Annotated in this window: 47 protein-coding genes (1 of these 47 running past the window's edge); 22 read left to right on the forward strand and 25 right to left on the reverse strand. The window is 69.8% G+C overall.

Going from position 1 to position 57,671, the window contains the following annotated elements:
* Together A5691_RS23490 and A5691_RS23495 are read left to right on the forward strand one after the other, a co-directional pair.
* On the forward strand, nt 1-3,404 hold a 3,404-nt coding region (locus A5691_RS23490), incomplete at its 5' end, for an alpha-(1->3)-arabinofuranosyltransferase family protein (protein WP_068266801.1).
* Between the two features lie 87 nt (nt 3,405-3,491).
* Entirely contained in the window at nt 3,492-4,931 is a 1,440-nt protein-coding gene (locus A5691_RS23495) for a lipase maturation factor family protein (RefSeq protein WP_068016225.1), read from the forward strand.
* Here A5691_RS23495 and A5691_RS23500 read toward each other — a convergent pair.
* Together A5691_RS23500 and A5691_RS23505 are read right to left on the reverse strand one after the other, a co-directional pair.
* Nucleotides 4,928-5,488 carry a hypothetical protein gene (locus tag A5691_RS23500; protein ID WP_068016221.1) on the reverse strand — a complete coding sequence of 187 codons (561 nt, stop codon included), beginning with the start codon at nt 5,486-5,488 and terminating at the stop codon, nt 4,928-4,930. The genes A5691_RS23495 and A5691_RS23500 overlap by 4 nt on opposite strands.
* A gap of 139 nt (nt 5,489-5,627) precedes the next feature.
* Nucleotides 5,628-6,098, reverse strand: a complete 471-nt coding sequence (locus A5691_RS23505; RefSeq protein WP_068016218.1) for a hypothetical protein — start codon at nt 6,096-6,098, stop codon at nt 5,628-5,630.
* 112 nt (nt 6,099-6,210) lie between these two features.
* Here A5691_RS23505 and A5691_RS23510 point away from each other — a divergent pair, with 112 nt between their 5' ends.
* Nucleotides 6,211-6,582 (forward strand): hypothetical protein, encoded by a 372-nt coding sequence (locus A5691_RS23510; RefSeq protein WP_067779131.1) that lies wholly within the window; start codon nt 6,211-6,213, stop codon nt 6,580-6,582.
* A 1-nt stretch (nt 6,583) separates the two neighbouring features.
* On the opposite strand, the gene A5691_RS23515 is transcribed toward A5691_RS23510, so the two are convergent.
* A complete protein-coding gene (locus A5691_RS23515) occupies nt 6,584-8,230 on the reverse strand; it encodes an acetolactate synthase large subunit (protein WP_067748228.1) in 1,647 nt (548 codons plus the stop codon).
* Nucleotides 8,231-8,309: 79 nt separating this feature from the next.
* Between A5691_RS23515 and A5691_RS23520 the strand changes: the two genes are divergently transcribed.
* Nucleotides 8,310-9,686 carry an NADP-dependent succinic semialdehyde dehydrogenase gene (locus A5691_RS23520; RefSeq protein ID WP_068016216.1) on the forward strand — a complete coding sequence of 459 codons (1,377 nt, stop codon included), beginning with the start codon at nt 8,310-8,312 and terminating at the stop codon, nt 9,684-9,686.
* 119 nt (nt 9,687-9,805) lie between these two features.
* Here the strand turns inward: A5691_RS23520 and A5691_RS23525 are convergent, their stop codons facing one another.
* The 3 genes from A5691_RS23525 to A5691_RS23535 all read right to left on the reverse strand — a co-directional run bounded on the left by A5691_RS23525 (nt 9,806) and on the right by A5691_RS23535 (nt 13,275).
* Nucleotides 9,806-10,747 (reverse strand): R2-like ligand-binding oxidase, encoded by a 942-nt coding sequence (locus A5691_RS23525; protein ID WP_068016214.1) that lies wholly within the window; start codon nt 10,745-10,747, stop codon nt 9,806-9,808.
* Nucleotides 10,744-11,436, reverse strand: coding sequence for a TetR/AcrR family transcriptional regulator (locus A5691_RS23530; RefSeq protein WP_067891128.1), 693 nt, complete (start codon nt 11,434-11,436; stop codon nt 10,744-10,746). Before A5691_RS23530 ends, A5691_RS23525 begins: the two co-directional genes overlap by 4 nt.
* Before the next feature lie 141 nt (nt 11,437-11,577).
* Nucleotides 11,578-13,275, reverse strand: coding sequence for an acyl-CoA dehydrogenase family protein (locus tag A5691_RS23535; protein WP_067748238.1), 1,698 nt, complete (start codon nt 13,273-13,275; stop codon nt 11,578-11,580).
* 123 nt (nt 13,276-13,398) lie between these two features.
* Here A5691_RS23535 and A5691_RS23540 point away from each other — a divergent pair, with 123 nt between their 5' ends.
* From A5691_RS23540 to A5691_RS23550, 3 genes are read left to right on the forward strand one after another with little or no spacing between them, the layout of a single operon-like run.
* Nucleotides 13,399-14,379, forward strand: coding sequence for a phosphotriesterase (locus tag A5691_RS23540; RefSeq protein WP_068016211.1), 981 nt, complete (start codon nt 13,399-13,401; stop codon nt 14,377-14,379).
* Nucleotides 14,372-15,853 (forward strand): AMP-binding protein, encoded by a 1,482-nt coding sequence (locus A5691_RS23545; RefSeq protein WP_068016205.1) that lies wholly within the window; start codon nt 14,372-14,374, stop codon nt 15,851-15,853. The genes A5691_RS23540 and A5691_RS23545 overlap by 8 nt, the downstream gene beginning before the upstream one ends.
* Before the next feature lie 53 nt (nt 15,854-15,906).
* Nucleotides 15,907-16,383, forward strand: a complete 477-nt coding sequence (locus A5691_RS23550) for a YbjN domain-containing protein (RefSeq protein ID WP_067748244.1) — start codon at nt 15,907-15,909, stop codon at nt 16,381-16,383.
* Here the strand turns inward: A5691_RS23550 and A5691_RS23555 are convergent.
* Nucleotides 16,380-17,561, reverse strand: a complete 1,182-nt coding sequence (locus A5691_RS23555; protein WP_156669884.1) for an acyltransferase — start codon at nt 17,559-17,561, stop codon at nt 16,380-16,382. The genes A5691_RS23550 and A5691_RS23555 overlap by 4 nt on opposite strands.
* A gap of 140 nt (nt 17,562-17,701) precedes the next feature.
* Between A5691_RS23555 and A5691_RS23560 the strand changes: the two genes are divergently transcribed.
* Nucleotides 17,702-18,979 (forward strand): DUF3068 domain-containing protein, encoded by a 1,278-nt coding sequence (locus A5691_RS23560; RefSeq protein ID WP_156669885.1) that lies wholly within the window; start codon nt 17,702-17,704, stop codon nt 18,977-18,979.
* Between the two features lie 8 nt (nt 18,980-18,987).
* Nucleotides 18,988-20,727: a hypothetical protein gene (locus A5691_RS23565; RefSeq protein WP_067891115.1), complete on the forward strand. Its 1,740-nt coding sequence runs from the start codon at nt 18,988-18,990 to the stop codon at nt 20,725-20,727.
* Nucleotides 20,728-20,778: 51 nt separating this feature from the next.
* Here A5691_RS23565 and A5691_RS23570 read toward each other — a convergent pair whose 3' ends face one another.
* Nucleotides 20,779-21,933, reverse strand: a complete 1,155-nt coding sequence (locus A5691_RS23570; RefSeq protein ID WP_067891113.1) for a glycosyltransferase family 4 protein — start codon at nt 21,931-21,933, stop codon at nt 20,779-20,781.
* 256 nt (nt 21,934-22,189) lie between these two features.
* On the opposite strand from A5691_RS23570, the gene A5691_RS23575 reads away from it, so the two are divergent.
* From A5691_RS23575 to A5691_RS23585, 4 genes are all read left to right on the forward strand, one after another.
* On the forward strand, nt 22,190-22,963 hold the full coding sequence (locus tag A5691_RS23575; RefSeq protein ID WP_156675688.1) for a class I SAM-dependent methyltransferase: 774 nt from the start codon (nt 22,190-22,192) through the stop codon (nt 22,961-22,963).
* A 106-nt stretch (nt 22,964-23,069) separates the two neighbouring features.
* Nucleotides 23,070-24,539: an aldehyde dehydrogenase gene (locus tag A5691_RS23580; RefSeq protein ID WP_067891107.1), complete on the forward strand. Its 1,470-nt coding sequence runs from the start codon at nt 23,070-23,072 to the stop codon at nt 24,537-24,539.
* A gap of 268 nt (nt 24,540-24,807) precedes the next feature.
* Complete coding sequence (locus A5691_RS28965) at nt 24,808-24,939, forward strand: hypothetical protein (protein WP_255369104.1); 132 nt, start codon at nt 24,808-24,810, stop codon at nt 24,937-24,939.
* A gap of 89 nt (nt 24,940-25,028) precedes the next feature.
* Nucleotides 25,029-25,595 carry a TetR/AcrR family transcriptional regulator gene (locus tag A5691_RS23585; RefSeq protein WP_067755600.1) on the forward strand — a complete coding sequence of 189 codons (567 nt, stop codon included), beginning with the start codon at nt 25,029-25,031 and terminating at the stop codon, nt 25,593-25,595.
* A gap of 4 nt (nt 25,596-25,599) precedes the next feature.
* On the opposite strand, the gene A5691_RS23590 is transcribed toward A5691_RS23585, so the two are convergent.
* The 7 genes from A5691_RS23590 to A5691_RS23620 form a co-directional block, all read right to left on the reverse strand.
* Nucleotides 25,600-25,896: a hypothetical protein gene (locus A5691_RS23590; RefSeq protein ID WP_067891104.1), complete on the reverse strand. Its 297-nt coding sequence runs from the start codon at nt 25,894-25,896 to the stop codon at nt 25,600-25,602.
* 18 nt (nt 25,897-25,914) lie between these two features.
* Entirely contained in the window at nt 25,915-27,423 is a 1,509-nt protein-coding gene (locus A5691_RS23595; protein WP_068266803.1) for a class I adenylate-forming enzyme family protein, read from the reverse strand.
* A 60-nt stretch (nt 27,424-27,483) separates the two neighbouring features.
* A complete protein-coding gene (locus A5691_RS23600) occupies nt 27,484-28,260 on the reverse strand; it encodes a crotonase/enoyl-CoA hydratase family protein (protein WP_067756766.1) in 777 nt (258 codons plus the stop codon).
* Nucleotides 28,261-28,367: 107 nt separating this feature from the next.
* Nucleotides 28,368-29,777 (reverse strand): wax ester/triacylglycerol synthase family O-acyltransferase, encoded by a 1,410-nt coding sequence (locus A5691_RS23605; protein ID WP_068018046.1) that lies wholly within the window; start codon nt 29,775-29,777, stop codon nt 28,368-28,370.
* Nucleotides 29,778-29,821: 44 nt separating this feature from the next.
* On the reverse strand, nt 29,822-31,003 hold the full coding sequence (locus A5691_RS23610; RefSeq protein WP_068018042.1) for an alpha/beta hydrolase: 1,182 nt from the start codon (nt 31,001-31,003) through the stop codon (nt 29,822-29,824).
* A gap of 188 nt (nt 31,004-31,191) precedes the next feature.
* Nucleotides 31,192-31,860, reverse strand: coding sequence for an SAM-dependent methyltransferase (locus tag A5691_RS23615; RefSeq protein ID WP_067756775.1), 669 nt, complete (start codon nt 31,858-31,860; stop codon nt 31,192-31,194).
* Nucleotides 31,861-32,081: 221 nt separating this feature from the next.
* The gene (locus A5691_RS23620) at nt 32,082-32,918 is read right to left on the reverse strand and encodes an alpha/beta fold hydrolase (RefSeq protein WP_197694436.1); all 837 of its coding nucleotides are present in this window, start codon (nt 32,916-32,918) and stop codon (nt 32,082-32,084) included.
* 77 nt (nt 32,919-32,995) lie between these two features.
* Here A5691_RS23620 and A5691_RS23625 point away from each other — a divergent pair, with 77 nt between their 5' ends.
* Nucleotides 32,996-33,895: an alpha/beta hydrolase gene (locus tag A5691_RS23625; RefSeq protein WP_068018037.1), complete on the forward strand. Its 900-nt coding sequence runs from the start codon at nt 32,996-32,998 to the stop codon at nt 33,893-33,895.
* 7 nt (nt 33,896-33,902) lie between these two features.
* Here A5691_RS23625 and A5691_RS23630 read toward each other — a convergent pair whose 3' ends face one another.
* The 3 genes from A5691_RS23630 to A5691_RS23640 are packed head-to-tail and all read right to left on the reverse strand — an operon-like array spanning nt 33,903 to nt 37,403.
* Nucleotides 33,903-35,207, reverse strand: coding sequence for an amidohydrolase family protein (locus tag A5691_RS23630; protein WP_067756781.1), 1,305 nt, complete (start codon nt 35,205-35,207; stop codon nt 33,903-33,905).
* Nucleotides 35,201-36,391, reverse strand: a complete 1,191-nt coding sequence (locus A5691_RS23635) for a CoA transferase (RefSeq protein WP_068018032.1) — start codon at nt 36,389-36,391, stop codon at nt 35,201-35,203. The genes A5691_RS23630 and A5691_RS23635 overlap by 7 nt, the downstream gene beginning before the upstream one ends.
* A gap of 16 nt (nt 36,392-36,407) precedes the next feature.
* Nucleotides 36,408-37,403 carry a MaoC family dehydratase gene (locus A5691_RS23640; RefSeq protein ID WP_068018030.1) on the reverse strand — a complete coding sequence of 332 codons (996 nt, stop codon included), beginning with the start codon at nt 37,401-37,403 and terminating at the stop codon, nt 36,408-36,410.
* 30 nt (nt 37,404-37,433) lie between these two features.
* Here A5691_RS23640 and A5691_RS23645 point away from each other — a divergent pair, with 30 nt between their 5' ends.
* On the forward strand, nt 37,434-38,579 hold the full coding sequence (locus A5691_RS23645) for an acyl-CoA dehydrogenase family protein (RefSeq protein WP_068018059.1): 1,146 nt from the start codon (nt 37,434-37,436) through the stop codon (nt 38,577-38,579).
* Nucleotides 38,580-38,690: 111 nt separating this feature from the next.
* On the forward strand, nt 38,691-39,155 hold the full coding sequence (locus tag A5691_RS23650; RefSeq protein ID WP_067756791.1) for a CD225/dispanin family protein: 465 nt from the start codon (nt 38,691-38,693) through the stop codon (nt 39,153-39,155).
* A gap of 18 nt (nt 39,156-39,173) precedes the next feature.
* On the opposite strand, the gene A5691_RS23655 is transcribed toward A5691_RS23650, so the two are convergent.
* Both A5691_RS23655 and fadD4 read right to left on the reverse strand, forming a co-directional pair.
* Nucleotides 39,174-40,121: an enoyl-CoA hydratase/isomerase family protein gene (locus A5691_RS23655; protein WP_068018027.1), complete on the reverse strand. Its 948-nt coding sequence runs from the start codon at nt 40,119-40,121 to the stop codon at nt 39,174-39,176.
* Nucleotides 40,122-40,124: 3 nt separating this feature from the next.
* Entirely contained in the window at nt 40,125-41,642 is a 1,518-nt protein-coding gene (gene fadD4 / locus A5691_RS23660) for a fatty-acid--CoA ligase FadD4 (RefSeq protein ID WP_067756797.1), read from the reverse strand.
* Between the two features lie 161 nt (nt 41,643-41,803).
* Here fadD4 and A5691_RS23665 point away from each other — a divergent pair, with 161 nt between their 5' ends.
* Nucleotides 41,804-42,919, forward strand: a complete 1,116-nt coding sequence (locus tag A5691_RS23665) for a sensor domain-containing diguanylate cyclase (RefSeq protein ID WP_082950470.1) — start codon at nt 41,804-41,806, stop codon at nt 42,917-42,919.
* On the opposite strand, the gene A5691_RS23670 is transcribed toward A5691_RS23665, so the two are convergent.
* The 3 genes from A5691_RS23670 to A5691_RS23680 all read right to left on the reverse strand — a co-directional run bounded on the left by A5691_RS23670 (nt 42,920) and on the right by A5691_RS23680 (nt 47,537).
* Nucleotides 42,920-44,749 (reverse strand): phosphoenolpyruvate carboxykinase (GTP), encoded by a 1,830-nt coding sequence (locus tag A5691_RS23670; protein WP_068018023.1) that lies wholly within the window; start codon nt 44,747-44,749, stop codon nt 42,920-42,922.
* 143 nt (nt 44,750-44,892) lie between these two features.
* A complete protein-coding gene (locus tag A5691_RS23675; RefSeq protein WP_197694435.1) occupies nt 44,893-46,470 on the reverse strand; it encodes a hypothetical protein in 1,578 nt (525 codons plus the stop codon).
* Nucleotides 46,467-47,537 carry a hypothetical protein gene (locus A5691_RS23680; RefSeq protein WP_068018018.1) on the reverse strand — a complete coding sequence of 357 codons (1,071 nt, stop codon included), beginning with the start codon at nt 47,535-47,537 and terminating at the stop codon, nt 46,467-46,469. The genes A5691_RS23675 and A5691_RS23680 overlap by 4 nt, the downstream gene beginning before the upstream one ends.
* A 170-nt stretch (nt 47,538-47,707) precedes the next feature.
* On the opposite strand from A5691_RS23680, the gene trmB reads away from it, so the two are divergent.
* The 3 genes from trmB to A5691_RS23695 are packed head-to-tail and all read left to right on the forward strand — an operon-like array spanning nt 47,708 to nt 52,154.
* On the forward strand, nt 47,708-48,499 hold the full coding sequence (trmB, locus tag A5691_RS23685) for a tRNA (guanosine(46)-N7)-methyltransferase TrmB (protein ID WP_197499087.1): 792 nt from the start codon (nt 47,708-47,710) through the stop codon (nt 48,497-48,499).
* Between the two features lie 9 nt (nt 48,500-48,508).
* Nucleotides 48,509-49,216 carry an NYN domain-containing protein gene (locus tag A5691_RS23690; RefSeq protein ID WP_067756824.1) on the forward strand — a complete coding sequence of 236 codons (708 nt, stop codon included), beginning with the start codon at nt 48,509-48,511 and terminating at the stop codon, nt 49,214-49,216.
* A 58-nt stretch (nt 49,217-49,274) separates the two neighbouring features.
* On the forward strand, nt 49,275-52,154 hold the full coding sequence (locus tag A5691_RS23695) for an MMPL family transporter (RefSeq protein WP_068018014.1): 2,880 nt from the start codon (nt 49,275-49,277) through the stop codon (nt 52,152-52,154).
* A 3-nt stretch (nt 52,155-52,157) separates the two neighbouring features.
* Here A5691_RS23695 and A5691_RS23700 read toward each other — a convergent pair whose 3' ends face one another.
* Nucleotides 52,158-53,303: an AI-2E family transporter gene (locus A5691_RS23700; RefSeq protein WP_068018010.1), complete on the reverse strand. Its 1,146-nt coding sequence runs from the start codon at nt 53,301-53,303 to the stop codon at nt 52,158-52,160.
* Between the two features lie 145 nt (nt 53,304-53,448).
* On the opposite strand from A5691_RS23700, the gene A5691_RS23705 reads away from it, so the two are divergent.
* Nucleotides 53,449-54,618 carry a TIGR00374 family protein gene (locus A5691_RS23705; protein ID WP_068018007.1) on the forward strand — a complete coding sequence of 390 codons (1,170 nt, stop codon included), beginning with the start codon at nt 53,449-53,451 and terminating at the stop codon, nt 54,616-54,618.
* Here A5691_RS23705 and A5691_RS23710 read toward each other — a convergent pair.
* Nucleotides 54,615-55,166, reverse strand: coding sequence for a hemophore (locus tag A5691_RS23710; RefSeq protein WP_068018005.1), 552 nt, complete (start codon nt 55,164-55,166; stop codon nt 54,615-54,617). The two genes, A5691_RS23705 and A5691_RS23710, sit on opposite strands and share 4 nt — an antisense overlap.
* Nucleotides 55,167-55,494: 328 nt before the next feature.
* Between A5691_RS23710 and A5691_RS23715 the strand changes: the two genes are divergently transcribed.
* A protein-coding gene (locus A5691_RS23715; protein ID WP_068018000.1) for an efflux RND transporter permease subunit crosses the window boundary here: on the forward strand, nt 55,495-57,671 show its 5' portion. It continues 871 nt past the right edge of the window; only the first 2,177 of its 3,048 coding nucleotides appear in the window; its start codon is at nt 55,495-55,497; the stop codon falls past the right edge of the window.

Consider the following 57,671-nt stretch of genomic DNA (forward strand, 5'->3'; position numbering starts at 1 on the left):
GCGGCACCGACAGCTGGACCCCGTACGTGGCGCCGACCGCGACCGCCGGCGCGCCGCTGGTGACCGGGTCGGCGGCCGTCCTGGCCACCTGCCTGGTCGCGGCAGCCGGGCTGGCGGGGCTGGCGAGTCCGGCGATGCCGGCCCGCGGGCGGTTGGTGACCATGCTGGTGGCCGGGGTGGTGCTGATGGCCGCCGGCTACAGCGGCGGGCTCGGCTCGCCGGTGGCGCACGCGGTGCAGACGTTCCTGGATGCCGGCGGCGCGCCGCTGCGCAACGTGCACAAGCTGGGGTCGGTGGTCCGGATCCCGATCGTGCTGGGCGTCGCCCAGGTGTTGGGCCGGGTCCCGCTGCCCGGGTGGGGGCCCGCCTCCCGATGGCTGCGCGCGTTCGCCCACCCAGAGCGCGACAGGCGGGTGGCCGTCGCGATCGTCGTGCTGACGGCGCTGCTGGTGAGCACCTCCCTGGCGTGGACGGGCCGGCTGACCCCGCCCGGCACCTTCAGCGCGATACCCCGCTACTGGCAGGAAACCGCCGACTGGCTCGACCGGCACAACACGGGCACCCCGGTGCCCGGCCGGGTGCTGGTGGTCCCGGGGGCGCCGTTCGCCACCCAGGTGTGGGGCACCAGCCACGACGAGCCGCTGCAGGTGCTCGGCGGCAGCCCGTGGGGCGTGCGCGACTCCATCCCGCTGACGCCGCCGCAAACCATCCGGGCGCTGGATTCGGTGCAGCGCCTCTTCGCCGCCGGGCGCCCATCGGCGGGGCTGGCGGATACGCTTGCCCGCCAAGGTATTTCGTATCTGGTGTTGCGCAACGACCTGGATCCGGATACGTCGCGCTCGGCGCGGCCCATCCTGGTGCACCGCGTCGTCGACGGGTCCGCGGGCCTGCAGAAGGTGGCTCAGTTCGGCGAGCCGGTGGGCCCCGGCACCCTCGCGGGCTTCGTCGCCGACAGCGGCCTGCGGCCCAGATATCCGGCCGTTGAGGTCTACCGGGTCGCCGGCGGTTCCGGAGCGCCGTACTTCGCCGACGTCGACCGGCTGCCCCGGGTCGACGGCGGGCCGGAGGTGCTGCTGCGCCTCGACGAGCGGCGCCGGCTGCAGAATCAGCCGCCGTTGGGTCCGGTGCTGATGTCCGCCGACGCTCGCGCGGCCGACATTCCGGCGCCGACCGTGACCGTCACCGATACCCCGGTCTCCCGCGAGACCGACTACGGGCGGGTGGACCAGCATTCGTCGGCCGTCCGTGCGCCGGGCGACGCGCGGCATACCTACAACCGGGTGCCCGACTATCCCGTCCCGGGCGCGGACCCGGTCGTCGGCGCGTGGACCGGGGGCCGGATCACGGTGTCGAGCTCGTCGTCGGACTCCACGGCCATGCCCGACGTCGCGCCGGCGACCGCGCCCGTCGCCGCCATCGACGGCGACCCCGCGACCGCGTGGGTGTCCAACTCGCTGCAGGCGGCCGTCGGCCAGTGGCTGCAGGTCGATTTCGACCATCCGGTGACCAACGCGGCGCTCACCCTGACGCCGAGCGCCACCGCCGTCGGCGCCCAGGTGCGCCGCATCCTGATCGAGACGGCGACCGGTAGCACCACCCTGCGGTTCGACGAGCCGGGCAAGCCGCTCGCCTCCGCACTGCCCTACGGCGAGACGCCCTGGGTGCGGATTACCGCCGCGGGCACCGACGACGGCTCGCCGGGTGTGCAATTCGGCATCACCGACCTCTCGATCACCCAATACGACGCGTCCGGATTCGCCCACCCGGTCGAGCTGCGGCACACCGTGCGGGTCCCCGGGCCCCCGACCGGTTCGTCGATCACCGGCTGGGACCTGGGTTCGGAGCTGCTCGGCAGGCCGGGTTGCGCGACGGCGCCCGATGGCGTGCGCTGCGCGCCGTCGATGGCCCTGGCGCCCGAGGAGCCGGTCAATCTGAGCCGGACGCTGACCGTTCCGGCGCCGATGTCGGTGACGCCGCTGGTGTGGGTAAGGCCGCGCCAGGGCCCCAAGCTGGCCGACCTGATCGCCGAGCCGGGCACCACGCGGGCGAGGGGCGACTCCGACATGGTCGACGTCCTCGGCTCGACGTTTGCGGCGACCGACGGCGACCCGTCCACCGCGTGGACGGCGCCGCAGCGGGTGGTGCAGCACAAGACCCCGCCCACGCTGACGCTCACTCTGCCGCGGCCCACCGAGGTCACCGGCCTGCGGTTGGTGCCCAGCCGCTCGGCGCTGCCCGCCCACCCGACGATGGTGGCGGTCGACCTGGGCGACGGCCCGCAGGTGCGTTCGTTGAAACCCGGTGAACCGCAGACACTTTCGCTGAACCCGCGGGTGACCGACAGCGTCACCGTGAGCCTGCTGAATTGGGAAGACGTCATCGACCGCAACGCGCTGGGCTTCGACCAGCTCAAGCCGCCGGGGCTGGCCGAACTGTCGGCGCTCGGCGCCGACGGCAACCCGATCGCGCCCGCCGACGCCGCCCGCAACCGCGGGCGCGAGATCACGGTCGACTGCGACCACGGCCCGGTGATCGCGGTCGCGGGCCGGTTCGTGCACACATCGATCCGCACCACCGTGGGCGCGCTGCTCGGCGGCGAGCCCATCGCCGCGCGCGCGTGCGACCCCGACCCGGTCGCGCTGCCTGCGGGCCAACAGGAGCTGCTGATCAGCCCGGGCGCCCAGTTCGTCGTCGACGGCGCCGAGCTGACCTCGCGCGCGGCCGCGCCAGTCGCGCCCGCCGCCGTCGCGGTTCCGGTGTGGCGGGCGTGGGGGCCGGACCGGCGCGAGGTGCAGGCGCCGCCGTCGTCCACCTCGCGGGTGCTGGTCGTCCCCGAAAGCATCAACCCCGGCTGGGTCGCGCGCACCAGCAGCGGGACCCGGCTGACCCCGGTCGCCGTCAACGGCTGGCAGCAGGGCTGGGTGGTGCCCCCGGGGGACCCCGGCACCATCACGCTGACCTTCCCGTCCAACGCGCCCTACCGCGCGGGGCTCGCGGTCGGTCTGGCCTTGCTGCCGCTGTTGGCCCTGCTCGCGCTGTGGCGCACCCGCAGCCGGCGCGCCGACGATGCGCCCGCCCGGCCGTGGAACCCGGGGGCGTGGGCGGCGGTCGCGGTGGTGGCCGCCGCGGCGGTGGTCGCCGGGGCGGCGGGCGTCGTCGTGGTGGGTGCGGCGTTGGGGCTGCGATACGCGCTGCGCCGCCGCTTCGACGGCGCCGCGATGGCGCTGAGCGCGGGCGGTCTGATCCTGGCCGGGGCCGTGCTCTCGCGCCATCCCTGGCGATCGGTGGACGGCTACGCCGGCCATTCCGCGAATGTGCAGCTGCTGGCGCTGATTTCGCTCGCGGCGCTCGCCGCGTCCGCGGTGGCGCTGCCCGATCGGGCCCGTGGGCCAGGTGACGAATAGCCGTCGAGGGTATTGGTTGGCCGTTTGCCGGCTGATTGACTGGATATGCGGGTCTGTGTGACCGACACCGTCCGAGGAGTTACGGCCATGGGCTGGTTTTCCGCACCCGAATATTGGCTCGGCAGAGAGGTGCTCGAGCGGGGCGCCGCGGTGGTCTACCTGCTTGCGTTCGTCGCGGCCGCGGCGCAGTTCCGGGCGCTCATCGGCGAGCACGGAATGCAGCCCATCCCGCGGTTTTTGGCCGGGCAGTCGTTCTGGCGGACCCCCAGCCTGTTTCACCTGCGGTACTCCGATCGCCTGTTCTCGGCGGTGGCCTGGTTCGGGGCGGTTCTGTCGGCGGCGGTCGTCGCCGGCGCTGCCGATGCCGTGCCGCTGTGGGCCGCGATGTTGATGTGGCTGACGCTATGGGTGCTCTACCTGTCGATCGTCAACGTCGGGCAGACCTGGTACGCGTTCGGCTGGGAGTCGCTGCTGCTCGAGACCGGCTTTTTGATGATCTTTCTCGGCAATTCCCAAGTGGCGCCGCCGGTGTTGACGCTGTGGATGGTCCGGTTGCTGCTGTTCCGGGTCGAGTTCGGCGCCGGGTTGATCAAGATGCGCGGCGACCCGTGCTGGCGCGACCTGACGTGTCTGTACTACCACCACGAGACGCAGCCGCTGCCCGGGCCGTTGAGCTGGTTCTTCCACCACCTGCCGAAGCCGCTGCATCGAATTGAGGTGGCGGGCAACCACTTCTCGCAGCTGATCGTGCCGTTCGGGCTGTTCGCGCCGCAACCGGTGGCCGGCGTCGCGGCGGCGATCATCGTCGTCACCCAACTGTGGCTGGTCGCGTCGGGCAACTTCGCCTGGCTCAACTGGGTGACGATCCTGTTGGCGTGCAGCGCCATCGACGACTCGTGGTTCAGGGCGCGCCTTCATCCGGCGTTCTCGGCGACGCCGGTGTGGTTCGCCGCGCTGGTGATCGCGTTCACCGCGGCGGTGTTGTTCATGAGCTACTGGCCGGTGCGCAACATGTTGTCCAAACGGCAGCGAATGAACATGTCGTTCAACTCTTTTCATTTGGTCAATACCTACGGCGCGTTCGGCAGCATCGGTCGCGTTCGCCGCGAGGTGGTGATCGAAGGCACCGACGAAGCTCACCCCACCGAGCAGACCGTCTGGAAGGAATACGAATTCAAGGGCAAGCCCGGCGCCGTGCGCCGGCTCCCCCGCCAGTGGGCGCCGTACCACCTGCGGCTGGACTGGCTGATGTGGTTCGCCGCCATCTCGCCCGCCTACGCGCAGCCGTGGCTGACGCCGTTCCTGCAGCGGCTGCTGTGCAACGACCGGCCCACACTGCGCTTGTTGCGGCGCAACCCATTTCCGGATGCGCCGCCGCGTTACGTGCGCGCGCTGCTGTACGAATATCGCTTCACGACGCCCGCCGAGCTGCGCCGTGAGCGAGCCTGGTGGCATCGAACGCTGATCGGCGGGTACGTCCGGCCGATGGCGCTGGCGGCGGCGGATTCCGCAACAGGACGGGGCTAACGGGCCGCGGGCTCGTCGAGCAGTTGCAACCGCGCGTCGAGCAGACGCGGGTAGTACCAGTAGTAGCCGGCGAGATACGCGAACGCCACCGCCAGCAACAGGCTTCGCAACGTGAAATGCTTTGCGTCACCGATGAAGCCGAAAACCTGCACCGAAACGAGAATCCAGCAAGCGGTGATCATCAGTTTGGCGGAACCCGTGATCGAGTCGCGGGCCCGCTCGATCAGTTGCCTCGCCGCGTCACGCGTTGCCGGATCATCGGGAAGGGCGCCCGAACGCATCGCCTCGGACACGTGGCGACATTCGGCGAATGACAGCGTTCCGAGTGTGGGCCGCAGCCCCGCCATGCGGCGCACCGAGCCGAGCGCGGTGGCCAAGCCGATCACCAGTGCGACGATCGCGACGGTGATCCACCACGGTGCGCTGGTCCAGTGCGACCGGGACGGCCCGCTGGGGTAGTCGCCGATCATCACGAGCGGTGCCAGGCCCAGCATCACCGCCAGGGCGTACAACGGCCACTGCAGCCACCAGGGTCTCAGCGACAGCCACAACGACACAGACGAAACCTTAGCGAAGCGCGGCCCAGGCTATGCCGCGTCGGGATGACCAGGTGGACTCAAACCACCAAACCAGCCACCCCACGGACAGAAAGACCTGCACACTCGCGCAAAGATCTGCGTATTTGGGGCGATGCCCTCAACTCAGGTCCTCGACCAGAATGTCGTTGACCGTCTTGAGATCCTCAATCGCCTGGTGCGCATACGAGTCCGCCAGATCGAGATCGACCGGGGTGGAGTTCGGCCCCAACGACATGCACATGTGCATCGCAGTGTGAAAGTCGTTGATCTGCTTTTGCAAGGCGGTGGTCAGGGCGGGGTCCGGCGTGGGCAGATGGGCCTGCAGGCCGATGGCTTGTTCGTCGTGGACCGCCGAGCAGGCCGCCCGTAGAGCGTTGATGTCGTTGGCTTCGATCGCGTCGACTGCCGCCTGCATGAACTTCGTCGTGTGCGCCAGGTGCTCTTCGGCCTGCGAATACCACTCCGGAACGCCGGGGTAGACGGCGCCCGCCGTCCCCGCAGGCGCCACCGCGAACAGGGCCACCGCGAACAGGGTCGCCGCGGCAGCGGCGCCACCCAACCGCTTGTGGAGATGCCGGGTCGGCCTCATGTCTTAAGGCTCCGCGCCCGGCGACCCGATCGATAGGGCCTTCGGGCCCGTCCTGTGATGTGAGGACTTAAGCCCCTCGCCACAGCAGCGGGCCGCGGCGAAGGATCCGACCATGAGACCAGCGATCGCGGGGTTGGCAACCCTGCTGGCGCTCTCCGGCTCGCTGTGGACGGCGGACCTCATGCTCGGTCCGGGTACCGCCCACGCCGTGTGCTCCACGAACAACGGCGGTAATCAGCCGCCCGAGTGCGCGCCGCCCGAGGGACCGCCGGCTTGCTACACCTCACACATCTGCAGCCAGATGTGGTGCCCGAACCTGGGCGAGATGCGCCGGATGCCGGACTGGGACCGCAACGTCTGCCACACCTATTACTTCGCGCCCGACTCCGGCCTGCCCGCGCTCATTGTGCAAGGGCAGCCGCCGGGATTGCGGCTGCCGCCGAACACGGGCGTCTGTCCGCCGTTGGCCTGGATGTGCCCGTGAATCACAGCGTCTCGTCCAGCTCGCCCAGCCGATCGGTCAGCCGCAAATTCTCCGAGTAATCGACCGGGCAGGCGATCACCGAGACGCCGTCATCCGCTAAGGCGGCCCGCAGCGTCGGCAGCAGTTCCTCGGCATGAGAGATCCGATAACCCTTGGCGCCAAAACTTTCCGCGTACTTCACCACGTCGGGGTTGCCGAACTTCACGTAGTAGTGGGCCCCGAGTTCGAGGTCCATCTTCCACTCGATCAGGCCGTAACCGCCGTCCTCCCAGATCAGCACCACCAGCGGTATCCGCTCGCGGACGGCGGTCTCGATCTCCTGTGAGTTCATCAGGAACGCGCCGTCACCGACGACGGCCAACACCTTCGACTCTGGTCGGGCCAGCTTGACGCCGAGTGCACCCGGCAGCGCAAACCCCATGGTGGACAAGCCGTTTGACACCAGACAGGTATTGCACTCGTACGTCGGGTAGAGCCGCGCCATCCACATCTTGGTGGCGCCGGTGTCCACCAGGACCACGTCGCTGCGGCCCAGCGCCGCCCGCGTGTCGGCCACCACCCGAGCCGGGGCCAGCGGATAGCGTGAATCCTCTTGCCCCCGAGCGAATTCCTCGGCGAGCAGGCCGTGCCCCGGAACCTCCGGATCGGCCTCGTAGGCGTGGCCGTCCAGCCCGTCCGTCAGCGCATCCAGGGAAGCGCTGATGTCGCCGATGATCCCGACGTCCACCGAATAGTGGGCGTCGACCTCGGCCGGGAACCGGTGGATGTGGATGATCTTCTTGTCGGCCTGCGGGTTGATCCGGACGGGGTCGAACTCTTGCAGCTCGTAGCCCACGGCGATCACCACGTCAGCGTTGTCGAAGCCGAAGTTCACGTAGTCATGCCGCATGAACCCGAGGGTTCCGATGCTGTTGGGGTGGTCATCGGGCATGACACCCTTGCCGTGGAAGGTGTTGGCGACGGGGATGCCGAATTCCTCGGAGAACCGCACCAGGGCCGCGGTGGCGTTGCCGCGCGCGGCGCCGTGCCCGGCCAGCACCACCGGCCGCTTGGCCTGGCGCAGGATGTCGACCGCGCGCTCCACCTGGCCGGGTGCGGGCGCGTCGGCGCGAACGACGTTGCGCGGCAACGGCGTCAAGTCATAGTCGGTTTCGTCGGCGTCGATGTGCTCGGGGACGGCCACGTACACCGCCGCCGGGCGTTCGGTCTCGGCGACCTTGAACGCCTTGCGGAACATCTCGGGGATGGCGCGCGCGGTCGGGACTCCGGCGGCCCACCGGGTGATGGGCGCGAACATCGACACCAGGTCGACGTACTGGTGCGACTCCTTGAACTCCCGGTCGTGGCCCACTTGCGCGGAGATCGCGACCAGCGGGGTGCTGTTGGTGGTGGCGTCGGCCACCCCGAGTTGCATGTTGATCGCGCCGGGGCCCAGAGTGCTCGAGACCACCGCCGCCCGCCCGGTGACGCGCCCGTACATCTCGGCCATGAAGGCCGCGCCCTGCTCGTGCCGGGTGAGCACGTAGCGGATGCTGGACGCGGCCAGCGCCTGCACGAAGCGGATGTTCTCCTCCCCCGGCAGTCCGAACACCACGGAAACACCCTCGTTTTCCAGGCACTTGACCATCAGTTCGGCGGCTTTACTCATCCGGCACCTCCCTTGGGGGAACGATAGTGGCAGGCTGGGTGTTGCACCTCTTACCAACCCCGAAGCGAAGGATTGCAGCGTGCCCATCGCCACGATCAACCCGGCCACCGGCGAGACGGTGAAGACCTTCACCCCGGCAACCGACGAGGAAGTCGACGCGGCCATCGCCCGCGCGTACGCCCGGTTCCAGGACTACCGCCATAACACCACCTTTGCCCAGCGCGCGCAGTGGGCAAACGCGACCGCCGACCTCTTGGAGAAGGAGGCCGACGACGTCGCCGCGATGATGACCCTGGAGATGGGCAAGACGCTCAAGTCGGCCAAGGCCGAGGCGCTCAAGTGCGCCAAGGGCTTTCGTTACTACGCGGAGAACGCCGAACAGCTGCTGGCCGACGAGCCGGCCGACGCGCAGGCGGTCGGCGCCAAGCGGGCCTACACCCGCTACCAACCGCTCGGGGTGGTGCTGGCCATCATGCCGTGGAACTTCCCGCTGTGGCAGGCCGTCCGGTTCGCCGCGCCGGCCCTGATGGCCGGCAACGTCGGCATCCTCAAGCACGCCTCGAACGTGCCGCAGTCCGCGCTCTACCTGGCCGACGTCATCGCCCGCGGTGGCTTCCCCGACGGCTGCTTCCAGACGCTGCTGGTCTCGTCCAGTGCCGTCGAGCGCATCCTGCGCGACCCGCGGGTCGCGGCCGCCACCCTGACCGGCAGCGAGCCGGCCGGGCAGTCGGTCGCGGCCATCGCCGGTGACGAGATCAAACCCACCGTGCTCGAGCTCGGCGGCAGCGACCCGTTCATCGTCATGCCGTCGGCGAACCTGGACGAGGCCGCCAAGACCGCGGTCACCGCGCGCGTCCAGAACAACGGCCAGTCCTGCATCGCGGCGAAGCGGTTCATCGTTCACACCGACATCTACGACGCGTTCGTCGACAAGTTCACCGAGCGGATGCAGGCGCTCAAGGTGGGCGACCCGACCGACCCGGACACCGACGTGGGCCCGCTGGCCACCGAGTCCGGCCGCGACGACATCGTCAAGCAGGTGGACGAAGCGGCCGCGGCGGGCGCCACGATCCGGCTCGGGGGCAAGCCCATCGACGGGCCGGGCTGGTTCTACCCGCCGACGGTGGTCACCGACATCACCAAGGACATGGCGCTCTACACCGAAGAGGTGTTCGGACCGGTGGCCTCGATGTACCGGGCCAAGGACATCGACGAAGCGATCGAGATCGCCAACGCCACCGCGTTCGGGTTGGGCTCCAATGCCTGGACCAACGACGAGGCCGAGCAGCAGCGCTTCATCGACGACATCGAGGCCGGCCAGGTCTTCATCAACGGCATGACGGTGTCCTACCCCGAGCTGGGGTTCGGCGGCGTCAAGCGTTCCGGGTACGGCCGCGAGCTCGCCGGCCTCGGCATCCGCGCGTTCGTCAACGCCAAGACGGTGTGGGTCGGTTAGTGGCGATCGCAAGCGCGGCATAGCCGGGCGCTGGGGGCACCTCCCGCTTGCGGGGGACGGGTCGCCACCATCGTCGACGCCGGTGACGCCGCCGGGGGCAGCAAGGTCGAATCGCCGCCTCAGGCGGACGCGGCGGCCAGGGCCTTCTCGTCCTCGTCGGCGAAGGTGTCCTCGAGCTGCAGCGGCGAGTAGTCCAGGTCGATCTCTTCCAGCGGCCGCCCGCGGGCGCTGGAGATGGTGCCGAAGCGGCGCATGCCCTTGTCGGCCGCGTACTGCATGAACTCGTCCACCGACAGGCCGAACGGCATCGGGTCGTACAGGGAGAAGCCCTCCTCGATGAGGCGCAACCCCAATGGCATCAGCTCGTTCATGCGCGTCTCGAAGACGCCCCAGTTGGCGTCGTCGGCGGCGACGTGGCGGCGGCAGGTGAAGGTCCCCCACGCCATGTGGCGCCGCTCGTCGTCGCCGATCCGCCGGACCAACTCCTGCATGCCGGGCAGGATGCCGCGCTCCACGCAGATCTTGTGCCAGCCGAAGTAGCCCGTGAGCGCCAGCATCCCTTCGACCATGTGGTTGTAGGTCACCGAGGCCCGCACCTGCGCCGCCGGTGAGGGGTCGACCGACAAGGCGTTGAGGCAGTCGGGCAGCTCCTCGTAGAAGATCGTCCGATAGGTGGGGATGTCGTCGAGGTACTGATGCAAGTCGTGGGTGACGCCGACGGCGTCGAGCCACATGCGGAAGACCTGGACGTGCTTGGCTTCCTCGAAAGCGAACTGCGTCAAGTACATTTCGTCGCCGAGGCGACCCTCGACCCGCATCGCCGACATGAACGGCTGGATGTCCTCGGTCACCGCTTCCTCACCGGCGATGAACTCGGCGCACAGCCGGATGGCGTAGTGGCGTTCGTCGTCGGTCAGCCGCTCCCAGTCGGCGCGGTCGCGGGAGAAGTCGATGTCGGCCGGGTTCCAGAACTTCGCGTTGCCGCCGGCGAACAGCCGCAACGGCAGGCTGTCCCAGTTGAGGCCCCCCTTGACCATCGAGCCCGAATGCGTGCGTGTCATGTCATCTCCTCGGATTGTTGTGGGGCTGAGCGGACGGGCGGGCGCGGCGCCGCAGCGAAGGCGGCCGCCAGCACCCCGACAAGCCGGCGCACGGCCAGCGCGGGCTGTTCGGGGGTGGGTTCGTCGAGCCCGAGAATCGGGTCCAGGCCGCGCATGTAGGGCGCCAGCGCCAGGTGCGGAAATATCAACAGCAGCAACGACAACAGCGCGTCGGTGTCCGAGTCGGCACGCAGATCCCCGCGCGCCTTCGCGTCGCGGACGAGCGGCCGCATCACCTCCAGGTAGTGCCGGTGGATGACGTTCTGCACGCTGACGCGGGCCTCGGTGTCGACTTCCAGGGTCGCCGCGGCGTGCAGCGCCCGTTCGTGCGGGTGGTCGGCGAAGTAGGCCACCCACGCGTCGAGCCAGTCGGTCAGGAAGTCGAAGAACGGCCGGCTCGGGTCCAGCTCGCGGATGCGGTCTTCCATGTACGCCCGCACCCGCTGGCTGGCGATGTCGGCGATGAACGCGAACAGGTCGCGCTTGTCCGCGAAGTACTGGAAGAGGCTGCCTTTCGCGACGCCGGCCCGCCGGGCTATGACGTTGAGGCTGCCTCGGGAAAACCCGTGCGCTCCGAATTCCTGTTCCGCGGCGTCGATGATGGCGGCGCGGCGGGCGGGGTCCACCCGTGCCCAAGTCACCGTTGGCAATGCGGCCTCCTAGCGTCGATGACCACTGGTCATATTACGGTGAGCTGCGTCACAGTCAAGGGTAGGCCGGTTGTCATCCTGCCGAACGTCACGCTGGCGTGACGCCGCCTCCCGAGCGTCACGCTGGCGTGACGCTCGCGCCTACGGCCGCATCTGGTAGGCGCCGTTGATCGGCTGGATGTGTTCCTTCCAGACCTGGTCGTAGCGCGTGTGGTCGAACACCGGGCGCCGGATCATCCGCATCGCGAAGCGGGCCTGCGCGTCGGTCGTGGCGGACTTGTCGGCCAGCTCGACGGCATAGCCGTTGAAGTCACGCACCAGCACGGCGAAGATCTCGTCGATCAGCGCCTCGTCCACTCCGGACAACGGGGCCTCCTCCAAGATCAGCTGGGCGTAGGGCACCGTGGCGAACAGCTGCCCAACCCCGAACGCGAAATCGATGTCCCTCTGCTGAGCGGCGTCGGGGGTGGCGCTGGCCAGCATCTCGGCCAGCACGTCGATCTGCTCGCGCAGCAGCGCGACATTAGGTAGATGCGCGTAGCTTTCGAACGGCGCCCGCCAATCGTGGAAACGCACCTTGCCCAAGCCCCCGGTCGGCCCCTGGTTGAACAGGAACGAGTCGTCGACCGCGTCGTCGCGGCGGCCGATCAATGGCAAATCGCCGTTCGGCGCGAACAGGTAATTGGGCATGAACTTGGCCAGCAACCCGATGTTGATGTGCACCGTACCTTCGAGCCTTGGCAGCAAACCGATTTCGCGGGTCATGGCCTCGAAGATGGTGTCCTTCTCGACGCCCTTGGCGGCGATCACGTCCCATAGGGCGGTGATCACCCGCTCGCCTTCGCTGGTGATCTTGGCTTTGGTCAGCGGGCTGTAGAGCAGGTATCGGCGGTCGTCGGCCGACGCACTGCGCATGTAGTCGCAGGCGCGGGTGGCGACCAGCTTCATCGCGATCAGCCGGACGTAGGCGTCGGTGAGCAGCCGCCGCACATGGCTGAAGTCGGTGACGACGGTGCCGTACAAGACGCGGTTGGAGGCGTGGGTGACCGCCTCGTACATGGCGTGCGTGCACATGCCGACCGCGCCCCAGCCCAGGTTGTACTTGCAGACATTGACGGTGTTCAGGGCCGCGTGGAACGCCCCTTGGCCTCGGTGCAGGATGTCGGCCTCGGTGACCGGGTAGTCGCGCAGCGCGTAGTTGGCGACGTAGTTCTGCGAGTTCACCACGTTCTTGATCAGGTCGTACCGATCGTGCTGGGAGTCGGCGGTGAAGAACACGTACTCGTCGGAGCCCGCGATCTTGCCGAAGGTCGAGACCATCCGCGCCACGTTCGCGTTACCGATGTAGTACTTCTCGCCGCTCGCGGTCCAGCCGTGTTCTGACGGCGTCAGGATCATGTCGGTCTGGTAGACATCGGCGCCGTGGGTCTGCTCCGACAAGCCGAACGCGAACACCTCGCCGGCCTCGAGTTGCGCGGCGGCCTTGCGCTTGGCGTCGGTGTTGTCGCTCATCCAGATCGGGCCCAGACCCAGCGCCGTCACCTGGAAGGGGTACCAGTAGTTGAGTCCGTAGAAGCCCACGATCTCGGCGAACTCGCTGATCCGGTAGGTGTCCCATCGGCAGTCGTCGGCGCCGTACTCGGACGGCGTCAGCAGTGAGGCGAAGATGCGCTCGCGGCCGATGTGGTCCAAAAACTCGGAATACCACACGCGTTCGTGGTCGTCATGCTTCAGCCGCGCCTTGCCCCGCGACTCGAAGAAGTCGACCGTGGCGGCCATGATCTCTCCGGAACGACGATCCGGGTACTGGCGTTGCAGGTTGTTGGGATTGAGCAACATGGCAGGACTCCCTGGGTTCGGCCAAAGACGAGGGTGACGGTACTGCACCGCGGGGGCCGTCGGGGCGGACCGGAACAAATCGGCACTGTTGTCCGACCACCGAGTCGACCTAGCATCAGTGGAGTGTCAGCACTCAATACCGCCCGCGGCGCCATCGATACCTCCGATCTCGGCGTGACGCTCATGCACGAGCACGTGTTCATCATGACCACCGAGATCGCGCTGAATTACCCCGATGCGTGGGGCGACGAAGAAAAGCGCGTGGCCGACGCCATCGATCGGCTCAACGAGCTGAAGTCCCGCGGGGTCGACACGATCGTCGACCTGACCGTGATCGGCCTGGGCCGCTACATTCCACGCATCGCGCGCGTCGCGGCGGCCACCGAGCTGAATATCGTTGTGGCGACGGGTCTTTACACCTACAACGACATCCCGTTCCGGTTCCACTACGAGGGCCCCGGCGGCTTGCTGGGCGGCCCGGAAGTCATGACCGACATGTTCGTCCGCGACATCGAGCAGGGCATCGCCGACACCGGCGTCAAGGCCGGGATCCTCAAGTGCGCCACCGACGAGCCGGGCATCACCCCAGGCGTCGAGCGGGTGCTGCGCGCCGTCGCCCAGGCGCACAAGCGCACCGGGGTGCCGATCTCCACGCACACCCACGCCGGGTTGCGCCGCGGTCTCGAACAGCAACGCATCTTCGAGGAGGAGGGTGTCGACCTGAGCCGAGTGATCATCGGGCACTCCGGTGACAGCACCGACATCGGGTACCTCGAAGAGCTCATCGCCCCGGGTTCCTATCTCGGCATGGACCGGTTCGGACTCGACGTGATCTCGCCGTTCGAAGAACGGGTCAAGATCGTGGCGCAGATGTGCGAGCGCGGGCATGCCGACAAGATGGTGCTCTCCCATGACGCCAACTGCTACTTCGACGCGCTACCCGAAGAGTTGGTGCCGCAGATGGCACCGAACTGGCACTACCTGCACATCCACAACGACGTCATCCCCGCGCTCAAAGAGCGCGGAGTCACCGACGAGCAACTGAAGACCATGCTGGTCGACAACCCCCGCCGCATCTTCGAGCGGCAGGGCGCATATGAGTGAGCCGGTCCCGCCGATCGGCACCCAGATCGCGGCCCTGGCCGAACTCGCGCCCGACGAGCCCGCCGTCACCTGCGGCGGTCTGACGCTCACCCGCGCCGAACTTGACGCCTCGACGAACCGGTTGGCCCGCGCCTACGCCGACCGCGGCGTCGGCGTCGGCGACTACGTGACCATGGTGTTGCCCAACTCCGTGGAGTGGATCCAGGCGGCGGTGGCGTGCTGGAAGCTGGGCGCCGTACCGCAGCCGCTGTCGGCGCGGTTGCCCGACACGGAGCTGCAGGGGCTGCTGGACCTGCGGCAGCCGGCATTGCTGGTAGGGCGCGAGCATCCCGAAATACCGAGCGTGCCAACCGGTTTCACGCCAGGCCCGGAATTCTCCGACGCACCGTTGCCGGAAGCGGTGTCGCCGGTGTGGAAGGCGATGGGCTCCGGCGGCAGCACCGGCCGGCCCAAGCTCATCGAGTCCGCCGGCGACACCCGGATACCCGCGGCCATCGGCTACCCGCTGGGCGCGCAGCCCGGCGACACGACGCTGGTGCCGATCCCGCTGTCCCACAACACCGGGTTCACCACCGCGACCATCGCGCTGCTGATGCGCCATCACCTGGTGGTGATGAGCCGGTTCGACCCGCACGAATTCCTGCGGCTGATCACCGACCACCGCGTCACGTTCCTGACCACGGTGCCCACGATCATGCAGCGGACGCTGCCGGTCTATCACGCCGATCCCAAGTCCTACGATCTGTCGTCGCTGCGCCGGTTCTGGCACATGGGGGCGCCGTGCCCGCCGGCCATCAAGCAGGCCTGGATCGACCTGCTGGGCCCCGAGGTCGTCTGGGAACTCTACGGCGGCACCGAATTACAGGCGCTCACCTTCATCTCCGGGGACCAGTGGCTGACCCACCGCGGGTCGGTCGGCGTGGTGGTCGCCGGGGAAATGCAGGTGCTCGACGACGACGGCAACCCGTGCCCGCCCGGCGTGGTCGGCGAGATCTACATGCGGCCCGGGCCCGGCAGCGCGCCCACCTACCGCTACGTCGGAGCCACCGCCAAGTCCCGCGACGGCTGGGATTCCCTTGGGGATCTTGGCCATTTCGATGCCGACGGCTTCCTCTACCTGTCGGACCGCCGGGTGGACATGTTCACCGTGGGTGGCCGCAACGTCTACCCGGCCGAGATCGAGAACACCTTGTCGGCGCACCGCGACGTGCTGTCCTGCCTCGTCGTCGGCGTGCCCGACCCGAATTCGGGCGACCTGGGCCAGGTGCCCTACGCGCTGGTGCATGCGGCGGACGGTTCCACGCTGGACGCCGCGGGCGTCCAGGAGTTCCTGCGCGAACGCATCGCGGGATACAAGGTGCCGGCGTTCGTCGAATTCGTCGATGCGCCGCTGCGCGACGACGCCGGCAAGGCCCGGCGATCGGCGGTGCGCGCCGAGATCATCGAGCGGCTGGGGGCGGCAGCGCCCGGCTGACCCGGCTGACCGGCACCAAGAATCCTCCAAGCCCGCGGCCCCACCATCGGGGCATGCAGATCGAACCCTTGAGCACCGAGCTGATCGAACGCTATCTGCGATCGCGCGAGCTGCGGTTCTTCCGCAGCGACGACGGCGAGGAGTTCATGATGCTGCCCAGCTACGAGCGCGGCAGGCTGCACGTGAACCTTCGGATCAACGGGTTGCGGCGGGACATCTTCGAGATCTCGATCAGCCCCGCCGGTCACTACGACGCGACCGAGCGGCCCCGGCTGATGGAACTGGTCAACGACTGGAATCGCGAAACGCATTGGCCCAAGGCGTTTGTGCGCGAGACCGCCGTGCCGACCCAAGTGAGCGTGGTCGGTGAGAACGCCTACCTGCTGACCGACGGCATCCACGTCGAGGCCCTGGGCACCCTGGTCCGGTCCACCGTCGAGTACGGGGCCGACCTGTTCAAGAAGATCGAGCGGGCCATCTGCCTGCCGTCCGCGGACACGCTCGAGGAGTGGATGGACCGCACCGGTTAGGGCGCGATCGCGTCCGCCTCGGCGTCGGCGGCTTCGTCGATTTCGGCGTGCCGCTCTCGTTTCTCCCAGCGCCGCAACGCTTCTCGGCAGGGCGATTCGACCAGCCCGTAGCTGACCGCGGCGATCGCCCACCCGAAGAGCAACGTCAGCGCCAGCACCTCGGGCATCCGGCCGGTGAACGCGAACGTCCCGAGCACCGGGAACACCATGGCCAGCGCTGCCAGGTGCCACACGAACAGGCCGTAGGACCACCGCCCGAGCGTCACCATGACGGTGCTGCCGAGCAGCCGGTGCGGCGTGTCGATCCGGTCGAGTACCAGGGGGGCGACCAAGGCGAACGCCACCAGCGAGCCCGCCGCCGTCTTCACCGCGAACTGCGTTGCGGTGCCGGGAATCAGGCCCTCGGGCCCGGCAAGCGGGGACGCCGCCAGCAGATAAGCCAGCACGGCGACGACGGCCATCACGACACGGTGCCGCGCCAACCGCGCCGGCAGGTCGATCGGGCTGTGCACCCATTCCGCCAGCAGCATGCCCGCGGCGAACCAGGAGAAGAACGCCGGCGGCCAGTTGAGCGGGTTGGTGCCGGACCCGGAATGGATGGGCACCCAGCCCCACGCCCAGCTCAGCGCCGCCAGGGCGGCGATCGCCGGGACCCGCGCGCCCACCGGCAGGCGCCGGGCCAGCAGCGCCAGGATCGGCAGGGCCAGATAGAAGCTGACCTCGACCGAAAGGCTCCACATCTGCGTCAGCCCCCCGGTCAGCGTGAGGGGCACATAGATCTGGGTGAGGGTCAGGTTGGCCAGCCACACCGTCGGGCTGGCGTGATCGGCGTCGGGCAGCAGCGACAGGATCACGACGACCGCCACCAGGTAGGCGGGCATGATGCGCACCACCCGGGACCGCAGGTAGTGGCCCGTGCGGGGCCGCGGCTGCAGGCCGCGCGCCGCCGCGGCGTGCCCGCGCCACAGCAGAAAACCGGACAGCGCGAAGAACACCGCGACCGCCAGGTCGAAGCGGCCGAACAGCCGGCCGGTGATCCCGCTGGAGTGCCCGGTCTGGAACGCGACGTGGGTGACCACCACGCCCATGGCCGCGCACGCGCGCATCCCCTCCACCGCGGGCAGGAAGCTGCGGACTCCGCCCACCCGTTGGCCATCGGTCACCCCCACAGTTTGCATCTGCGGCGTTGGGGAACGAATGGGTAGACCCGAAGGACCGGGCAGCAGGTTCGTAAGCCGAGGCCTTACGTTCGGCTGTTAGGGTCAAACGGGTTTGCGGCTGACGGCGCATTAAGACAGCACTAGGAGGGCACAGCAACGTGAACCGAGCAGTCATGTTGCGGTTCGCCGCATGCGGGATCATCGGACTGGGCGCCGCCCTGCTGATCGCCGCGCTGCTGTTGTCGACCTACACCACCAGCCGGATCACCAAGGTTCCGCTCGACATCGACGCCACGCTGATCAGCGACGGCACCGGAACCGCGCTCGACGCCGCGTCACTGTCGACGGACCACGTCGTCGTCAACCAGAACGTGCCGCTGGTGTCCCAACAGCAGATCAGCGTCGAGTCACCCGCGAACGCCGACGTGGTCACGCTGCAGGTCGGTAGCTCGGTGCGGCGCACCGACAAGCAGAAGGACAGCGGCCTGCTGCTGGCGATCGTCGACACCGTCACCCTCAACCGCAAGACGGCGATGGCCGTGTCCGACGACACCCACACCGGCGGCTCGGTCCAGAAGCCGCGCGCCTTCAACGACGAGAACCCGCCCACCGCGATGCCGCTGCGGCACGACGGCCTGGCCTACCGGTTCCCGTTCCACACCGAGAAGAAGACGTACCCCTATTTCGATCCGATCGCGCAGAAGCCGTTCGACGTCAACTACGACAGCCAAGAGGACGTCAACGGCCTGACCACCTACAAGTTCACCCAGAACATCGGCTACAACGCCGACGGCAAGCTGGTGGCCCCCGTGGCGTACCCGTCGCTGATGGCCGGCAACGAGGACGCCAAGCAGACCACGTCGGCGTCGATGTGGGGCATCCAGGGCGGCGACCCGAACGAGCAGATCACCATGACCCGCTACTACGCCGCGCAGCGGACCTTCTGGGTGGACCCGGTGTCGGGCACCATCGTCAAGGAGACCGAGCACGCCAACCACTACTTCGCCCGCGATCCGCTCAAACCGGAGCTGACGCTGGCCGACTACAAGGTCACCTCCAACCAGGACACCGTCGAATCGCAGGTCAACGCCGCCCGCGACGAACGGGACCGGCTCTCGCTGTGGTCGCGGGTGCTACCGATCACGTTCACCGCGGTCGGCCTGATCGCGCTGGTCGCCGGCGGCCTGCTCGCCTCGTTCAGCCTGCGGACCGAGAGCGCGTTGACCGATCCAGGCCTGGACCGGGGCGACCAGGACTTCTTCGGCCGCAGCGGGCTCGAGGAGCCGGTGCCCGGCGCCGAGGCCGAAACCGAGAAGCTGCCCACGCAGCGCCCCACGGCGCGCGATGATCCCGACGCGGAAGCGCCCACCCTGGGCTCCGACGAGCCGCCCGAATCCGGGCCGCCCGAGCCCACCAGCCCGCCCGAACGGGAATAGCCCGCCGCGTGCGCTGGACCCGGCCCGGGTACGCGCTGGTCTTGGCGCTTCTGGTGGTCGGGCCGCTGCTCAAACCCGGTTACCTGCTGCTGCGCGACGCGGTGTCCACGCCGCGGTCGTTTGTGTCGGATACCGCGCTGGGGCTGACGGCGGCGCCGCGGGCGACGCCGCAAGACTTCGCGGTGGCGCTGGCCTCACACGTGCTGGACGGCGGCGTCGTGGTCAAAGCCCTGCTGGCGCTTGGGCTCTGGCTCGCCGGATGGGGTGCGGCCCGGCTGGTCGCGACGGCGTTGCCCGACGCGGGCATGGCCGGCCAGTTCGTCGCCACCACCCTGGCGATCTGGAACCCCTACGTCGCCGAGCGGCTGCTCCAGGGCCACTGGAGCCTGCTCGTCGGTTACGGCTGCCTGCCCTGGGTCGCGACGACCATGCTGGCGCTGCGGGCGGGCGCCGGCTCGTTGCTCGGCCTGGCCTTCTGGATCGCGCTGGCCGGGCTGACGCCGACCGGCCTGCTGCTCGCCGCGACGGTCGGGCTGGTGTGCGTCGCCGCCCCCGGGGCGGCCCGGCCCCGCTGGCTGTGCGCCGCGGTGGCGCTGGGCGCCGCGGTGGTGGCGGCGCTGCCCTGGCTGACCGCGGCGGTTCTGGGCGCGTCGCTGTCCTCTCACTCGGTGGCGAACACGCTGGGCGTGGCCGCGTTCGCGCCGCGCGCCGAGCCGGGTCTGGGGACGCTCGGCAGCCTGGCCGGCCTCGGCGGGATCTGGAACGGCGAGGCGGTGCCGATTTCGCGGACCACCCTGTTCGCGGCCGCGTCGGCCGTCGTGCTGCTTGGGGTGGTGGCGGCCGGGGTGCCGACGGTGTTGCGCCGCCCGGCGGCGCGTCCGCTGCTGGCGCTGGCGGCGGCGGCCGTGCTGGTGCCGGCCGCGCTGGCCACCGGCCCGGGCCTGCACCTGCTGGGCGCGGTGGTCGACGCCGTCCCCGGCTTCGGGGTGCTGCGGGACGGACAGAAGTGGGTGGCGCTGGCCGTGCCGGGATACGCGCTGGCGGGCGCGGGAGCGGTGGTGACGCTGCAGAGGTGGCTGTGGCCGGCGATCATGGCGCCGGTCTGCTGCCTCGCGCTGATCTTCGCGCTGCCCGACCTCGCCTGGGGCGTGTGGGGCCAGGTGTCCCCCGTGCAGTATCCGCGCGGATGGGCCGCGGTGGCCGCAACGATCAACGAGCGGCCCGCGACGGTGGCGGTGTTGCCGGCCGGCACGATGCGGCTCTACAGCTGGTCGGGCCGCGCGCCGGTGCTGGATCCGCTGCCCCGCTGGGTGCGCGCCGACGTGCTGAGCACGGGCGACCTGGCCATCTCGGGGACCGTCATCCCCGGCGAGGGCAACCGCGCCCGCGCGGTGCAGCAGTTGCTGCTGGCCGGTCCCGATCCGGCCGCCCTGGCCCCGGCCGGGGTGGGCTGGCTGGTCGTCGAGTCGGACACCGCGGGCGACATGGGGGCGTCCGCCCGCACCCTCGATGCGTTGACCGCGGCCTACCGCGACGACGACATCGCGCTCTACCGAATCGGCGGCGACACCGCCGGGGTGTCCGCCGGCGCGCGCACGGCGACGCTGATCGCGCATCTGGCGTGGCTGGCGGTGCTGATCGTGGGCGGCGCCGGCGCGCTGGTCGGCGCGTGGCGCTCGCGCACCGCAGCGGTTCGGCGACACTTTAACGACGGCGGCGACACGCCGATAAAGGACGCTCAGGATTGAGTCTCGCGGGCCGGCGCTTGGGGGTCGACTCTCGCGGCCCGGCTCTTGGCGCTACACCACACCGCTGACCGGGTGGCCGGTCCGCACGGCGTCGAGGACCGTCCGCATGGCGTCGGCGCTTTGCCGCCAAGAGAATTCGCCGCTTCGGGTGTGGGCCTTGGCGCCGAGCTGGTCACGCAGCACCGGATCGGAAAGCAGCTCCTCGAGGCGGTCCACCAGCTCGGCGTGGGTGTCCACCAGGATCCCGGTCACCTCGTCGACGATCGAATCCGACAGCCCGCCCGATGACCGGTAGCCGATGGTCGGCACCCGGTGCTGGGCCGCCTCGACGACCGCCAGCCCCCAACCCTCCTTGCGCGAGGGCAGCAGCTGCACCCAAGCGCTTTGCAGCACATGGTGTTTGGTGACGTCGTCGACGTGACCATGAAAGGTCACCGCGCCCGAGATGCCCAGCCGGCCGACGTTGTCGACGAGCCGCTGTCGCCACCAGCCGTCGCCCACGATGTCGAGGTGCAGACCCGGCAGGCGCGGCCGCAGCCGCGCGACCGCCTCCAGCGCGTCCTCGATCTGCTTGTGCGGCACCAGCCGCGACAGCACCACCACCCGTGGCGCGGCGGCACGCGGGCCGGACAGCGTTCGCGCCGGGGCCTCGTCGAGGCCGTTGCGGACCACCGCGATGTGCGCGTTGTCGACCCCGAGCGTCACCAGGTCGCGCGCCGACGGCAGCGAGACCGTCACGTATTGGTTGCGGCGGTTCAGCCACGGCGACAGCCTCGACTCGACGAACCAGCCGAGCCGGCCGAGCACCGGGCCGGCCACCGGCCACTGTTCGCGGTGGCAGTGGTGCACCAGCACCACCACCCGGCGGCCGTACACCAGCCGGGCGAGGAACGGCAGGCCGTTCTGGGTGTCGACGACCACGTCGGGCCGCACCCGCCGCAGCGGCCCGAGCCCCAGTCGCGCCGCGGCCATCGCGAGCAGGGCCCAGACGTAGACGGAGTAGCGGCCGCCCGCGCGGTCGATGCGCACACCGTCGACCACTTCCCGGCGCGGCGCGCCGGGGTAGCGGGCGGTGCGCAGCGTGACGGCGATGCCGGACGCGGCCAGCTGCGCGCCGATGCGCTGCAAGTAGGCCTCGCTGCCGCCGCCCTGCGGGTGACCGGTATCGCGCCAGCACAGCAGGAGCACGGAGCGCAGACCAGACATCACTGGTCAGCCTAGCCCGGCGGCGCCCCCTCGGGGGCCGGCGACCCCGCCGGCCACTTCCGCCACACGGGTCGCCGCCAGGAGGGAGCGTGCGGTTGCCCGCCTCGCAGCGACAATTCGGGCGACCGGGCGCCGCGCCGCGCGTTGTCGCTGTGAGGTGGGCACTTCGGATGCCGTCCGGCCCAGGGACGAAAGTGACTGATGTGACGAACCGCGGCGACCGCGCGCCGGCGCTGCGTAGGGTTGGCCGGTGGCCGTGACCCCGGATCCCACCCGAGTGTTCTCGCGGCGGGCGACCCTGGGCCGCGCGCTGCGGCTGCTGTCCGAGTTCCGCTTCGAGCAGTCGGACCCCGCCCGGTTCTACGGCGCGCTCGCGGCGGACACCGCCGCGATGGTGGGTGATCTCTGGCTGGCCACGCACGGCGAATCCCCGGCCGGGCGCACCCTGCTCGACGTCGGCGGCGGGCCCGGTTACTTCTCGGCCGCGTTCGCCGACGCCGGGATCCGCTACCTGGGCGTCGAACCCGACCCGAGCGAGATGCACGCGGCCGGGCCCGTCCCCGCCGGGCGCGCCGGGAACTTCGTGCGCGCCTCCGGCATGGCCCTGCCGTTCGCCGACGGCTCGGTGGACATCTGCCTGTCGTCCAACGTCGCCGAACACGTGCCGCGGCCGTGGCGGCTTGGCGCGGAGATGCTGCGGGTGACCAAGCCCGGCGGGCTGGCCGTGCTCTCCTACACCGTCTGGCTGGGCCCCTTCGGCGGGCACGAAATGGGCCTGAGCCACTATCTCGGCGGGGCGCGCGCCGCCAGGCGCTACGCCCGCAAACACGGGCATCCGGCCAAAAACGACTACGGGTCGTCGTTGTTCGCCGTGTCCGCGGCCGACGGCCTGGCGTGGGCCGCGGACACCGGCGCGGCCGTGGCCGCATTTCCCCGCTACCACCCCCGATGGGCGTGGTGGCTGACCTCGGTCCCCGTGCTGCGGGAGTTCCTGGTGAGCAATCTGGTGCTGGTCCTGCAACCCCAATAGTGAAACGTGTTCTCGTTTCGCGTCGGCTTGGGTAGGGTGGCGCCCATGCGCGCCGGCGACGATAAGCACGGCAGCGCAATCTAAAAGGGTAGGAGGAGCGGCGCAGATGGCCGACAGCAAGACCGAATACGACAAGCTTTTCATCGGCGGCAAGTGGGCTGAGCCGTCGACCGACGAGGTGATCGAGGTGCGCTGCCCGGCCACCGGCGAGTACGTCGGAAAGGTGCCGCTGGCGGCCGCCGCCGACGTCGACGCCGCGGTCGCCGCGGCGCGCGCGGCCTTCGACAACGGGCCCTGGCCGACCACCCCGCCAAAGGAGCGCGCGGCCGTGATCGCCAACGCGCTCAAGCTGATGGAGGAGCGCAAGGACACGTTCACCCAGCTGCTCGCGGCCGAGACGGGCCAGCCGCCGACCGGCGTCGAGACGATGCACTGGATGAGCTCGATCGGGGCGCTCAACTTCTTCGCCGGCCCGGCCGTCGACCAGGTCAAGTGGAAAGACATCCGCACCGGCGGCTACGGGCAGAGCATCGTCTATCGCGAGCCGATCGGCGTGGTGGGCGCGATCGTCGCGTGGAACGTGCCCCTGTTCCTGGCCGTCAACAAGCTGGGCCCGGCGCTGCTCGCCGGCTGTACCGTCGTGCTCAAGCCGGCCGCCGAAACCCCGTTGAGCGCAAACGCTTTGGCGGAGGCTTTTGCCGAGGCCGGACTGCCCGAGGGCGTGCTGTCGGTCGTGCCGGGCGGGATCGAGACCGGACAGGCGCTGACGTCCAACCCGAACGTCGACCTGTTCTCCTTCACCGGCAGCTCGGCGGTCGGCAAGGAGATCGGCCGGCGCGCCGCGGACATGCTCAAGCCGTGCACCCTGGAGCTCGGCGGCAAGTCGGCGGCCATCGTGCTCGACGACGTCGACCTGCCCTCCGCCATCCCGATGCTGGTGTTCTCCGGGATCATGAACACCGGCCAGGCCTGTGTGGCCCAGACCCGCATTCTGGCGCCACGCTCGCGGTACGACGAAATCGTGGACGCGGTAAGCACTTTCGTGCAGGCGCTGCCGGTGGGCCTGCCGACGGACCCGGCCGCCCAGATCGGCTCGCTGATCTCGGAGAAGCAGCGGGCCCGGGTCGAGGGCTACATCGCCAAGGGCATCGAGGAGGGCGCGCGGCTGGTCTGCGGCGGCGGCCGTCCCGAGGGCCTGGACAGCGGCTTCTTCGTGCAGCCGACCGTCTTCGCCGATGTCGACAACAAGATGACGATCGCCCAGGAGGAGATCTTCGGGCCGGTGCTCAGCATCATCGGATACGACACCGAGGAGGACGCGATCAAGATCGCCAACGACTCCGTGTACGGCCTGGCCGGCAGCGTGTGGACCTCCGACATCGACCGCGGCATCACGGTCTCGGAGAAGATTCGCACCGGGACCTACGGGATCAACTGGTACGCCTTCGACCCTTGTTGCCCGTTCGGCGGTTACAAGAACTCCGGCATCGGCCGCGAGAACGGCCCCGAAGGCGTGGAGCACTTCACCCAGCAGAAGAGCGTGCTCATGCCGATGGGCCACACGATCGAGGGCTGACGCTCCGACTACCGGGCGCGCACTCCCCGCGGGCGAAACCCGCGGGGAGTGCGCGTTCGACGTTGATGCCCGGCGCACTAGCGCCAAATTATGCAAAAAAGCATAGAAAAGCCCTTGTGACGGTCCTGTAAATCAGGAGCGGCATCCCGCCCGCTTCGGCATTTCCCGTGCTTCCGGGTTTACATAGGGGATAAAACTTGCTTACTGGACCGCTGTCTTATATGCTTCTCAGCATAATCATGGTCGGCGCTTAGGCCGGGAGAGAATCATGTGGATCATCGAGCTGAACATCGGCGGCTATCAATTCACCCGCGAGGTGCCCGACCTGAAGCGCCGGAATTTCCGCTTCAGCCCGCGCAGCATGCATTGGCCGGCACTGCGGCATTCCCACGCTGCATGACGTTGGCCCCGGGAGGCACGAGAGTGGCGACCACGAGCGAATCTGTGCAGGATCTCACCCCGACGAAGCGTGGCGGCACGCGCAGGAAGATGTTGGCCAGCGCCGCCGAGGTGATGCGTGAACGGGGCGCCGCGGGAGTGACGATCGACGCGGTGCTCGCCCGCAGCGGCGCGCCGCGCGGCTCCGTCTACTACCACTTCCCCGACGGCCGCAACCAGATCCTGATCGAGGCGCTGCGCTACTCCGGGGACTCGATCACCGCGATGATCGACGACGCCGCCGAGCAGGGCGCCCGGGTGCTCCTGGGCAAGTTCGTCGAATTCTGGGAGCGCCTGCTGACCGAGGGCGGCTTCAACGCCGGCTGCCCCGTGGTGGCCGCGGCGATCGGCTCGGACGACGACGACGCCACGCTTTCTGCCGAGGCCGCCGCGATCCTGGGCCGCTGGTGCGCCGCGCTGACCCGGGCCTTCACCCACGACGGCTTCGACGAGCCGTGCGCCGCCTCGCTGGCGGTGATGTCGATCGCCTCGCTGGAGGGCGCCATCGTGCTGTCCCGCTCGACCGGCAGCATCGACCCGCTGCGCCAAGTCGGCGAGCAACTCGAATTCCTCATCAAGGCAAGGGAATTCGTGCTGCGCAACAATATCGGCGAGTAACTCCTCAGTCGCTGGCCGGCAGCGGCTTGACTTCCTTGAGCTGCAGGGCGGTTTGGCCGACGCTCAGGCTCCCGGCGCCCGGCTTGGTCACCAGCACCTCGGCGCCGGTCTCGTCGACGTAGCGCTTGCCCATCACGGTGCCGCCGGCGAACGCCGGGTCCAGCTCGCCGGCACGCTCGGCGCCGATCGGCACCATCGGCGCACCGCCACAACGCAAGTCATCGAGGCTGTCGGCGCTCCGGACGACGATCACCTGCGTGTCACATACCTGGCTGGCCAGGCGGGTCCCGTTCTTGATCATGTTTCTTCCCTAACTTCCCTACTGGTCGGCCGGCGCGGCACGCAGTGCACCTAAGTCTTTGACGATCTCGCGGCGCAGCACCTTGCCGGTCGCCGTGGTGGGCAACTCGTCGCGAAACACCACGTGGTCCGGGGTGCGCGAGCCGCGCAGGCTCTTGCGGACGTGCTCGCGCAGCTCCTCGGGGTCGGGATCGATCCCGACGGCCGGGACCACGACGGCGACGATCGCCTGTCCCCATTGCGGGTCCTCCACGCCGACCACGGCGACGTCGCGCACGTGGGAGTGCTCGATGAGCACCTCCTCCAGCTCGGCCGGCGCGATGTTCTCGCCCCCGCGGATGATGGTGTCGTCGCTGCGACCGCTGACGAAAAGGTAGCCGTCCTGGTCGAGCAGGGCGACGTCGCGAGTCGGGAACCAGCCCTCGTCGTCGAGCACCGAGCCGATCCCGGTGTAGCGCCCCGACACCTGCTCGCCCCGCACGAACAGCTCACCGGGTTCGCCGGGTCCCAGCACCTTGCCGTCCTCGTCGCGGATCTGCAGTTCGATGCCGGGAACGGGACGTCCGACCGACCCCAGCCTCTTGGCGACGTGCGCCTCCGCCGCCGAGTGCGCCTCCCGGTGGTCGTCGGGCCCCAACACCGCGATCGTCGAGCTGGTCTCGGTCAGGCCGTAGGCGTTGACGAAGCCCACGTGCGGCAGCAGCTCCAGCGCCCGGCGCACCAGCGGCAGGCCCACCTTGGAGCCGCCGTAGGCCAGGTTGCGCAGCGACGTCAGCTCGTGACCGCCGCTCTCCAGCACCGTGACGATCCGATCCAGCATGGTGGGCACAACCGTCGCGGTGGTCACTCGCTCGGCGTCGACCAACCGCACCCACTCCTGGGCGTCGAAGGTGGGCAGGTAGACCATCTTGCGCCCGGCGTACAGGTTGGACAGCGCGGCGCTGACCCCGGCGATGTGATACGGCGGAACGCAGATCAGTGCCGCCTCGCCCGCGTCGGCCGATTCGAACTCCACTGTCCCGGTGACATAACTGGTCAGGTTGTTGTGCGAGAGTTCGACGGCCTTGGGCTGCGACGTGGTGCCGGACGTGAACAGGACGATCGCGACGGACTCCGGGTCGGGGAACTCGGCGGCCGGCTCGGCACCGCGCGCCGCGGTCAGAAATTCCTCGGTGGTCATCAGCCGCGGCGACGCCCCGCCCAGCATGTCGCTGTACCGGCTGTCGACGACCACCAGCGGCTCGGGCAGGCGGTCGACCAGCGCCTGGATGCCGTCGGCGGACAGCCGGTAGTTGATCGGCGTGAAGGCGACCCCGGCGCGCGCGGCCGCGAAGATGAGGACCGGGAGCATGGCGCCGCCGGTGCCCACGTACGCGACGTGCCTGGCGCCGGATCCGGCGATCACGCCGGCGCCACCGTCGGCCAGGTCGCTGAGCTGCTGCGTCGTCAGCCGCACGTCGCCGGAGACGACCGCCGTGCGATCGGGGTTGCTCGACGCGGCCATCTCGAGCAGCAGCGAAATGCTCATCCTCGATCTTTCCGATTCCCCAATGGTTTACAAATCTAAGCCATAGTGTAACCCGGCCGCTCAGCTGCCCGTCCAGCGCGGTGGGCGCTTCTCGGCGAAGGCGATCGCGCCCTCCTTCGCGTCGTTGGACGCGAACACCGGCGCCAGCAGCTTGTTCTGCTCGGCGAACATCTCCTCGGGGCTCCAGCCGCGGGACTCGACGATGATCCGCTTGGTGGCGGCCACCGCCAGCGGGCCGTTGGCGGCGATCTTCTCGGCCAGCGCGATCGCCTCGTCGAGCGCCTTACCCGGCTCGGCCAACACGTTGACCAGCCCGAGCGCGTGGGCGCGCTCGGCGGGCAGGTTTTCCCCGGTGAGCGCCAGCTCCATCGCGATGGCCGACGGGATGCGCTGCGGCAGCCGCAGCAGGCCGCCGCCCCCGGCGACCAGCCCGCGCTTGACCTCGGGGATGCCGAAGGCCGAGTCCTTGGACGCGACGATCAGGTCGGTGGCCAAGGCGAGCTCGGTGCCGCCGGCCAGCGCGTAGCCCTCGACGGCCGCGATCAGCGGCTTGGCGGGTGGGCGCTCGGTGAAGCCCATGCCCCGGCCCGCCACGATCGGCAGCTCGCCGCGCGCGAAGGCCTTGAGGTCCATGCCCGCGCAGAAGGATCCGCCCGCGCCGGTCAGGATGCCCACCGAGAGACCGGCGTCGCCGTCGAGCCGATCGACGGCCGCGGCCAGGCCGTTGGCCACCGCGGCGTTGACCGCGTTCTTGGCCTTGGGCCGGTTGATCGTGATGATCAGGATCCGATCCCGCTGTTCGACCAGGACTTCGGGTTCGTTGGCGTCTTCGCTCACGGCCGCACAGCTCCTTCGGGTAGGGGTGGCTGCTTATCCGAGAAGATCGTAGCGGTCGACGGAAATGGCATTGGCACCAGTCGAGAGTCCCGTTTCCGGGATAGCCCTCAGGCTGGCGCCATCGCGGCCTCGACGACCGTCAGATCTTCGGGAAGGCCTGCGGCCCTGCGTATTTCGATGAAGTCGGCGACCATGGCCTCGGTCACCTCGTGCGGGTCCTTGAGCGTGGCGCCGTCGGACAGCACCGAGATGTTGAGCTGGTCCACGTAGCTCCACACGGTGATGTTGAGGCCGCTGCCTGCGGTCAACGGGCCCACCGAGTAGATCTCGGTGACCAGCGCGCCGCCCACCCGGCCACGCTCGCGCGGACCCGGCACGTTGGAGATGTTCAGGTTCAGGATCTTGTTGTGCCCGTCGCGGCCGGACGCCCACCGGAAGAAGGCCTGGGTCGGCGCGGGCGGCATGTAGGCCGCCCAGCGGCTGACCAGCTCAGGCCCCATCAGCTGGTTGCTCTCCTTGGCGGCGATCGCGTTCTCGTGGCTGCACTGCACCCGCTCCAGCGGATCGTCGGAATCGGTCGGGAGGCCCACCAGCACGCCGGTGAAGCGGTTGCCGGAGATCCGCTCCGGCGAGAAGTCGAAGCTCATCGGCACCGACGCCAGCAGCGGAACGGCCTCGCCGTCGTAGCGCAGCTGCAGAGTGCGCAGCGCGCCGGTCGCCATGGCGAGCACCATGTCGTTGATCGTCGCTCCCAGCCGCTTCCCCGTCTCCTTCACATCGGCCAGCGCCAGGGTGGCGGTGGCGAACCGGCGCTCCGGGGTGATCTTGTGGTTCATGAAGGTGGGCGGAGGTTCGAACGGCCGGCTCAACTCCGGTGACAGCTTGCGTGAGCTGCGGCGCACCCGGCCCAGCCCCTGCGCGGTGTAGCGGATCGTCGACGGGATCCGCCCGACGTGGCGCAGGTGGTCGGCGAACGCCGAACCCATCAGCTGCCCGGTGGTGGGCGGCGGGTCGGACACGTACGGCCCGCCCTCGGGTCCGGGCTGCAGGTCCATGCCGCGGGCCATCAGGTTGGCCGAGGCGACCCCGTCGGCGAGCGCGTGGTGGATCTTGCCCACCACCGCGATCCGGTTGTTCGCCAGGCCTTCGACGAAGTACATCTCCCACAGCGGCCGGCTGCGGTCCAGCGGCGTGCTGGCGATGCGCCCGATGGCCTCGTCCAGTTCGCGCCGGCCACCCGGAGCGGGCAGCCGCCATGGCCGGATGTGGTAGTCCAGGTCGAGGTCACAGTGCTCCCGCCACATCGGGTGGTGGAGCTTGAAGGGGATCTCGACCAGCTGATAGCAGAACGGTTCCAGCTTGCCCAGGCGGCCGCGAATGACTTCGCGGAACGCGTCGATGCCGAAGTCAAGACGATCGGAATCGAGTTCGATCACAGCGGCTTTGATGGTGTGCATGTGCACGTTCGGCGTCTCGCTGTAGAGCAAGACCGCATCCCACCCGCTCAGCCGTTTCACCGCTGCCCCTTACCCATAAAGGGACCATACTCAGCGGCGGCGGTTCAGATAACCTCTTTGGCCGCGTTTGTCTTGGTGCGGTAAACCTGGTTGAGGAACAGCGAAGTCGCGTGCGCCGCGGCGCCCGCCCGTTCCCCGTCGACGAGGTCGTACCCGTGGCCCGCGCCGGGCAGCTCCAGGTAGCCCACCATCGAATGCGACACCGCCCGCATCCGGTCCACGAAGCTGCGCGCCTGCTCGACGGGAATGACGCTGTCCCTGCTGCCGTGAATCACCAAGAACGGCGGGGCATTTCGATGCACACGCGCCATCGGGGACGCGTCGCGGAACACCTGGGGGTGGCGGTCCATCCTGCGCCTGACGACGACCCGCTCCAGGAAGTCGACGAACCGGTCCCGCTCCGGGGTCGACCGATCCTCCCAGTCGTAGCGACCGTAGATGCCGACCACGGCGTCGACCGAGGTGTTGGCGCCTTCGGGTAGCTTCGCGTGGTACTGCGGGTCGTCGGGGGTGAGCCCGGCCAGTGCGGACAGATGGCCGCCGGCCGAACACCCGGCCACGGCGACGAAATCGCGGTCGCCGCCGAACTTGTCGACGTTGGCACGCGCCCACGCGATCGCCGTCTTGACGTCGACGATGTGCCGCGGCCAGCGGTGGTGCGGGGCGACGCGGTAATCGATCGCCAGGCAGACCCAACCCTGCTCCGCCAACCGGGACATCAGGGCCGAACCCTGACCCATGGCCTTGCCGTGCACCCAGGCGCCGCCCGGCACGAAGATGAGCACCGGCGCGGGCTGCGCGGGCAGGTCCTTGCGGCGCCACACGTCGAGCACCTGCGCGGGGTGGTCCCCGTAGTGGACCGCGCGGCGGTGGAGGTAGCGGCGCTGGCGCATCGCGTCCCAGATCGGCGGCGTCCGTACCGCCGCGGGCCATTCCAGCTCCAGGTCGGCGGCCGACACGATGCCCCGCAGCGCCGCGACGGACACGTCCTGAATGCTGACGTCGTCGCCACGCAGCGACTCGGCGGCTTCCTTCGCCTGACGCGGCTTGGTCATGCCGGAGAGGAAGTCGGGTGCGTGCCGGGCGCCCCAGATGCCCATCGCCGTGAGGCCGCCCAGGGGCTCGAGGTGCTTGCCGACCACCGGCAGCGACGCACCCGCGACGCTCAAGGCCAGCGCGTAGTCGCCGGGACGTGCCCGCAGCAACCATTTCGCGCACGAAGTCATACTCGGCCTCCTTGCCGTCGTGTGAGGGCAGCGTACCCCCGGGGCCAGGTCCGAAACTGACGTTTGCGTCGACCCATCATCCGGCGTCGGAAACACGCTGGGGCTGCGGTTGCCGTGTGCCGATTCGCCGTGCTCGCGGAGGCGGCGGCGTTTGCCATTCGACCAAGAGACGGCCGGCCGCGACACGCTCACATGGACGCCAGACACGCGATTACGCGATCGCCGATCAGACGGAGACCGGTCAGCGTCAGACCGACCTGCGCCGCGAGCGCCGCGGCGCTGTCCACGCCGACCGACGCCCAGCGAAACCAGGGTCCGACCTCGCCCGCGGACTCCAGCCGGACCCAGCGCGCACGGATGCCGATGTTCTCGGCGTCGAATTCGGCGACGCACCGCCCGCCCCGGGCCAGCAGCTCTGCCGCCCGTCCCAGGATGCGGCACGGGTCTCCGCCGAGGCCGACGTTGCCATCGACCAGCAATACCGTCTGCCAAAGACCCATGCCGGGCAGCGGGTCGAACACATCGCCCAGCAGGGCCGGCGCGCCGCCGCGTCCCGCCAGCCGAATCGCGGCGACGGAGCGGTCGATGCCCAGGGCCGGTATCCCCCGCTGGATCAGCCGGGCCACCAATCTGCCCGGGCCGCAACCCAATTCGATCGTCGGCCCGGTGCACATCTGGGTGACGGCTTCGTCGAAGACTTCGTCGAAGGCGTCCTCAGATCCATCACCGGGACATACGTCGTCGGGACATCGCACCCCCAACCAGCGGTGCGCCGGGAGCGGCCGCAGCTCCCCGTCGTCGTGGCGAATCCAACATCGCTCACCGCCGAGTGCCTGATCGTAGAGATGACCCAGCATTCACGTCCCTCGCGTCCTGCCCGCCCGGGCGGTCCACGCTCGGTCCCGGTGAGGGACGTTGCGACGACGAAACGCTGACGCGTGCCGCGCTCGCCAGCATTCCACCGATACCCCGATCTTCGTGCGGCTAATCCACCGCCTTTGGGCTACGCGCCAGGGCGCGGAATGGTTCAGTCCCGACGCGATTCGGCAGAACTCCCTTGCCACACGCTTCTCGCGGATCAAGCGGGGGCGCCGAACAGGAAGGCCTCAAGTACGCCGTTGACCCGGGCGGGGTCTTCCAACGCCGCCAGGTGCGCGATGCCGTCGAGCACGCGAAACGACGCACCGGGGATCGACTCCGCCATGGCCCGAGTCTCCGCGACGGGAAAAGTGGCGTCCTCCGCGCCGGCGACCACCAGGACCGGGGCCGCGATGGTTCCCAGCAGCGCGTGCTGGTCGGGCCGGGCGGGGACCACGCTGCGGACCGCCCAGCGGGCCGAATCGATGTCGACCGCCCGCAGGCCGGCGCGCACGGTCTCGACCACGTCCGGCCGGGCGCGCAGCGTCGTCGGGCCGAGGAACGCGCGTAGGGCCGACCGCGTCAGGGGCGGCCGGATGCCGCCCAGCAGCGCCGCCGCGCGCAACATGGCCGCGTATTTCGCCTTCTGAACGGCGCCCGCCTTCGACGCCGTGCAGTTCATCAGGACGGCGCGGTCGAGGCGATCGGGGTGCAGCGCCGCGAACGTGGCGCCGATCATGCCGCCCCAGGAATTGCCGACGAAGTGGGCCTTCTCGATGCCGAGCCCGTCCAGCAGGTCGACGACGCAGCTCGCGCAGTCGGTGAACGTGAAGGCCGACCGGAGCGGCTCGCTGCCGCCGTGGCCGGGCGGGTCGATCAGCACCAGGCGGTGGCTCGCCCCGAACCGGGCGGCCTGGCCGGACCACAGGTCCCCGGTCATCAACAGGCTGGGCCACAGCAGCACCGCGGCGCCGGTGCCCGGGCTGACCTGCACGCGTATCTTGCCGAGCGCGGTGTCGACGAACCGCGCAGCGAGCCTCGGGACGTTCCCGGTCACGTTTGCCTCCCATGTCCGACCCCCGCGTATCACTGATAGCAGGCCGCGCGGTTTTCCGCGTCGGTGATACTGATGCGGTGTCGAACGCCGATGTTCACCCTGACCTGCAGCGGGTCGCCCGATTCGCCCCGCGCCGACTCGTCGGTCCCCGCACGCTGCCGCTGATGCGGGCCGGGATCGCGTTGCGCAGCCGCCTCAGCAAGCCCGTCCGCGATGTCGAGGTCATCACGCTGGGTTCGGGGGCCGGCGTCCGGCTGTTCCGGCCGGCCGGCGTCGCGGGACCGGCCCCGGCGCTGCTGTGGATCCACGGCGGCGGATACGTGATCGGCACCGCCGAACAGGACGACCGGCTCTGCAGTGGGTTCAGCCGCCGGCTGGGCATCACGGTCGCATCGGTGGAATACCGCCTGGCGCCCGAACATCCGTACCCGGTGCCGCTGGAGGACTGCTATTCGGCGTTGACCTGGCTGGCGAATCTGCCGTCCGTGGACCGGTACCGGGTGGCCATCGGCGGGGCCAGCGCCGGCGGCGGCCTGGCCGCGGCCCTGGCGCTGCTCGCCCGCGACCGCGCCGAGGTGAGCCCCGCGTTCCAGCTGCTGACGTATCCGATGCTCGACGACCGCAGTTCGGCCACCGCCCCCAGCTCGAACTATCGGCTGTGGGACAACCGCAGCAACCAGTTCGGCTGGTCGGCGTATCTCGGCGACGCCGACCCGCAGGCCGCGGTGCCGGGGCGGCGCGACGACCTGAGCGGGCTGCCGCCGGCCTGGATCGGAGTCGGCACGCATGACCTGTTCCACGACGAGGACCTGGCGTACGCGGACCGGCTGACGGCCGCCGGGGTGCCGTGCCAGGTCGAGACGATCCCGGGCGCCTTCCACGGCTTCGACCTGATCGTGCCCAAAGCGCAAGTGTCGCAGCGATTTTTCGACAGCCAGTGTGCAATGCTGCGCGCCGCCCTGGCCACCGCGCCGTGATCGCCGGTCACATCGAGAAGTAGACGAGTTCACCGCCGATGATAGTGGCCGCCACCATGCCTGCGTCCAGCTCGGCCAGCGCCGTCGCCGGCGGCTCGCTCAGCACACAGAGGTCCGCCGGCTCTCCGACCGCCACGGTGCGCGGCTGGCCCGGCCGGTCCGGCCGGCCGAGGAACATCGTCAAAGCCTCTCGGGCGGAGACACATTCGTTGGGGTTCAGCACGGCGCCGCTGACAGTGGTGCGGTGGACGGCGGCGCGCATCGCCGTCCAGGGGTCGCCGTGGCCGAACGGCATGTCGGTGGACAGGGCCACCGGCACCGTCGCCTCCAGCAGGGAGGCCACCCGCCACAGCTCGGGTTGCTCGGCGGTGGGGACGTCGGCGAGGTAGTGGTCGCCGCGCTCGGCAACGAGGTTGGGTTGCGTCACCACGGTGACACCCAGCTCGGCGAGGTCGGCCACGTTGTCCTGCGGCACCACGGCGGCGTGCTCGATCCGATCTCGTGGATGGCTGCCGGCCGACCGCAGCGCGGCGATGGTGACCACCAGCTGGGCCGCGGTCACGCAGTGCACGGCGACGGGCCTGCCCGTGTCGTGGTGGTCTCCGATCCAGTCCGTCAGGGCGTCGAGGTCGAGGCGGTCGTCGTGCAGGATGATCTTGCCCGGGGACAGGAAACTCGGTCGTGGCCGGAACTCGCCGTGCCGGTGCGCCACCACGAGTGACACCATGTCGTCGGCGTCGAGGTCCGGGGTGGCGTCGGTGACGCCGGTGACGCCGGTGGCGGTGATTCGCCGGCTCAGCTCCGCCAGGTCGCTCTCGCGCCGCTGCAGCAGGTCCGACCAGCCGTGGTCCGCGCTGCGCAGGCGCCCGTCGGGATGTTCGGAAAGCCCAATCCGGCCCAGCGCCTCGGAGTTGAGGATCCACAGCACCCCGCTGCGGTGCTGAATGCGCACCGGGGCGGTGCGCACCATCGCGTCGAGCGCGTCCCGGTCCAGATCGCCCGCGACCGACTCGTGATAGCCGATGGCGCGAATCCAGCCGTCGGGGCCCGGCGTCGCGTTCGACAGCAGTTGTGCCAGTTCGTATTTGGTGCTGACACCCGGTGGCCCGACGAAGAACGAATCCAGGGCCGAGGCGGCCGAACGCACGTGCACGTGGTGGTCGTGCAGGCCGGGCAGGACGGTGCCCCCACCGGCGTAGAGCACGCCCTCGCCGGTCTCGGCGGCCAGCCCGTCGCCCATTTCGTCGATGCGGGTGCCGAACCGGATGTCGGTGGTCGTCCCGTCCAGCAGAGTCGCGCGACGAATCAGCATCGCCGGCAACTCCTTTCGGCCACGATCCGGCGCACGGCCTCGTGGTCGGCGCCCAGCCGTGCCGACCGGCGGGCCGCCTGCGGAACACGCGGGGGCGGCGCGGTCCGGTTCGACACCGACGCCTGCGTCGGCAGTGCCGCGTAACCGGCGGCGACCGCGGCCATCGCGACCTCGATCAGTTCGCCGCCGCCGCGGCACAGCGAATCGGCGACCAACCGCGTCGCCTCCAGCCCCGTCAGCGGATCGGCGATGGCGTCGGCGCAGAACACCGGTCCGTCGGCGGCGACGCCGACCAGGCCGCCGGCCACCGCGGCGTCGTCACCGAACCCTGGCCTGGCGCCGTCATAGCCGGTGATGCGCAACCAGATTCGCCCCTGCCTTGGCTCGATGTCGTGCGGCCCGAGGCGGCGCCGCGTCAGCGCCGCGGGCCGCGAGCCTTCGATCACGATGTCGGCGACGGCAAGCAGCTCGTGCAATTCGTCGGCGTTGGTGTCGAAATCGACGCAATAGGAGAGCTTTTCACCGTTCATCCAATGGAAGAAGGCCTGGTTCCCGGCCCGGGTGCCGTCGGGTCGGCGTGGGCTTTCGACTTTGACGACTGTCGCCCCGGCGCGCGCCAGCAGCTGTCCGCAGAGCGGACCGGCCCACATCGAGGACAGGTCGGCGACCAGCAGACCGCCGACGTCGCGCGCCGGCCCGCGGGCGCCCCACGGTCGGATCCGCGGCGCCGCGGCCGCGGCCTCGCTCAGGGCGGCCGCCGGGATGTCGAGCAGGGCCGCTCGCTCGACGACCGCGGAGCGGTGATGCGTTGCCGCCCAGTGCCGCACCGCCGGCCACGGGTCCGCCCCCACGTCGTCGCTCTGCACGAGGGCGGGGACGGCGGCGGCGTCGTCGGGCCGCGACAGCGTGATCGCGCACCAGCCGTCGGCGGCCGTCAGCAATCGGGTGGCGCCCCCGGCGGAGACCCGGCCGCCGCGGGTCAGGCCCAGCAGCGCGGCCCGCCCGGCCAGCAGGTCGGCGGCGTCGATCGCGACGCCCAGCCGCTCGCCGACGGCCGTTGCCACCCGCTGGGCGTGCCAGAGCACGTTCGCGCGGGAGAAGTCGGGCGGCCCGCCCGGCAGGCCGGTCAGGTAGGCCAGCCCGCTGCTCCCCCACGTCGACGTAGCCGAGCTCACGCCTCCCATTGTGCGCGTGGCGGTCCTAGAACTGGAGCGCGCTGAATCGCCAGTCCAGCACCGCACGGTCCGGCTCGCCCGCCGCGTAGACCAGCGACCGCAGCCGCAGCACGCCACCGTGCCGGGTCGGCTCGGCCGACTCGACGTGCAACTCGCTGTAGACGGTGTCGCCCTCGTGGACGGGACCGGTGTGATCGCAGGATTCCCAGCCCAGCACCGTAACCAGGTTGGGCAGCAGCCGGCTCGCCTGCGCGAGCGCCAGCCCGATGGTGTGGCCGCCGTACACCAGCCGTCGCCCGCCGACCCGCGAATCATGATGGGTGGCGGCGATATTCAGCGTGAGCCGGGCGAGCTCCGGGGCGCTGCTTACGACGTCGCCGGGGCTGTGCAGCACCGCACCGGCCAGGCCCGGCTCGAAGTGGGGACCTGGCACCTTGTTCCGGAAGACCTCGCCGTCCCACTGCGCGGTCGGGTCGACGTCGGGGCCGGGCGCATCAGCGCCGATGGTGGACAGGTCGTCGTGCGGCGCCTCGTCGGGCCGCCAGTCGGGGCCGGCGGGCAACATGCCGCAGCGGTAGAAGTCGAGCACCAGCCGGTCGTCCTGGTCGACGGTGGTCATCCGCAGCGCCGCCATCCCGGTCGGAGCGCGACCCGGCTTGGGTGAGTTCGCCCGCAGCCCAACCACTTCCGTGCGGGTGTACAGGGAGTCGCCGATGACCGGGAACCGGTGAAACGCCAGGCCGCGGTAGAACAGGTTGGCCTTGACACGCTGGGTGGCCAGCGTCGACTGCCCGATCGCCACATCGCAGACCAGCGCCGGATGCGCCAGCGGGGCGGGCAGGCCGGTCACGGCGGCGCACAGCCCGGCGTCCAGGGCGAGCCGCAGCCGATCCCCCACGATCGCCTGGTGCGCCGCGGCCAATCCCGAGGACAGCGTGATCACCGGCGCCCAGTCGAAGACCTGACCGACGGAGAGGTCGTCGAAGTAGGGCCCGCCCTCCCGTACATGCGCAAAAGTCACGGGGCCAATATGGCACACGTGAGAAGTGAGCTGAACGACGAAGAAGAGATGCTGGTCGCCACGGTGCGGGCGTTCATCGACCGGGACGTCAAACCGACCGTCCGTGAGATCGAGCACGCCAACACCTATCCCGAGGCGTGGATCGAGCAGATGAAGCGGATCGGCATCTACGGCCTGGCGATTCCCGAGGAGTACGGCGGTTCGCCGGTCTCCATGCCGTGCTACGTGCGGGTCACCGAGGAATTGGCCCGCGGGTGGATGAGCCTGGCCGGGGCGATGGGCGGGCACACAGTGGTGGCAAAGCTGCTGACGCTGTTCGGGACCGAGGAGCAGAAGCGGGCCTACCTGCCGGTGATGACGACCGGCGAGCTGCGGGCCACCATGGCGTTGACGGAGCCGGGCGGCGGCTCGGACCTGCAGAACATGACGACGACGGCCCTACCCGACGGCACGGGCGGCCTGCGCATCAACGGCGCCAAGACGTGGATCAGCAATGCGCGGAGGTCCGATCTGATCGCGCTGCTGTGCAAGACCGATCCGAACGCCGCGCCGCGACATCGGGGCATCTCGATCGTGCTCGTCCAGCACGGCCCGGGCCTGACGGTGTCGCGGGACCTGCCCAAGCTGGGCTACAAGGGCGTCGAATCCTGCGAGTTGTCGTTCGACGACTTCTCCGCGCCGGAGTCGGCGGTGCTGGGCGGCCGGATGGGCGAGGGCTTTTCGCAAATGATGAAGGGCCTGGAAACGGGGCGCATCCAGGTCGCCGCCCGCGCGCTGGGCGTGGGCACCGCGGCGCTCGAGGACGCGCTGGCCTATGCGCAGCAGCGGGAGAGCTTCGGGCGGCCGATCTGGAAGCACCAGTCGGTGGGCAACTACCTGGCCGACATGGCGACCAAGTTGACCGCCGCCCGTCAGCTCACCCGCTACGCCGCCGAGCGGTACGACAGCGGCGAGCGCTGCGACATGGAGGCGGGCATGGCCAAGCTGTTCGCCTCCGAAGTGGCGATGGAGATCGCGCTGAACGCCGTGCGGATTCACGGCGGCTACGGCTACTCGTGCGAATACGACGTGGAGCGATACTTCCGCGACGCGCCCCTGATGATCGTCGGCGAGGGCACCAACGAGATTCAGCGCAACGTGATCGCCGGGCAGCTCGTCGCGCGCGGTGGCATCTGAGTCCGAATGTGCGGGCTTGACGCCCTGGTGTGCTGTATATTTGCCTGACTTCTGGCACCAGCAAAGCGGCGCGGGAGTAAAAGTCACTGCGACGAAGGAAAGTCGGCTGCCATGAGTTATCCCCCAGGGCCGTACGAAGGCTCGCCGGAATGGCAGGGTCAGCAGCCGGAATGGCAGGGTCAGCCGCCCGGTGGGCAGGGGCAGCCGCCGGGTTGGCAGGGCCAGCAACCGGGTTGGCCGGGCCAGCAGCCGGGTTGGCAGGCGCCGCAACCGGGCTGGCCGGGCCAGCAGGAGCCGGACAACTACCTCGTCTGGGCCATCCTGTGCACCGTGCTGTGCTGTCTGCCGTTCGGAATCGTGTCGATCGTCTACTCCACCAAGGTGTCCGGACTCTGGTCCCAGGGGCGGTACGCCGAGGCGCAGGCCGCCGCCGACAACGCCAAGAAATGGGCCATCATCGGCGCCATCGCGGGCGCGGTGTTCGCGGTGATCATGGTGATCCTGTATGTGGCCATCGGCGTGATCGCCGTCTCGAACCTGCCGTCGACCACGACCACGACGTATTCCGGCTTCTGACAACGCTTTAGGCGAGTTCTAGTCGCGGATCGCGTCGACCAGACCCCAGGCCAGCGCCGTTTCGGCGTCGATGGTGCGCCCGGACAGCACGAGATAGGCGGTGCGCCACCGGCCGATTCGGCGGGTGACGCTGAGCGTCCCGCCGGCGCCGGGGATCAGCCCCAGCTCGAGTTCGGGAAGGCCGAACACCGAATCCTCCCGCGCGGCCACCCATCCGCAGAACGCCGCCATCTCCAGCCCGCTGCCCAGCACGCGGCCGTGCACCTCGGCCCGGCAGGCGTCACCGAGCCGGGCGGTCAGCGCGTCGAGCGCCAGCGCGGGGCTGTGCCGGGTGCGGGCCAGGTGCGCGCTCGCGGGGTCGGCGAAGGTGCCGAACTCGGCGAGGTCGCCCCCGCTGCAGAACGACGGCCCGTTGCCGCGCAACACGATCCCGGCCACGGACGGGTCCAGTAGCGCGACGGTCAGCGCCTCCAGAAGCGCGGCGCGGGCGTCGGTGGAAAACGCGTTGTGGCGCTGCGGCCGGTTGAACGCGATGCACACGGTGTCGCCGTCGCGGTGGGCCAGCACCGGGTCGGCGATGTCGGGCATCTCGGCCGGACCGCGTTCGCCCAGCCAGCGCGCGAATTCGGGTCCGGCCTGCAGGGTCGAGTACGCCAGCGATTCGATCACCACCCCAGCCAGCGCCGGGCCGCCCGGGTCCACCCCGCGCAGCACATCGTCACAGACGCTGCTGGCGTGCGGCCAACGACGACACCGCGCGGTCAGCCGCGCGAGCGCGTCGGGAACCGACTCGACCGTGATCGCCCGCCGATCGTGACAGCGGTCCTCGGTGACGGTGAAAGTCGCTGCCTCCAGCCAGGATTCACAGCGCTCGAGGTCGGAAGCGGCGCCGTGCGCCAGGATCACCCCCGGCGGGGATGCGGGACCGGCATCCGGCGGGCTCGCCAGGTCCACCACCTGGAGCATGGGTCACACCGAGTATTTCTCGATCAGCCCGTTCTTGTAGAGCTTGCCGGTGTCGGTGCGCGGCAATTGCGTCTCGAACGCGATCGATTTCGGACATTTGTAGTGCGCCAGTCGGTCTCGCAGCCAGGCCAGCAGCTCGTCGCCGAATTCGTCGGTGGCGTCACCCGGGTCGACGGTCTGCACGGCGGCGAGCACGCGTTGCCCCATCTCGTCGTCGGGAACCCCGAACACGGCCGCGTCCAACACCTTCGGGTGGGTGACCAAGAGGTTTTCGGCCTCCTGCGGGTAGATGTTCACCCCGCCCGAGATGATCATGTGGTGGCGCCGGTCGGTCAGGTACAGGTAGCCCTCCTCGTCGAGGTAGCCGATGTCGCCGACGGTGGCCCAGCCGTGCTTGCTGCGGGAGGCCGCGGTTTTCGTGGGGTCGTTGAGGTATTCGAACGAATATCCGCCCTCGAAGTAGATCTCTCCGGCCTGCCCGGGCGGCAGCTCGTTGCCGTTCTCGTCGAGGATGTGCAGGGCGCCCCCCATCGGTTTGCCGACCGAGCCGGGGTGCGCCAGCCACTCTTCGGCGGTGATCAGCGTCGACCCGTGCGCCTCGGAGGAGGCGTAGTACTCGTCGATGATCGGCCCCCACCAGTCCATCATCTGCTTCTTGATCTCCACCGGGCAGGGCGCCGCCGCGTGCATGACCCGCTGCAGGCTGGACAGGTCGTACGAATTACGCACCGCCTCAGGCAGTTTCAGCATGCGGGTGAACATCGCCGGGACGAACTGGCCGTGCGTGACGCGGTGACGCTGGATGGCGTCGAGGCAGCCCTCGGCATCGAATTTCTCCAGCACCACCGTCGTGACCCCGCCGGCCTGCGCGCTCATCGACCACACCGAGGGCGCCGTGTGATACAGCGGCGCCGGGCTCAGGTAGATCGAGTCCGGGTTCATCCAGAAGCTCACCAGCGCCGACATCATGCCGGGCGCCTCGGACGGCGGAACGTGCGGCAGTTCGCGTTTGATGCCCTTGGGCCGGCCGGTGGTGCCCGACGAATACTGCAGCAGGTCGCCCTCGAGTTCGTCGTCGATCGGGGTGTCGGGCTCGCCCGCAACGCATTCGGGGTAGCGCTGCCAGCCCTGGAGTTCGTCGTCGGCGATCAGCAGCAGCCCGGGCAGGCCGCCGGGCAGGTGCTCGGCCAGGTTCTCGCACGTCTTGCGCAGCGCCGCCGACCCGATGATCGCCTTGGCGGCGCTGTTGTCGATGATGTAGGCGGCCTCGGCCGCTGTCAGGTGCGTGTTGATCGGCACGTAGTACAGGCCGCTGCGCCGCGCCGCCCACATCACCGCGTGGATGTGTTCGTTGTTCTCCATCAGGATCGCGACGGCGTCGCCCTCGACGAGGCCGGCCCGCCGGAAGTAATGGGCCAGCCGGTTGGCCCGCGCCTCGAGCTCGTCGAAGGTGATGACCGTGCCGGAGGGGTGGAGGATGACGGCGGCCTTGCCGGCGCCGAGGTACTCGCGAATCTGCATGGGCAGACTGTACCGCCGAAAAACTTGACGGGTGTCAAGTGGTCGGGCGCCGGGGCCGCGGGCCCCGGATCGGTACTCGTGCAGCGCCGATCGGGTTGAGGTACCGTCCCTTGCACGACGCGGTTTCGGAGCGGCCGGTCGGTCTTGGTACGGAGGTGCCCATGGAGGCGGCTGAGCGCCTGTCCGCCCCCGCCGCGTGCTGCTCGCCGACCGGCCGACTCGGCGTTTACGACTATGTCGACGGCATGGAGCGCCTGCTGCAGGCGGTCCAGGAATTGTCGCTGGCGCGCAGCCTGCCGGAAATTCAGCGCATCGTCCGGACCTCGGCGCGTGAGCTCACCGGCTGCGACGGCGCCACGTTCGTCCTGCGCGACGACGACGCCTGCTACTACGCCGACGAGGATGCCATCGCACCGCTGTGGAAGGGCAGCCGCTTCCCGATCGAGATCTGCGTCAGCGGGTGGGCGATGCGCAACCGCGAGGCCGCGATCATCCCGGACATCTACCGGGATTCCCGTATCCCGCAAGGCCTTTACCGCGCGACCTTCGTCAAGAGCCTGGTGATGGTCCCGATCCGCAAGCTCGACCCGATCGGGGCGATCGGCAACTACTGGGCGCACCGGCATCCGCCGTCCGAGCAGGAGGTGCGCCTGCTGCAGGCCCTCGCCGATTCGACGTCGATCGCCATGGAGAACGTCGCGGTCTACTCCGAACTGGAACAGCGGGTGCGCGACCGCACCGCCGAGCTGGAAAGGGCCAACGAGGAGATCAGCCGGCTGTCGGTCACCGACGAGCTGACCGGGCTCAGCAATCGCCGCGGCTTCTACCTGCTGGCCGAGCAGAAGCTTCGCGGGGCGCACCACCTCGGGCACAACTGCGTGCTCGCCTTCCTCGACGTCGACGGGCTCAAGCGGGTCAACGACGAACAGGGACACGACGTCGGCGACGCGCTGATCAAGGATGTCGCCGAGGTGCTGCGCCAGGTGCGGCGCGAGTCCGACATTGTCGCCCGCCTCGGCGGCGACGAATTCTGCGTCATGATCACCGAACGCGACGCCGGCACGGCGGAGGTCAAGGAACGGCTCGCCGAGGCGTTCCACACTTTCAACGAGACCAGCGACCGCACCTACCGGCTGTCCGCCAGCATCGGCCTGGTGCAGGCGCCCGTCGCCGAGCACGCGACCCTGGACGAATTGCTGGCCCGGGCAGACGAATTGATGTACGCGGAGAAGAGGACCAGCCCCACCCGGCGCGCGGGTGGGGACCGCAGGCGCTAGCTAGCCGGCGTCGGCCAGCCGCTGCTTGAGCGCCTCGAACTCGTCCTTGACGCCGGTGGGCAGCTTCTCGCCGACGAACTCGAACCACTCCTCGATCAGGGGCAGCTCTTCGCGCCACTCGGCGGCGTTGACCGCGAGCGCCTTCGTGACGTCTTCGGCCTCGACGTCCAGGCCGTCCAGATCCAGGTCGGCCGTGGTCGGCACGATGCCGATCGGGGTGTCCTGACCGCCGGCCCGGTGCTCGATGCGGTCGACGATCCACTTCAGCACGCGGCTGTTCTCGCCGAAGCCCGGCCAGAGGAACTCGCCCTGTTCGCCGCGGCGGAACCAGTTGACGAAGAACACCTTCGGCAGCTTGGACTCGTCGGAGTTCTTGCCCAGGTCGAGCCAGTGCTGGAAGTAGTCACCGACGTGGTAGCCCAGGAACGGCAGCATGGCCATCGGGTCGCGGCGCACCGTGCCGACCTTGCCCTCGGCGGCGGCGGTCTGCTCGCTGCCCATGGTGGCGCCCATGAACACGCCGTGCTGCCAGTCGCGGGCCTGCGTCACCAGCGGCACCGTGGTCTTGCGGCGGGCGCCGAACAGTATCCCCGAGATCGGCACGCCCTGCGGGTCGTCCCACTCCGGCGCCAGGATGGGGCACTGCGACATCGGGGTGCAGTACCGCGAGTTCGGGTGGGCGGCTTTGGTTTCCGTCTCGCGGATGTACCAGTCCTGGCCCTTCCAGTCGATCAGGTGGTCCGGCTCGCCCTCCAGGCCTTCCCACCACACCTCGTCGTCGTCGGTCAGTGCGACGTTGGTGAACACGGTGTTGCCCGCCGCGATGGTGCGCATCGCGTTGGGGTTGGACTTCCAGTTGGTGCCCGGCGCCACCCCGAAGAAGCCGAACTCCGGGTTGACCGCGTACAGCCGGCCGTCCTTGCCGAACCGCATCCAGGCGATGTCATCGCCCAGGGTCTCGGCGCGCCAGCCCGGGATGGTCGGCTGCAGCATCGCGAGATTGGTCTTGCCGCAGGCCGACGGGAACGCGGCGGCGAAGTAGTACGCCTTGTTCTCCGGGGAAATCAGCTTGAGGATCAGCATGTGCTCGGCCAGCCAGCCCTCGTCGTGGGCCATCGCCGAGGCGATGCGCAGCGAATAGCACTTCTTGCCCAGCAGGGCGTTCCCGCCGTAGCCGGAGCCGTAGCTCCAGATTTCGCGGGTCTCCGGGAAGTGGGTGATGTACTTGGTGTCGTTGCACGGCCACGGCACGTCCTTCTGGCCGGGCTCGAGCGGGGCGCCCACCGAGTGCAGCGCCTTGACGAAGAACCCGTCGTCGCCGATCTTCTCCAGGGCGGCCTTGCCCATCCGGGTCATCGTGCGCATGGAGACGACGACGTACTCCGAGTCGGTGATCTCGACGCCCAGCTTGGGGTCGTCGGCGCCGAGCGGGCCCATGCAGAACGGGACCACGTACATGGTGCGGCCGCGCATGCAGCCGCGGTACAGGTCGGTCATCAGCGCCCGCATCTCGCCCGGGTCCATCCAGTTGTTGGTGGGGCCGGCGTCGATCTCGCGCTCGGAGCAGATGAAGGTCCGCGACTCGACACGCGCAACGTCCGACGGGTCCGACAACGCCAGGTAGGAATTGGGGTGCTTCTTCTCGTTCAGCTTCGTGAACGTGCCGGCCTCGACCAGCTCGCCGGCCAGCCGGTCGAACTCTTCGGCGGAGCCGTCGGTGAACACCACGCGCTCAGGCTGAGTGAGCTCGGCGACCTCCCGTACCCACGACAGCAGCCCCTGATGGTTGGTGGGCGCGGTGTCCAAACCGGGAATGGTCGCTGAGGTCATCGAAATCTCCTGAATCCTTCTGCGTACTCGTACATCTCTTCAATTGCGTATGTGCTCGACCACACAGCTGCTTGAATGGTGGCGTTAACTACAGGTTATCGTGAGCACCTTGTCGGGGAAGCCTCGGGCAGGTATAAGCCTTCTCACAGCAACGATTCAGAAGCTCCCCCGGCATCCGCATCACCGCTGAAAGAAGCGGGTTTTTCGGTTGCCTCGTCCGCCGCGGCTTTTTCCACGTCCGAAACGGAATCGTCGGACGTAGATATACCCGCTTCACCGAGTTCCGCACGCACCGCCTCGAGGGCCGCCAGCACCGTCGGCAGCTCGCGGTCCCGGGCGGCGGCGTCCCGCGACGCGGCCGTGGCGTGCGCGCGCAGCTCGCGGTCGATGGCGTCGACCTGGTCGCTCACCTGGGCGTTTTCGACCTCGTCCTGGGCCAACACGGCCTTGCTGAGCACCGACTCGGCGACCAGGACGCGGGTGGCGACCAGCTCCTCGGCCACCGACCGCAGCGAGGAGGTGACGTCGCCCGCCCAGCGGTCGAGCAGCGCCCGGTCCCGCAGCAGGCTGCGGATGTGGATGACCAGCAGGGTGACCGCCAGGCCGATCGCCACGCACGTGACCGCCGCGGCCACCGACAGGGCGGGGCTGAGCCGAGCGGCCAGCCCGCCCATCAGCCGGCTCAGGGTCAGCGCCACGCCCAGGCCGAACCCGGCGCCCAGCAGCAACATCAGCCAGGTCTCGTGCCGCCGCGCTTTCAGCGGGGGCGGCGGGACGTCGACCGTCGGCAGCTGCTCGAGGGGCGGCAGGGCCGTCGCGACGCCCACCACCTGCGCGACGTCCGCGAGATGGGTGGCGGTGCCCTCGTTCACCTCGGCCACCACCTCGTCCAGCCGGCCGCGGGTGTGGGCCTCGAAGCCGGCCATGCTGCGCCGGGACAGACCGGCGGCGTCTTCCTGCAGCTCGCTGCGCACCGACGAACACCGGTTGCGCGCGAAGTGCGACAGCTGAACGCGCGCCTGCTGGATCTGACCGCGCAGCGTGACGGTGCGCTCGGTCCTCGCCTCGCGCCGCTGCCGCAGCGCGGTGCTGCGCTCGTCGCGCAACGCTTCCACCCGCGCCCGGCGCCCCGCGCCGTCGGCCTGGCGGTCGAACCGTTCCGCGACGGTGGCCAGCCGAGACTCCCAGGCCCGCAGCCTGTTTCGGCGGGCGAGCTCCGGGTCTGCCAGCCGCGCCGAGACGGCCTCCGCCAGGTCGTCGACGATCGGCTCGCCCAGGTCGGGTTGCGCGGCCGCGCCCACCCAAGGCACCCCGGCGTAGCGCGGCGCATGCGCGGCCAGCGTCTCGCGGTCGGCGGCCAGGACGTCGCGCCAGCCCCGATGCACGTCGATCTTCGACACCGCCGCCACCACCGCATCGGTGTGCGCGGCGGCGGCGTCCAGCAGCGCGCAGTCGGACGGCGTGAGGTGCGCCGCCGCCGAAACCACGAACACCACGGCCAGCGGCACGTCGCCGGGCCCCAACTCCGACGACTCGACGAACTTGTGCCCCGGCAGCCGTTCCCGCAGCGCCGCGGCCACCGCGCTCACCCCCGCCAGCCACGGTCCCGTCACCAGCACCACGTCGCGGCGGTGCACGGCGGGAGGGTCCAGCTCCGGCCCGATGCTCGCAACCAGGGCGTCCACTCGGGCAATCGGATCATCGGGCGTGTCGGCGCTCACCGCCAGTCCCCCGGCAGCGACCCGCAGGCCCGCGACCACAGGCGCATCGATCCCCGCGCGATGTCGTCGCCGCAGGCGCGGTGCAGCTCGCTCGAGGTTGTGCGGCTGTAACGCTGCCACCGCACCGCCCGCGGCAGGTGCGCGGACGGGTCGCGGTCCCAGTCGGCGGGCCCCGCCACGCCCGGGTTCAGCCCGGCCGCCTCGGCAAGGTCGACGGCCGCCGCCATCCGTGCGACCACGGTGTCGTCGTGGGACAGGAACGCGCCGATCGTCTCGTCACCGACCGCCAGGGCCTCGAGCTCCGCGGCGGCGTCCAGCACCCGCCGGTAGCGCGCCTCGGCGCCGGCGACCGAGATCTTGGACAGGACGGCGTCGATCCCGCTCGTCCGGCGCATCAGGGCCCGTAGCTGCGCGGTGGTCCTGCCCTGCCGCGCCGCCGCGACCCCGAGCGCGATGCCGAACAGGTCCAGGCTGTTCAGCAACCGCATCCGCACGCTGGTCGACAGGGGGTTGTCGGCCGCCAAGAACCCGGTGAAAGAGCCGTCGAGGCACTCGGCGGCGCCCGGATGCGCGGCCAGCGTCCGCAGCGCCGACCACAACGAGTCGTCCAGGCCGTCGAGCGCGGCGACCGCGAGCAGGCCGCTCACCGGCAGCATGGGCACACCGATCCGGGCGGTCAGCTCCGCACAGCGGCTGCGCGCCGCCGCGATCGGCCCGTCCCCGCCCGACAGCGACCCGACCAGGTCCGCCTTGTTCAGCACCGCAAGCACCGGGCGCCCGGCGCCGGCGATCGCGTCGGCGTCTTCGGGCTTGGCCACCTCGGCGAGCACCTGGACGACGACGTCGGCAGCACGGCCATCCGCCGTGCTCACCGCGATGCCCGCGGCGGCGCCGGCGCGGGCCAGCGCCCGGGCGACGGTGCCGCGCCCGACGCCGGGGCGGCCACGAACGAGCACGGCCAGCGGCGCGGCCGTCCGCTCCGCGATCGCCGTCACGCGCGGGTCGGGGTGGCCGGCGGCGAATCCCGCCAGTTCGTCGACGAAATCCTGGTGTCCTTGTCCCCTCATCGTCCCCTCATGCTTCACGTTCGGTTCGATGGATCCGACCCGGGGGCCGGTCGGGTCCCACCGAATGGTGGCACTTGCGTCACTTTGATGCGAGCCACCGTCTGACTGTTACCAGCTGAAGGCAACTGTTGGGTATCAATCCGGACCAGGGGCGGCTACATCACACGTTTATGCGCCACCATGGACAAATGCATGCGCAACCCGGGGTGGGAGTATGGCGCGCCGTGCCCCAGGAGGAATCGGACGACCGTCGCGACCAGCGCCTTCTTCCGGCATCGACCTTTCGCTCCCGGCGATCCGCCCTTTCCGACGCCCAGCGGCAGACCTGGGAACGGCTGTGGCCGCAGCTGGGACTCTCCGTCGGCACCCAGTCCGCGACGGACGAAGGCGGCATGGAGCCGGCACTGGACACCCGCGCATGGTTTGGCCGCGAGGCGCCCCTGGTGCTCGAGATCGGTTGCGGCAGCGGCACCTCGACCGTGGCGATGGCCAAGGCCGAACCCGATATAGATGTGATCGCGGTGGAGATCTACAAGCGCGGGCTGGCGCAACTGCTGTGCGCGATCGACCGCGAAGGGGTCGGCAACATCCGCTTGATCCGCGGCAACGGCGTTGACGTGCTGCAGCGGCTGATCCCGCCGCGCTCGCTGACCGGAGTCCGCGTCTTCTTCCCCGACCCCTGGCCGAAGGCCCGCCACCACAAGCGCCGGTTTTTGCAGCCGGGCACGGTTGGCCTGATCGCCGACCGGTTACTCCCTGGTGGTGTCCTGCATGCGGCGACGGACCACCCCGGCTACGCCGAGCACATCGGTGCCGTCGGCGATGCCGAGCCGCGGCTGCGCCGCGTCGACCCCGCGAGCAGGCTCCCGATCTCGGTGGTGCGGCCGACCACCAAGTACGAGACGAAGGCCCACGAGGCGGGCAGCGCCGTCACCGAATTCATCTGGCTGCGACATGAGTAGGCGATGACCATGAGCCTGGCGGAAGAACAGACCGCGGCAGCAGAACCCCTGGCGGTGTTGTCCGACGACGCGTCGCTGGGCAGCTTCTCACCGCCGGGTGGCCGTGTCTTGCTGGTCTGGGACGCGCCCAACCTCGACATGGGGCTCGGCTCGATCCTGGGCAGACGACCCACCGCCCTGGAGCGCCCGCGGTTCGACGCCCTGGGCCGCTGGCTGCTGGCGCGTACGGCCGAGGTCAGCGCGAGCCGGCCCGGTGTCGTGGTCGAGCCCGAGGCCACCGTGTTCACCAACATCGCGCCGGGCAGCGCCGACGTCGTCCGCCCCTGGGTGGACGCGCTGCGCAACGTGGGGTTCGCCGTATTCGCCAAGCCGAAGATCGACGAGGACAGCGACGTCGACCGCGACATGCTCGCCCACATCGAGCTGCGGCGCAGCCAGGGGCTGGCGGCGCTGGTGGTGGCGTCGGCCGACGGGCAGGCATTTCGCCTGCCGCTGGAGGAGATAGCCCGCACCGGAGTCGCCGTCCAAGTCATCGGATTTCGCGAACATGCGAGTTGGGCGCTAGCGTCGGATACCTTGGACTTTGTCGACCTGGAAGACATCAGCGGTGTGTTCCGGGAGCCGTTGCCGCGAATCGGCCTAGATTCGCTGCCTGACCAGGGAGCATGGCTGCAGCCGTTCCGGCCGCTGTCCGCTCTGTTGACCGCGCGTGTGTGACACTGGCTTGGAAACCGAGACACCACGCGGGTCGTTGACGATCCAGTAAGGAGCTTGCGTGTTCGCCTGGTGGGGTCGAACTGTGTACCGGTATCGGTACATCGTGATCGGGGTCACGGTAGCTCTGTGCCTGCTGGGTGGCGTCTTCGGGATGAGCCTGGGCAAGCATGTCACACAGAGCGGCTTCTACGACGAGGGCAGCCAATCCGTGAAGGCCTCGGTGCTGGGCGACCAGACCTACGGCCGCGACCGCACCAGCCACATCGTCGCCACCTTCACCGCGCCGGAGGGCAAGACGGTGGACGACCCGGCATGGCGGGACAAGATCGTCGCCCAGCTCAACAAGTTCAAGACCGACCACGCCGACCAGGTCGTGGGCTGGGCCGGCTGGCTGGCCGCGCCGGACAGCACCAATCCCCTGATCAAGGGCATGGTCAGCGAGGATCGCAAGCACACGTTCGTTTCCATCCCGCTCAAGGGCGACGATGACGACACGATCCTCAACAACTACAAGGCGATCGCGCCCGATCTGCAGAAGCTCGACGGCGGGACGGTGGCGCTGGCTGGCCTCGAGCCGATCGCCAACGCCCTGACCGGCACCATCGCCACCGACCAGCGGCGCATGGAGGTGCTGGCACTGCCATTGGTGACGGTTGTGCTGTTCCTGGTCTTCGGCGGCGCGATCGCCGCCGGCCTGCCCGCCATCGTCGGCGGGCTCAGCATCGCCGGCTCGCTCGGCATCCTCCGCCTCGTCGCCATGTTCGGGCCGGTGCACTTCTTCGCCCAGCCCGTGGTCTCGCTGATCGGCCTCGGTATCGCCATCGACTACGGACTTTTCGTCGTGAGCCGGTTCCGGGAGGAAATCGCCGAGGGCTACGACACCGAGGCGGCCGTGCGCCGAACGGTGATGACCGCCGGGCGCACCGTCACGTTCTCGGCGGTGCTGATCATCGCCTCGAGCGCCAGCCTGCTGGTGCTGCCGCAGGGCTTCGTGCACTCGCTGACCTACGCCATCTTCGCCGCGGTGGGGCTGGCCGCGCTGCTGTCGATCACGTTCCTGCCGGCCTGCCTGGGCATCCTCGGCCGCCACGTGGACGCGCTGGGCGTCCGGACCGCGTTCCGGGTGCCGTTCCTGCGGAACTGGAAGTGGTCGCGCGCCTACCTCAACTGGCTCGCCGACCGGCTGCAGAAGACCAAGACCCGCGAAGAGGTCGAGGCCGGCTTCTGGGGCAAGCTGGTCAACTGGGTGATGAAGCGGCCGCTCGCGTTCGCCATCCCGATCGCCGTCGGCATGATCCTGCTCGTCATCCCCCTGGGCAACCTGTCGTTCGGTGGCATGAGCGAAAAGTATTTGCCGCCGAACAATTCGGTGCGCCAGGCCCAGGAGCACTTCGACAAGCTCTTCCCCGGATACCGCACCGAGCAACTCACGGTCGTCATTCAGAGCACCAACAACAGCAAGGTCACCGACCAACAGGTCGCCGACATCCGCAACCGGATCTCCTCGATCGGTGGCTTCACCGACAAGACCTGGGAGGAGCGGCCCTGCCCGACGATCGCGGGCAACCCCTGCGTCGCCGGCCCGAACGGGACGACGGTGCCCAAGGACGGCTCGGTGCGGGTGATCCAGAACGGCCTCGTCAATAAGAACGATGCCGCCAAGAAGATCAGCGAGCTGCGGGCGATAAACCCGCCGAAGGGCCTCAACCTCTATGTCGGCGGCACCCCCGCGCTGGAGCAGGACAGCATCCACAGCCTGTTCGACAAGGCTCCGCTGATGCTGGTCCTGTTGCTCACCGCGACCATGCTGTTGATGTTCCTGGCGTTCGGATCGGTGGTGTTGCCGATCAAGGCCGCGGTGATGAGCGCGCTGACGCTCGGGTCCACGATGGGCATCCTGACGTGGATCTTCGTCGACGGGCACCTGTCGCATTGGCTGAATTTCACCCCGACCCCGCTGATGGTGGTGCTGATCGCGCTGGTCGTCGCGGTGGGCTTCGGTCTGGCCACCGACTACGAGGTGTTCCTGGTGTCCCGCATGGTCGAGGCGCGCGAACGTGGCATGTCGACCGCCGAGGCCATCCGCATCGGCACCGCGACGACGGGGCGCCTGATCACGGCGGCCGCGCTGGTGCTGGCCGTGGTCGCCGGTTCTTTCGTGTTCTCCGACCTGGTGCTGATGAAATACCTGGCGTTCGGCCTGATGGCGGCGCTGTTGCTGGACGCCACCGTGGTCCGGATGTTCCTGGTGCCGTCGGTGATGAAACTCCTCGGCGACGACTGCTGGTGGGCCCCGCGCTGGGCCAGGCGGCTGCAGAACCGGATCGGGCTCGGCGAGATCGACCTGCCCGACGAGCGCAAGCGGCCGACGCTCAACGGCCGGCCCGCGCGACCGCCGGTGGCGGCCAGCCTGGTCGCCGCCGGGCCACGCCCGCCACACGACCCCACCCACCCCGCGGCCCTCGAGCCGTCCCGGGCGACGCGGCCGGCTCCGCCCGAACCCGCGGCGGAAGCGCCCGCGGGCGCGGCGATGCGCCCTGCGGCGCCCCCCCGCGACGCCGCGCGCGTGCAGGCCCGGCCGGGCCAGCCGACGGAGGCTCAGACGACGAGGCTGACGGTGCCGAACTCCGCCCCCGCCCACGAGCGGCCCGCCAATGCGGCGCCGTCGGCGCCGCCACGGCCCACCACCCCCGCGACGCCACCGCCGCCGCCGTCCAGCGGCCAGACGCGCGCGATTCCGGTGCCCGCCAACCGCTCTGACGACGCGGAAGACGCGGCCGAACCCACCACCGCGTTTCCGCGGCCCGAGGGCGACGACTCCGACGCGGCCACGGAAAAGATGAACTCCCGGGGAGACAACGGCGACGCGCGCCAGCGCCGACGCTCCGGCGGCGGCCTGTCCGCCCAGGACCTGCTGCGCCGCGAGGGCCGGTTGTAGGTATCAGTCCGCGGTCGCCGGCTCGTCCGGCTCCGCCTGGACGATCGCGCCGCCCTCGTCGGCCTCCTCGGTCTGTTTCTCGGCCTCGGCGGCCGGATCCTTCGCGAACAGCACCTGGAACGCGTTGTTGAGGAACGCCACCGTCGGGACCGCCAGCAGCGCGCCGACGATTCCCGCGAGCACGCCGCCGGCGGCGATGGCGAGCACCACCGCGAGCGGGTGAATCGAGACCGCGCGGCCCATCACCAGCGGCTGCAGCACGTGGGCCTCCAACTGGTTCACCGCGATCAGCAGGCCGAGCGTGATCAGGGCGTACACAATGCCCTTGGCGAGCAGGGCGACCACCACGGCCAGTAGACCCGAGACCAAGGCACCGATCAGCGGGATGAACGCGCCCAGGAAGACCAGCGAGGCCAGCGGCAGCGCCAGTGGGATGCCCATGATCGCCAGGCCGGTGCCGACCCCGGCCGCGTCGGTGAGCGCCACCAGGAAGGTGGCCCGCACGTACGCGGTCAGCGACCCGTAGCCGGCCCGGCCCGCCTCGCTCACCCGGTCCCGGACGTCGGCCGGGAAGATCTTGGACACGTAGGCCCAGATGTTGCGGCCGCCGTAGAGGAAGAAGATCAGCGTGAAGAGCACCAGCACGGCCGCCGTGACCAGTTCGGTGATGGTCGCCGCGGTGGACAGGGCGCCGCTTTCCAGCTTCGTCTGATTGTTGCGCAGGGCCTCGATCGCGGCGTTGCCCGCGTTGTCGATCTGTTCGCGGCGCAGGTGCGCCGGCCCGTGGATCAGCCACCGCCGGGTCGACTCGATGCTGCGGGTGACCTGGTCGGTCAGGCCCGGCAGACCGTCGACGAATTGGTTGACGACGAACGCCAGGATGCCGCCCAGGATGGAGAAGCCGCCGAGCAACACCAGGGCCACCGCGCCGCCGCGGGGCAGGCCGCGGCGGTCGAGCCAGTCGACGACCGGCAGCAACAGCGCGCTGAGCAGCAGCGCCACCAGGACCGGGACGACGATCACCTCGAGCTTCTTCACCACCCACAGCAGCGCGACCAGCGCGAGGAGGATGACCAGCAAACGCCAGGCCCAGGCTGCGGTCTTGCGGACGATGGGTTCGACCGAAGCGTCGTCGGTGTTTGCCGGCATGGGGTGAGCCTATCCGGCGCGGGGCACCGCCAAACGTGCGCGCGGCGCCGGCGCGCGGCCGCGTCGGCACGATCCGGTTACGACGGCGACACGGTCGGCGCCGCGCGGCGATGCCCGCGCCACCTGCACCGTTACCCTAAATCACGTGCCGCACGACGCACCCGCCCGCAATCTCGACTTCCCGCGCGAAGAGGCCCCGCGCGGGAAGTACTGGTGGGTGCGCTGGCTGATCCTCGGGATCGTCGCGGTCGTGCTTGCCGTGGAGGTCGCGCTGGGCTGGCATCAGCTGGCCAAGGCCTGGATGAGCCTGTACGAGGCGAACTGGTGGTGGCTGTTGGCGTCGGTGGTGGCGTCGGCCGCGTCGATGCACAGCTTCGCGCAGATCCAGCGCACGCTGCTGCGCTCGGCCGGCGTGCACGTCAAACAGTTGCGGTCGGAGGCCGCCGTCTACGCCGCCAACTCGCTGAGCACCACGCTGCCCGGGGGCCCGGTGTTGTCGGCGACGTTTTTGCTTCGGCAGCAACGGATTTGGGGCGCCTCGACAGTGGTGGCGTCGTGGCAGCTGGTGATGGCGGGCGTCCTGCAGGCCGTCGGGCTGGCGCTGCTGGGGCTGGGCGGGGCCTTCTTCCTCGGCGCGAAGAACAACCCGTTCTCGTTGCTGTTCACCCTCGGCGGCTTCGTGGCGTTGCTGCTGCTCGCCCAGGCCGTCGCGTCGCGGCCGGAGCTGATCGACGGGATCGGCTGCCGGGTGTTGTCGTGGGTCAACTCCGTTCGCGGCAGGCCCGCGGACACCGGCCTGGCCAAGTGGCGCGAGACGCTGGCGCAGCTGGAGTCGGTGAGCCTGGGCCGGCGCGACATGGGGGTGGCGTTCGGCTGGTCGATGTTCAACTGGGTCGCCGACGTGGCCTGCCTCGGGTTCGCGGCCTACGCCGCAGGCGATCACGCCTCGGTCGCCGGGCTGACGGTGGCCTACGCCGCCGCGCGGGCCGTCGGCACCATCCCGCTGATGCCCGGCGGCCTCCTGGTCGTTGAGGCGGTGCTGGTGCCGGGGCTGGTGTCCAGCGGCATGTCGCTGCCCAACGCCATCTCGGCCATGCTGATCTACCGGCTGATCAGCTGGTTGCTCATCTCCGCCATCGGCTGGGTGGTGTTCTTCTTCGTCTTCCGGACCGAGAACGTCGCGGTGCCGGACGACGAGGAGGCGACGCCGAAACCCGCGCCCGCCGCTCCGCAGGACCCGGCCGCCGACGATCCGACCGAGACCGCCCTGCAGGGCCCGCTACCGCCCGACCGGAGCCCGGAAACCGGGAGCTAGCCGGCGGTGTTGCCGCGGGGCGGCCCCGACAACGGGTTGGCCGCCGCCGGCGGGACCGGCCCGGTGGCCACCGGGTTGCCGCCCAGCGGCAGCGCGCCCGCCGCGTTGCCCGGCAGCGCGGGCAGCCCACCGGCCGCGCCCTGCGCCTGCTGCATCATGCCCATCGCCTGGGTGGGCGAGATCGGCAGCTTGCACTGCAGCGACAGGTTGGTCAACGGCTGGGCGATGGACGTCATGTCGCCGGCGACCTTCGGGTTGGCCTCGAAGTAGGACTTCAGGCCGGTCATCGACTGGGGTCCCGCCTGCTGCTGCAGCATGGAGGTCATCGTCTGGTTCGTCTCCGGGTGCGAGTCCAGGTAGTCGCCCATCGACTTGGAGACCGAACCGATCGTGCGGGCGACCTCACTGGCCGAGCAGGGGTCGCTGGCGCCCGTCGCCGGTGGCCCAGCCAGGACGGCCAGGGCGGCGCACGGCACGGTGGTGGCGATCAGCCCGGCCACGATCTTGCGGCGCATCTTGCGGGGCCCGGTCGCGGTGCCTCTGGTCATCGAAACTCCTTACGATTTGCGGCGTCACGCGCAGCACCGACGCCCGCAAACGGCTGCTGTGGACGGCCTCGTCGAATCGCGGAGTTCCCCGGGGCCCCGCCGGCCACCCGACATCCTGCCATCGCCGGCGTGCGCCCTGCCAGCGCGCGTGCACCCGTGTGAGGAAAATCCCGCCGGTAACCGGTTCACAACGACTTGGCAGCGTCTTGGCAACAAGCCCGTCGTTGCAGCTCAGGAACCAGAAAGCTGACATCATCCACAGGCCGCTGCGGTATTCTCGCCAGCACGCGTTAAGCGAAACACGGGGAGTGAAGAAATCCAGCAGTTAATGATGCGCCTCAGCCGCAGCCTGCGTAAGTACCGCTGGTTGGTCTTCACGGGCTGGTTGCTGGCGTTGGTTCCGGCGGTCTATCTGGCCTTGACGCAGTCGGGGAACCTGACCGGCGGCGGCTTCGAGGTGGCCGGTTCGCAGTCGCTGCTCGTCCACGACCAGCTCGAGGAGCTGTACCACGACCAGGGGTCGTCCTCGCTCGCCCTGGTCGCGGCGCCCCGCCCGGACGCCAGCTACGCCGACATCAACGACGCCGTCGCGCTGCTGAGGCGCACCGCCGCCGAGGTGCCCGGCGTCTCGGAGGTGCCCAACCCCACCCAGCGGCCGCCGCAACCCGACCGGCCGTACGTGTTGTCGCTGCGGCTGGATTCCCGCAACACCAGCGACGTCGCCAAGCGGTTGCGCACCAAGGTCGGGGTCAAGGGCGATCAGGCCGGCCAGACCGCGGACGGCCGGGTGCGCCTGTACGTGATCGGGCAGGGTGCGTTGTCGGCCGCCGCGGCGCAGAACACCAAGCACGACATCGCCGCCGCGGAGCGCTGGAACCTGCCGGTGATCCTGATCGTCCTGCTCGCCGTCTTCGGTTCGCTCGCCGCCGCGGCGATCCCCCTGGCCCTCGGCATCTGCACGGTCGTGGTCACCATGGGCCTGGTCTACCTGCTGTCGGCCTACACGACCATGTCGGTGTTCGTGACCTCGACGGTGTCGATGTTCGGGATCGCGCTCGCCGTCGACTATTCGCTGTTCATCCTGATGCGCTTCCGCGAGGAGCTGCGCTCCGGCCGCGAGCCGAAGGAGGCGGTCGACGCGGCGATGGCGACCTCCGGGCTGGCCGTGGTGCTGTCCGGGATGACGGTCGTCGCCTCGCTCACCGGTATCTACGTGATCAACACGCCGGCGCTGAAGTCGATGGCGACCGGAGCGATCCTGGCCGTCGCGGTCGCGATGTTGACGTCGACCACGCTCACCCCGGCGGCGCTGGCGACCTTCGGCCGGTCGGCCGCCAAGCGGTCGGCGTTCCTGCATTGGTCGCGCGGACCGGAGGGCGGCCAATCGCGGTTCTGGAACCGCTGGATCGGCTGGGTCATGCGGCGGCCGTGGATGTCGGCGCTGGGGGCGTCGCTGGTCCTGCTCGTCATGGCCGCGCCGGCGTCGTCGATGGTGCTCGGCAACAGCCTGCTGCGCCAGTTCGACTCCTCGCACGAGATCCGCGCCGGCGTGGGCGCGGCGGCCGAGGCGCTCGGCCCCGGCGCGCTCGGCCCGATCCGGGTGCTGATCACCTTCCCCGACGGCGGTGCCGCCTCACCCGAGCACGGACAGACCATCGCCGCAATCCGGCAGCGCATGACGCAGGCGCCCAACATCGTGTCCGTCGCGCCGCCGCAATTCGCCGAGGACAACGGCAGCGCCCTGCTCTCCGCGGTGTTGACGGTCGACCCCGAGGACATGCGCGCCCGCGAGACCGTCGGCTGGATGCGCGCGCAGCTGCCCAAGGTGCCCGACCGGGGAACCGCCCGCGTGGATGTCGGCGGCCCGACCGCGCTGATCAAGGACTTCGACGACCAGGTGTCCAAGACCGAGCCGTTGGTGCTGGCCATCGTCGCGCTGATCGCGTTCGTGATGCTGCTCGTGTCGGTCCACTCGGTGTTCCTGGCGCTCAAGGGCGTGCTGATGACCCTGCTGTCGGTCGCCGCGGCGTACGGCAGCCTGGTGATGGTGTTCCAGTGGGGCTGGCTGAAGGGCCTCGGCTTCGCCCAGATCAGCTCGATCGACAGCACGGTCCCCCCGCTGGTCCTCGCGATGACCTTCGGGCTGTCGATGGACTACGAGATCTTCCTGCTGACCCGCATCCGCGAACGCTTCCTGCACTCCGGGAACACCCGCGACGCGGTGGCGTACGGCGTGAGCACCAGCGCCCGCACCATCACCAGCGCGGCCCTGATCATGATCGCGGTCTTCATCGGCTTCGCGTTCGCCGGCATGCCGCTGGTCGCCGAGATCGGCGTCGCCTGCGCGGTGGCGATCGCGGTGGACGCCACGGTGGTGCGGCTGGTACTGGTGCCGGCGCTGATGGCCATGTTCGCCCAGTGGAACTGGTGGATCCCGCCGTGGCTGTCCCGGGTGCTGCCGTCGGTCGACTTCGACCGGCCCCTGCCGGAGGTCGATCTGGGCGA

Source organism: Mycobacterium sp. E183, assembly GCF_001667735.1.
GTDB lineage: Bacteria > Actinomycetota > Actinomycetes > Mycobacteriales > Mycobacteriaceae > Mycobacterium.

Excerpts from the sequence above, each read along its gene's own strand:
- A5691_RS23495 (WP_068016225.1), top strand. The coding sequence starts at position 3,492 with ATGGGCTGGTTTTCCGCACCCGAATATTGGCTCGGCAGAGAGGTGCTC.
- A5691_RS23505 (WP_068016218.1), bottom strand. The coding sequence starts at position 6,098 with ATGAGGCCGACCCGGCATCTCCACAAGCGGTTGGGTGGCGCCGCTGCC.
- A5691_RS23510 (WP_067779131.1), top strand. The coding sequence starts at position 6,211 with ATGAGACCAGCGATCGCGGGGTTGGCAACCCTGCTGGCGCTCTCCGGC.
- A5691_RS23515 (WP_067748228.1), bottom strand. The coding sequence starts at position 8,230 with ATGAGTAAAGCCGCCGAACTGATGGTCAAGTGCCTGGAAAACGAGGGT.
- A5691_RS23525 (WP_068016214.1), bottom strand. The coding sequence starts at position 10,747 with ATGACACGCACGCATTCGGGCTCGATGGTCAAGGGGGGCCTCAACTGG.
- A5691_RS23535 (WP_067748238.1), bottom strand. The coding sequence starts at position 13,275 with ATGTTGCTCAATCCCAACAACCTGCAACGCCAGTACCCGGATCGTCGT.
- A5691_RS23545 (WP_068016205.1), top strand. The coding sequence starts at position 14,372 with ATGAGTGAGCCGGTCCCGCCGATCGGCACCCAGATCGCGGCCCTGGCC.
- A5691_RS23550 (WP_067748244.1), top strand. The coding sequence starts at position 15,907 with ATGCAGATCGAACCCTTGAGCACCGAGCTGATCGAACGCTATCTGCGA.
- A5691_RS23555 (WP_156669884.1), bottom strand. The coding sequence starts at position 17,561 with ATGCAAACTGTGGGGGTGACCGATGGCCAACGGGTGGGCGGAGTCCGC.
- A5691_RS23570 (WP_067891113.1), bottom strand. The coding sequence starts at position 21,933 with ATGTCTGGTCTGCGCTCCGTGCTCCTGCTGTGCTGGCGCGATACCGGT.
- A5691_RS23580 (WP_067891107.1), top strand. The coding sequence starts at position 23,070 with ATGGCCGACAGCAAGACCGAATACGACAAGCTTTTCATCGGCGGCAAG.
- A5691_RS28965 (WP_255369104.1), top strand. The coding sequence starts at position 24,808 with ATGTGGATCATCGAGCTGAACATCGGCGGCTATCAATTCACCCGCGAG.
- A5691_RS23585 (WP_067755600.1), top strand. The coding sequence starts at position 25,029 with ATGTTGGCCAGCGCCGCCGAGGTGATGCGTGAACGGGGCGCCGCGGGA.
- A5691_RS23590 (WP_067891104.1), bottom strand. The coding sequence starts at position 25,896 with ATGATCAAGAACGGGACCCGCCTGGCCAGCCAGGTATGTGACACGCAG.
- A5691_RS23595 (WP_068266803.1), bottom strand. The coding sequence starts at position 27,423 with ATGAGCATTTCGCTGCTGCTCGAGATGGCCGCGTCGAGCAACCCCGAT.
- A5691_RS23610 (WP_068018042.1), bottom strand. The coding sequence starts at position 31,003 with ATGACTTCGTGCGCGAAATGGTTGCTGCGGGCACGTCCCGGCGACTAC.
- A5691_RS23615 (WP_067756775.1), bottom strand. The coding sequence starts at position 31,860 with ATGCTGGGTCATCTCTACGATCAGGCACTCGGCGGTGAGCGATGTTGG.
- A5691_RS23630 (WP_067756781.1), bottom strand. The coding sequence starts at position 35,207 with ATGCTGATTCGTCGCGCGACTCTGCTGGACGGGACGACCACCGACATC.
- A5691_RS23635 (WP_068018032.1), bottom strand. The coding sequence starts at position 36,391 with ATGGGAGGCGTGAGCTCGGCTACGTCGACGTGGGGGAGCAGCGGGCTG.
- A5691_RS23650 (WP_067756791.1), top strand. The coding sequence starts at position 38,691 with ATGAGTTATCCCCCAGGGCCGTACGAAGGCTCGCCGGAATGGCAGGGT.
- A5691_RS23655 (WP_068018027.1), bottom strand. The coding sequence starts at position 40,121 with ATGCTCCAGGTGGTGGACCTGGCGAGCCCGCCGGATGCCGGTCCCGCA.
- fadD4 (WP_067756797.1), bottom strand. The coding sequence starts at position 41,642 with ATGCAGATTCGCGAGTACCTCGGCGCCGGCAAGGCCGCCGTCATCCTC.
- A5691_RS23665 (WP_082950470.1), top strand. The coding sequence starts at position 41,804 with ATGGAGGCGGCTGAGCGCCTGTCCGCCCCCGCCGCGTGCTGCTCGCCG.
- A5691_RS23670 (WP_068018023.1), bottom strand. The coding sequence starts at position 44,749 with ATGACCTCAGCGACCATTCCCGGTTTGGACACCGCGCCCACCAACCAT.
- A5691_RS23680 (WP_068018018.1), bottom strand. The coding sequence starts at position 47,537 with ATGAGGGGACAAGGACACCAGGATTTCGTCGACGAACTGGCGGGATTC.
- trmB (WP_197499087.1), top strand. The coding sequence starts at position 47,708 with ATGCGCCACCATGGACAAATGCATGCGCAACCCGGGGTGGGAGTATGG.
- A5691_RS23690 (WP_067756824.1), top strand. The coding sequence starts at position 48,509 with ATGAGCCTGGCGGAAGAACAGACCGCGGCAGCAGAACCCCTGGCGGTG.
- A5691_RS23700 (WP_068018010.1), bottom strand. The coding sequence starts at position 53,303 with ATGCCGGCAAACACCGACGACGCTTCGGTCGAACCCATCGTCCGCAAG.
- A5691_RS23710 (WP_068018005.1), bottom strand. The coding sequence starts at position 55,166 with ATGACCAGAGGCACCGCGACCGGGCCCCGCAAGATGCGCCGCAAGATC.